Consider the following 55,825-nt stretch of genomic DNA (forward strand, 5'->3'; position numbering starts at 1 on the left):
AGGAAACCCAAACTCCCCAAATTAAATGATCATCAGTCCCGAGGATAGGGACTTCTATGCACCCACGAATGAAGAAGTGTTCGCTTTCCATTACGCATAAGTCGTCGTCCAGTTCAAAATTCTCTTCCCGTTCTTCAGGATCAATATAATAGTAATATACAGGAGCAGGATTTCCGTAACTTCGCGGAAGTTCTTCGTAATATTGACCGCAGCAACTACAAGTATATCCCTCAATTCTTGCCACTTAGTTTTCACCACCATTATATCTTCATAGGAAGATTATAGCATTTGCTAGAACATCAGTAATTCAACAATAAAAATGACAGACCAAAATTTTTATTGGTCTGTCAATTGGATGGTTACTTATTTGTATTTTATCCTAAATGGGTTTCTTTAGGTCTCTTTGCTTAAAAGTTTGAACACTAGGTTAATTCTCTAGTTGATGTTTATTTTTGAAAACAGTCTTGTTGATGAAAGGAAGAACGTAGTGGTCAAGGCCGTATTTGCCGGCATTAGCGCCAGCGACAAGGATGATGAAGCCCATCAATACATCGGTTGGGTTGTGGCTTACCGTTCCAGCAAGCATGAAGCTGAAGTTCATCACAAGGCCAAAGAACATTGCGGCACTAGTGAGGCAGCCGAGAATCAAACCAAGGCCGACAAGGAATTCACCCCAAGGAATTAGGACGTTGAACAGTTCGACGTTTGGAAGGGCGAAAGCGTTCAGGAAGTCGACATACCAGCCGTAGACGATTCCGTCCGGGCCTTTGACCGGGTTGGCGGCAGCGCCTTTCAGGAAGCCTGCAGCATCAAAACCTCCAGTGATTTTGCCCCAGCCGGCAGTAAGCCACATGTAGCCAAGATAGATACGTAAGACAGCGAGAAGAGCGGCAGCGACTTTGTTTTCTCTTAAGAATTTGTTAAACATGAATAATTCCCCATTTCGTTATTTATTTAAATATGTTGTTTACACTGTTATCATAATCCGATTTTTAATATATCGGTAGGGGTTTTCCAGTTTATTCAACAAATAGACAAAGCTTCTTGACGAAGGTGTGACATTGTTCACAGCGGAACTTTTTTATACTGGTGTGAACAGGGGAGGAAGGAGATCCGAAGCTGCAGGACTCGTGCAAAGCTAAGTAAAGCGCGCGAGTCCGTTAGCGCCCTTTAGACTGGAGGACCTGGCGGAGTAAATAAAAAAGGCCTTCCGGTTGGAAGAGCCTTTTCTTCATTATTTTAGTATCAGTTTACTCTTGAAGCCTAGCTTCTTTATTGAATACAGTCTTGTTGATGAAAGGAAGTACGTAGCGGTCAAGGCCGTATTTGCCAGCGTTGGCGCCAGCTACAAGGATGATGAAGCCCATCAGAATGTCGGTTGGGTTATGGCTTACTGTGCCTGCAAGCATGAAGCTGAAGTTCATCACAAGGCCGAAGAACATTGCGGCACTAGTGAGGCAGCCAAGGATGAGGCCAAGGCCGACAAGGAATTCACCCCAAGGAATTAGGACGTTGAACAGTTCGACGTTTGGAAGGGCGAAAGCGTTCAAGAAGTCGACATACCAGCCGTAGACGATTCCGTCCGGGCCTTTGACTGGGTTGGCGGCGGCCCCTTTCAGGAATCCTGCAGCGTCAAAGCCTCCAGTGATTTTGCCCCAGCCGGCAGTCAGCCACATGTAACCAAGATAAATCCGAAGAACGGCGAGAAGAGCGGCAGCGATTTTGTTTTCCCTTAAGAAATTGTTAAACATGGATAATTCCCCTTTTCGTTAAAAATTTAATTATGTTGTTTACACTGTTATCATAATCCGATTTCTAACATATCGGTAGGGGTTTTCCAGTTTATTCAACAAATAGACAAAGCTTCTTGACGAAGGTGTGACAACGGTCACAATGGGTGATTAGGACAGCGAAATAGAGCCTATTTTACCGCATGTTGGCAGCCAATTTACGCTCGCCTTACCCAGCTTTTCATTAACAAGGAAAAGCGATTGGGGTCATCTACTTTTAATCCTCTCTTATCCCTAAACCTCAACAGCGACCTTCTTTATTTTATAAATCACAGCAATGACAGAGGCGGCCCAAAGGAAGATGAGCCCAAAATACGTATACTGTGCAATCGACTGAGAAACATCTAAAGCACCGAACAATGTCCGGATATTCGTGAGGATAATGATGCCTCCCACGAGAGTCCCAAGCAGATTGGTGGGAATGATTTTAACAAGCCAGGCGGCAATAGGAGCGGCGATGATCCCGCCAATCATTAAGGCAAGCACCCACTGGACATTGATCGTGGACCAGCCCAATGTCAAAAGAAATCCAAGTGTGGAAGAAACCGCAATGGCGAATTCGCTTGTATCGACCGACCCGATAACTTTCCTTGGCTCCATCCGATTGCTTGTAAGCAGGACTGGCGTGGCAATCGGGCCCCAGCCTCCACCGCCGGTCGCGTCAAAAAAGCCCGCAATGAAACCAAGCGGAATGAAGAATTTTTTCCCGAACTTGCCTTTGGCAGGTTTTTTCGAGGGATTGAATTTAAACAGGAAACGGTAAAGGACAAAAACGCCGAGCATAAGTAAAAAAACAGAGATGTACGGCTTAATGAGATGGCCGGGTATGCTTCCCAGAAAGCAGGCGCCAATGAATGCGCCAATGGAACCTGGGATGATCAGCCTGTAAACAACCTGCTTATCAACATTGCCAAAGCGTATATGCGACACGCCCGAGGCAGCGGTTGTAACGACTTCCGCCATATGGACGGATGCGGATGCGACAGCTGGGGCAATCCCGAACATCAGGAGCAATGAGGTCGAAGTTACTCCATAAGCCATGCCAAGTGAACCGTCCACAAGTTGGGCGGCCAATCCAATCAAAGCCAGAACAATTAGCCTCCTCAAAAAAATCTCTCCTTTTTAAAAATGTCCTGAATAGACTTATGAAAAAGGGCATTCTCTAATTGTCGACTAATCTAATCAGGTTTGTAACCTACTGTATGTACGGACAAAATTGTTGGTTCTAACCAATTGGGAAAAATAGTCCGAATGCCTAGAAGGAGCGTGCCACAATGAAGCTGTCAAGCAGAGGGGAATATGCGCTGCGGGCACTCATCTGTTTAGGGGGAAATGATGATAAACTCGTTCCAATCGGGGAGATTTCTGATAAGACACTTGTGCCAATCAATTATTTGGAGCAGCTCCTTTTGCAGCTGAAACGAAATGGGTACGTCCAAAGCAAAAGAGGGGTTAATGGTGGATACAAACTGAGCAAAAAGCCGAGTGAAATTGTGATTGGCCACGTCATCCGCAACCTGGAAGGGCCGCTGGCGCCAATGGGGTGTGTCAGCATCACTTCGTACGAAAGCTGCCCGCTGGAAGAAGGCTGCCTGTTGAAGCCTTTGTGGGCGCTGATCCGGGATACGGTTGCCGAATTACTCGACAGCACGACTTTAAAGGATTTGCTGGATGGAAAAGTAGATAGGAAGCTGCCGGACTCATGCGAAAGCTAAAAAAAAGCATGGGTCTGTTAGCGATGGGTGGAGCCCGGTGGAGTAAATAAAAAGGCCTTCCGCATGGAAGAGCCTTTTCTTCATTATTTTAGTATCAGCCTATTCTTGAAGCACGGCTTCTTTTTTGAAAACAGTCTTGTTGATGAAAGGAAGCACATATCGGTCAAGGCCGTATTTGCCAGCATTGGCGCCAGCGACAAGGATGATGAAGCCCATCAGGATGTCAGTTGGGTTGTGGCTAACTGTACCGGCAAGCATGAAGCTGAAGTTCATCACAAGACCGAAGAACATTGCGGCACTAGTGAGGCATCCGAGAATCAAGCCAAGGCCGACAAGGAATTCACCCCAAGGGATCAGGACGTTGAACAGTTCGACGTTCGGAATCGCGAAAGCGTTCAGGAAGTCGACATACCAGCCGTAGACGATTCCGTCCGGGCCTTTGACCGGGTTGGCGGCGGCGCCTTTTAGGAATCCTGCAGCGTCAAAGCCTCCAGTGATTTTGCCCCAGCCTGCAGTCAGCCACATGTAACCAAGATAAATCCGAAGAACGGCGAGAAGAGCGGCAACGATTTTGTTTTCTCTTAAGAATTTGTTAAACATGGATAATTCCCCATTTCGTTAAAATTTTAATTATGTTGTTTACACTGTTATCATAATCGGATTTTTAACCTATCGGTAGTGGGTTTCCGGTTTATTCAACAAATAGACAAAGCTTCTTGACAAAGATGTGACATTGGTCACAAATGGCCTCATAAAAGCGGAGTTGAACGCTTATTAATCGTGAAACGATATTTGGCAGCCGGTCGTATGGGGGGGTACAGCAGACCCTGTTACGAAAGCTGCCCGCTTAAAAATGGATGCAAGATCGTTGTAAACCAGTTTGACAACCAATTATCGGTTTTGTATAGTAGGGGCGAAGACGGTGAATGGAGTGAATCCCTTGAACTCAAAATCTGAATTGGAAAATTTGGATCTTATAGATTTAATCAGCGAGCGGCATAGCTTGCTCAGAAGCATTTTGGGAAAAGCCTGGAACGACAATAGCGAGATTTATATTTCAAATTCTGAGTGGTATATCATGGCCAGAATTTATAAAAAACAGCCGACCATATCGTATGTGACAAAGAATGTGGAAATTTCCCGCCAGGCGATCCATAAGTTTATAAAAAACCTTTCCGCAAAAGGTTTAGTGGAAATTAGAAATGCAGAAAACAACAGGAAAGAGAAATGTATCCAGCTAACTCCTTTAGGTGAAGAATGCTACGAAAAAATCGTAGCCCTTAAGGCCCAGCTTGTAAACAAAATCGCAGAGAACATCGGTGCGGAGAAGGTAGAGGAACTTAAAAATCTTTTAAAGCTCGATTGGAAGATATAAAATCATTGGAAATTAGACCACAAAAAAGAATGCCAGGAACATTTACAATGGCATTCTTTTTTTAGTTGATTGCTTAACAAACTGTATTACGATATCATGTACTTTTTCAACTGTAGTTTCCAGCGATATAGCCAATTCTTTAAATAAGACGTGTTGGATATGTTCCAGCAGCTTGCGGTCTGATTCGTAAAGTTTTTTACCATGAAGTTCAGCATCCAGCTTTTTTTGCATCAGTGTCTTTACAACTTTGGCAATTTCCTTTCGATTGCCCGTATTTACTATATCGTTATATTGCCTATAACGAAAATTGGGGTTTTCAATCCATTTTACTCCAGGATATTGGAATGATTCAAGGAGTTCATTCGCCTCCTCTTTACTCATAAGTTCCAGCATAGCCACTTTATCGTTATCCACGGGACTGCTTATCGTTAAGTGGCCAATACTGTCGATAGGATGCAGCACATAGTAAGTCTTTGTAATGCCTGACACTGTTTTTTCACAAATATCATCAACCTTGCAAATGCCGTGTGCGGAATAAATCATAAAGTCTCCAATAGAAAACATTTGCTCACCTCGGAATATTTGTCAACTAAGTTTATAATATCACGAAATAAAAATATTGTCAACTTGGTTGACTTTATAGGGAATTTTTGATATGGTTTTCAACTGGATAGTCTAGTAATACCATCCGGAAATAAAAAAATGCCTGCTATTGAAATTCAATAAGCAGGCATTATTTATAAAATTTTCAAGTTGTGATTGGGGTAGCTTTTATTTCGTAGTTAGGCTAATGACCTACTCTTGAAGCCGGGCTTCTTTTTTGAAAACAGTCTTGTTGATGAAAGGAAGCACATAGCGGTCAAGGCCGTATTTGCCTGCGTTGGCGCCTGCGACAAGGATGATGAAGCCCATCAGGACGTCAGTTGGGTTATGGCTTACTGTGCCTGCAAGCATGAAGCTGAAGTTCATCACAAGGCCAAAGAACATTGCCGCAGAAGTGAGGCATCCGAGAATCAAGCCAAGGCCGACAAGGAATTCACCCCAAGGGATCAGGACGTTGAACAGTTCGACGTTTGGAATCGCGAAGGCATTCAGGAAGTCAACATACCAGCCGTAGACGATTCCGTCCGGGCCTTTGACCGGGTTGGCGGCAGCGCCTTTCAGGAATCCTGCAGCATCAAAGCCACCAGTGATTTTGCCCCAACCGGCAGATAGCCACATGTAGCCAAGATAGATACGTAAGACAGCGAGAAGTGCGGCGGCGATATTATTTTTTCTTAAGAAAGAGTTAAACATGGATAATTCCCCTTTTCGTTAAAAATTTAATTATGTTGTTTACACTGTTATCATAATCCGATTTTTAACGTATCGGTAGGGGGTTTCCAGTTTATTCAACAATTAGACAAAGTTTCTTGACGAAGATGTGACAATGGTCACAAATGGAAACGGTAAGTCTATAATCCAGAACAAAGCGATGAACACAAAAAGGCCGCAATCCATGATTGAATTGCGGCCACACTATTTTTACAATGAAAAAAGCCTCTACCGGCTCGGGTACAGGCTTTCTCCATCCCCTCTGTAGGGGAATTTGAGGAGTGAGACTTGCCCTATTCAGCAGTCAAACCCTGCCCCAATTTAGCAGCTACTGCTAAATATACTGTTGGCGAACACTTGCCGTCGCCCGAGAAAGCAAATCTTTCTCCAAAGTAGGCAATCACAACAACAGTCCGATAACCGATCCACATTAACATTCGTCAATGTACTGTTACCATCAACCTTCACACTTCCCGGTTATCCCTGTTCTGTGAAGCTACATTATCTCTATACCCGGGAGGAAACCGCTTTAAACCACTTTTTTAAAAATATTGTAAACGGTGATGATTGAACCTTAAAGTTCGTCCCAGGCATAAATAAGCAAATTCGCTTTTCCTCCTGCGACCTCTATTATATTTTCATCAATGCGCCTTGCCCCAAGGGCTTCATAAAACTTGCATGCCGCATTGTCCTCAAGAACTTTTACGATAGCGCTCGTGAAGCCTTGCTGCCTGAACTCATCAAGGAGCTTGTTCAGGAGTTTCTTTCCAAACCCTTTCCCCTGATGCTTTTCATAAAAGTAAATCGACGTGACATCGCCGTCGTAGCCGGGGTATTCGCCTTCCTTTACAGGCGACCCATCCGCGAAGCCGACGATTTCGCTATCCAATTCCGCGACCAGGACGATATTTTCTTCACGCGGAATGTTGTTCAGCCACAATTCCTTTCGCTTCTCCACACTCAGCCTTTGCAAAAATCCTTCGTCCATAATGCCCTTATAGGTTGTTTGCCAGCTCGCGACGTGAACCTTGGCAATTGCTTCGGCATCCTCGACAGTTGCTTTCCGAATTGTGATTTCCATATGTACCTCCATGAATGCCTAGTTCTTTTTGCTTGAAAAGCCAAGCTGAAATTTTAAAAGTCATTATTCTGGCTGGCAGCAAAGATCGCCCTTACCGGTTTCGATTGCGGATTTAAGGCTGCCAAGCACGCCAGACCAGGCCATTTTATGCCACTGAAGTGCTTCCGTCCATTGTTCATGCGCCTTGAAGCCGGTATGTTCGACCGTCACCTTCGTTCTTTCTGGACCGATTTCCTCCAGGCTAACTTTCACAACTGTTAAATTATCCCCATCGTTCATAATGCCTGCGAACTGGTCGGGACCTTTCCATGTAAAATGAAGTTCTTTCTTGTTCACAAGGTTGGTAATCTTGCAGCCTCTCGTATTCATGCCTTCTTTATTGCCTGGAATAAAATAAAGTTCATACGCGCCACCAATCCTCGGTTCAATCACCGCCTCCGGAGCAAACCAGGCCGATACCCTGTCAGAAAGTGTCCACGCGTACCATACGAGATCAAGCGATGCATTTACAATTACCTCTTGTGAAACCATCAAAGTGTTAGAAGCAGTTTTCAAGACAATCCCTCCAAGTGCAAATTCCTTTTATAAATAGTAACATGACAGTTATATACATTTAAAGAAAATTCAGACTAGTAGGAATGGGAATGCATTATAATAGGCTCAAAGTGAACATGAATTAAAAGATTGTTAGGTGACAGGCCTTTCAATAAGAAACATTTAGGTGGTGAGATTTTTGCAGGAAAGTGCTGTGAAAAAGATTCGCATCATAGGCTCTGTTGGAAGTGGGAAGACGACATTGGCACGCAAGCTTTCTGAGGAATGGAATATCCCTTATTATGAACTGGACAATGTTGTATGGGATAGGGACCCGGCTGGGGACAGGAGAAGGACTGAGGAAGAGCGGGCGGAATACCTGGATGCTATTTTGAAATCGGAAGCCTGGATTATAGAAGGAGTACATAATGAAGAATGGACAGCAGGGAGCTTCCGGGAGGCGGACGCCATTGTTTTTCTCGACCCCGCATATTCAGTCAGGACATACAGGATTATCAAGAGATTCATAATGCAAAAACTTGGCCGCGAAAAGGCACATTATAAAGTTACATACGAAATCTTCCTTAAGATGTTCAAATGGAACAGGTACTTTGAGCAGAACGGGAAGCCGAATTTCTTTAAAAACTACTCGTTCTACAATGATAAAATCATAGTATTGAAGAATAGAAGGCAGCTGAAACAGTTTATGGGGAAGTGAAGACAGTTACGAGCCGGAAACCGAAGTGAAAGTGTCTTCATCTAGATTATGAAGACACTTTCGAGCCGGAAACTGAAGTGAAAGTGCCTTCATCTGGATTATGAAGACAGTTTCGAGCCGGAAACTGAAGTGAAAGTGTCTTCATCTGGATTATGAAGACGGTTTCGAGGGAGAAACCGAAGTGAAAGTGTCTTCATCTGGATTATGAAGACAGTTTCGAGGGAGAAACCGAAGTGAAAGTGTCTTCATTTTACAAAACTACTCCAACTTTTCGAGCAGGAGGTCTCTATGATCGTGTGCCAATTTCAGCAATAGAAAGTCGCTATTGGCCAGCAGCCGTTTAAGATATTCCGCTTCCTTCCAGGCAAGATCGTATTGAGCACCATTAATAAACCCTTTCGCCAGGGCTTCATCAAGTTCATCGGCATCTTTCAGAATCACTTCACCTGATGGGAAAACGACGAGATCCAAATAAAGATCATCATAAAAGGGAACTCCGTTTTCGGCTGCATTTTGTAGGCAGATGTCAATGTACCACTGGACAACTTCACCGGAGGAATTGAACATCGTTGTAACGGCATGGTTTTTTTCCTCAGGAAACTGTTGAAGCCAGAAGTAACCGCTGTCCACGATGCATACCTGCCTTTCTTCATAATCGACAACCAATGGGGAGGCCACCTCCACAGTATGAAGCAGGGTGACATAGCCTTTGAACTCCTGAGTATCCAAATAGGATTGCGCATATCTCCTTTTAATAATCCGTTTCCATCCAGGCCGGTTTCCGAACACTCGCTTTTGCATCTTATCCCCCTGAAAAGTTTTACCTAATTATAGCATTGCAATGGTATTATTATAGATATATTTTCCAATCGACAGAGTTTCGGTTCTAATAGGGGGAGTTATTGTTGAAAATCCGAAAAATGAATTCGGAAGATACAAAGCAGGTGCAGTATGTTGCCAAAACGAGCTGGAATGCGACCTATGAAGGAATTATTCCTCGTGAGGTGCAGGAACGATTTTTAAATTCCGCATACAATGACGATAGGATGAAACAGCGGAGGGAACGCTCTTTAATGCTGGTTGCCGATGAGGATGGCAGAGTTACGGGTTTTGCGAATTTCTCGCCTGTAAGGGATGGGGGAAAGGCGGAGCTTTATGCAATCTACCTTTTGCCTGAGGTTCAGGGAAAGGGAATCGGGACCGCTCTTTTGAATGAAGGAGTCGCGCAATCGGACGGGGTTAAGGAAGTATACATAAATGTAGAACGCGACAACGCCATCGGGAAGGCTTTTTATGAAGCGAAAGGCTTTAAGGTGGTAGAGGAATTGGAAGAAGATTTCGAAGGCCATATTCTGAAAACGATTCGGATGGTACTGGAAGTTTAATAGGGGGAAGCGATGTTTTTAAAAAATGTAGAAATTAAGAATGAAACGTTACGCTATTGGCTGGAAAATAATTTTCCGAAAAGTGACCTGTTTTTCTTCACGAAGGAAGATGAATCAATTATCGAAGCGTTAGGCCCGAATGTGATGGCCATCCCTGTAAAAGAATTTTTCCCGGATTCGTTCTTAAACGATTTTAATACATTGAATATTTATCAATTGTGGCAAATTGATAGGCAGGAGGCAGCATTTGCTTGTGTCGCGCATCCGGGAGCGATCGCCTCGGTCAACAGCGATATTCGGAAAAGAATTTTTCAGATTCAGAAAAAGCTGAACAGGGGGCTGTTATTCGATTGGGAGATGATTGAGCCATTATCGGCGGGACATGGAATGGAACCGTTGCTTGAAATGTTGGCCCCGTATATTTTTGAATATGAGTCCAAGCAATACCTCGCTCTTCAGGCAGGAGTATGGGCAGAGTTATCCACGGAATTTAAGCAGGCTTTTCTTGTCGGGATGGCCGGCCAATTTATCGATGATGTTGACATTAGCGAAGACCAAATAAATGAGTTTCGAATTGAATTCCCGCATATCGCCCCATACATGAATACGTTTTCGGCTGCCAACGGTGCAAACTGCCTTGCTGCGGTCCTTGCCACGGTAGCGGGCGGCTCGGCCGATACGGAATGGCTGATTTCAAAGTGGGTCGGCGGGCATGTTTTTGAGAATGGACTGAAAGCGAATCATTATTATTGTGAAGAGGGCTGCAGCGAAAATCTACTGCCGGGGGATGTTTTTGTCTGGAAAAATTCAAACGGCATCCAGCATGCAGCCTACCATTTAAGGGACGGGTTTTTCTTCAACAAACACGGGCAGACGTTCATGAATCCGTGGCAAATCATCACGAAGGAAAAGCTGATTGATGCGTGGGGAGAAGAGATGGAAGTGTACAGGAAATCCGGACAAGAAGCCTTGTTAAAACAAAATAAAAAGCAGGCGGACCTGCTCTCTATTTTTTAATCAAATTATGAAGCTTTGTAAAATCTGTATCTGGATAATAACTGTTTTTCACAAGTATATTTGGTCCGAGGCACGATACTGCTGGGCAATGGCAGCTTAGCTCTTTTGAAAGCGCGGTTTCCTGCCATTTATTATAGGCATCTGGGAGGCTGTTAGTCTGGATATTGCCAAGTGGAGGCGTATCGCCAAAATCTGTAACGATAATGTCTCCATTAAAAATATTTACATTCAGGCGGGAACGCCCATCGGGGTCATTTCGGACAGTAACGTTTCTGCTGCCATACAGTCTCTTCAACAGTTTCTGGTCATCGGAAATCGGGCTGCAGGCATAGAAAGGCAGCGTTCCGAACAGCATCCAGACATTTTCATCACGGACATCAAGCAAATGGTGGATAGCCTGCCGAATTTCCTCAAGCGTCAACACCTCAAGGTTGCTCGCGAAGTCACTTGGGTACATAGGGTGGATCTCGTGGCGCTGGCAAAGCATGTCATTGACGATTTGCTTATGTATTTTTTCAAGATGAGGAAGAGTCCGTTTGTTTAGCATCGTTTCAGCTGATACCATGACCCCGGCCTTTACAAGCGCTCTACTGTTTTCGATCATTCTTTCAAAATATTTCTCCCTTTGCCGATAGTCCGGTTTTCTTTCCATACGGGCGAAACCGCCTTCTACAAAATCATCGGTCGTTCCCCAGTTGTGGGAAATGTGAAGAACATCGAGGTAAGGGATAATTAGTTCATAGCGGGACAAATCAAGCGTCAAATTCGAATTGATTTGCGTTCTGACCCCGCGTTCGTGGGCATATATTAAAATCGGAACAACATAATTTTTCACAGATGTAAGCGAAAGCATCGGTTCTCCGCCCGTTATGCTTAATGACCGCAGTGTTGGAATTTCATCCAGCCGTTGCAGGATCAATTCAAGGGGAAGCGCATCTGGATCCTTTGGCTGAAGCATATAGCCGACCGCACAGTGCTCGCAACGCATATTACAAAGTGTAGTCGTCGTAAACTCAATATTCGTAAGCATGGGTTTTCCATACTGTTCTATATCCAGGTAAGCCTCCCAAGGGTCAAACTGTGGGGTCATTTTTTGTTTTGTTAACATAATAAACTCCTTACAAGCTTTTTGAAAACCATTTTATTATATCATCATTTGAGGGTTCTATTGTAAAAATTGTATTTAACTTAATAGGTTTATATGCGTAGTATATCTGGAGAAACCAACTCCTTTTAGGTGTATTGGAGATGAGAAAATAATATGGATAATCGGATACCTATTGAAGATGCCAGGAAGTTTATAAACGCCAAGTTTCCGAATTGCCAGGCTGCATTGCTTGCCGGCAGTGTGGTCCGCGGGGAAGCGACCGCCACGTCGGATCTTGATATTGTCATTTTTGACGGCAATCTCTTCGCCCCCTACAGGGAATCTTTAATAGACAACGGCTGGCCGATTGAACTGTTTGTGCATAACCTCACCTCATATAGGGATTTCTTTCAGTCGGACATAGAACGGGGAGTGCCTTCGCTCGTTAGAATGGTTTCTGAAGGCATCATCCTAAAGGGTCCGGATATAATTGCCCCTATAAAAGAAGAAGCGAAAAAACTTATGGAAAAAGGGCCGGAAGAATGGACAGAGGATTTGATTGTAACAAAACGTTACTTTCTAACCGATGTATTGGAGGATTTTATTGGCAGCACAAACAGGGCGGAATCCATTTTCATCGCATTGACTTTGGCAAATTTGTCTAGTGAATTTGTTTTGAGGGTAAACCGGAAATGGATAGGCAAATCAAAATGGATTGTCCGTTCCCATAGGGAATACGATGAAAAATTCGCGGAGCGTTTCACCGAGGCCTTTGACTGTTTTTACAAAACCGATCGGAAAGATAAGATCATCGAACTCGTTGACGGGATTATGGAACCGTATGGCGGGAGGTTATTTGAAGGGTTCAGCCTGGGGAAAATTCCAGGCCTTTAATAGAAGGAGAGTGGCGGTTTGGGCAAGATTGGGTTGATTCGAGAGGCAGAGAAGATGTATCACGACTTTTGCTATGAAAACTATAAACTATTCGAACAGGGTTCCTGGCTGCATAAGCCGGTTCAAACCGTAATGGAATTAATTCCTTTTTTAAAAGAAAAACAAAATAGTCGAGTCCTTGATTTGGGGTGCGGAGTGGGAAGGAATAGTATCCCGCTAGCAGAGGAAATAAAAGAAACAAATGGCAAGGTCATCTGTGTTGACCTCTTGCCATCCGCAATAGAGAAATTAGATGAGTATCGAAAAGAGTTCAATGTCGAGGCTGTAATCGAGCTGGAACAGGCGGATATTGCCGATTACCAAATAAAAACGGGCGGCTTTGACCTGGTCGTAGCTGTCTCAAGCCTAGAGCATGTTTCATCCGAGGGGAAGCTAGATCAAGTATTAAAAAACATGGCTGATGGAACGAAAAGCGGCGGCATCAACTGTATTATCATAAACTCCCAGGTGAGAGAACGAGATTTGAACACCGGTAAGGAACTGGATGCCATGATGGAAGTCAACCTCAGCACCGAGGAAATGGAGAGAAAACTGGAATTGAACTATGAGGGCTGGGATGTTTTAAAGCATCTTGTAAAACCGCTCGAGTACACCATCGTACGCGGCGATAGGGAAGTGCTATTAACCACGAATGCGGTGACGTTTGTTGTGAGGAAACGGTAGCAGAATGTTGTTATAGGTTTTTTTAATGAAAAAGGGGCACCCAACCGGATGCCCCTTTACTCATTATCTTTACAAATCTGCTTTTCGGTTTTCCTGGCCTGCTTTGCCGATAGCCTGTGCTGCCGGCGTTCAAGGGCCTGTTTGTATAATTCCTTTTCCTCATCCGTTTCAGGAATGACACCGGGAACCGGCGTTGGCTTGCCGGAGCTGTCAACGGCGACCATTGTCAGGAATGAATCTGTGGTCAGCCTGCGCTGTCCGGTATCGGGATGTTCGCACACCACTTTCACGTACACTTCCATGGAAGTCCTTCCCGTTGAAATTACGAATCCTTCAAATGTGAGGATGTCGCCTACTTTTACCGTAGACAGGAAATTGACTTTGTCGATCGAGGCAGTCACCACTTCTGATTTGCTGTGCCTCATGGCTGCAATCCCGGCGATTTCATCGATCATGGCAAGGATTTTCCCTCCAAAAATCGTTCCCATATGGTTCGTATCAGGCGGAAGGACAAGCTTCGTTTGAATTGTCCTGGAAACATTGGTGGAAAGGCGTTGTTCCATTGCATGGTCCCTCTTTCTTTTTAAAAATGTAAAAAGCCATCACGTTGCTATGATGGACCGGGTAATCCCTCTATCTAGTTTTAGAACAGTAATAACCCATGACCAGAGTATATATTTAATGTAGTTTACAATTTCAAGTATGCCAATCTTATGCTTTTTTTACCACAAATGGGCTTGTCTACTCATAATGTTGGAAGCTACATGGTCATGTTTTCCTTATTGTAACCTTGCCTTCTTTATTAAACTCATCGTCCCACTCGACATGGATCTCGAATGTCCCTTCTTCAAAAAAATAAGGAAATCTTCTTTTAATAGAGGTCTGCATTGGAAGGTTGTGTGCTTCCGCAATGGGTACCCAGAGAGGTTTACCTTCAGGTGAATCATCCAAAAGAGTTCCTGTAAAGTCTCTCGTCAAATAGTTAAAAATCATATATCGGTCATTTTTAGCGGGATTCACATATTCGTAGAGGCCTTTGTAGATAAGATTGCTCACTGTAAGCCCCGTTTCTTGTTTGACCTCCCTAATTGCCGCCTCCACAAAACTTTCGGGAAACTCAACTTTTCCTCCAGGAGGTATGAACCCCTTGAAAGAATCGTGCTGCCGGTCAAGCAGCAGAATGGAATCCCCATCCTGGATCATGCACATTGTCCAAACCTTATAATTAACTCCTTCACTCACCGAAGATGCCCCCTTGGAAAATATATCTTAAAGACATTTTAGATGAAGACATTCTTTTTGGACAGGGGAGAAGTAACGGTAAATTGATTTGGGGATTATGGTATAATTGAGGAAAATATTGGGCCGGGGATGGGATATCCTATGTATGTGATTGTTGACTTTATTAAAAATCTCTTTTTGGATATTTGGGCAATGATAAAGGGATTCCTTTATGGCATCCTATTGTTTGCCGTATTAATTTTGCTGGGCGGTGCCTTGCTGTATGGATTTTTCTATCTAAAAAACGTGGTGTTTTAAAGAATGGCTGGCAAATTCATTAGGTTGAAACAGTCTTGATGAGTTACTTCATAACCATATTAAGGAGTGATTTTAACAAAAAAGGTTTTGAAAAAATCATTTGGACTGTAACTTTAATTGAAGGGTAAAAGGTACTATACATGACGACAGAAATCATACGAATTTTTGATGCGGATATGAATTGCATTGGCGAAAAGGCGAGGGAAGAAGTGCATAGGACAGGGGACTGGCATGAGACCTTCCATTGCTGGTTTACGCTTGGGGAGGAAGTCCTTGTCCAGAAACGATCCAGGACGAAAAAGGATTACCCCGGCCTCTTCGATATCACTTCCGCAGGCCATCTCATGGTGAATGAAACGATTGAGGACGGAATTCGGGAGATTGAGGAAGAACTTGGGGTCAATCTCCATTTCAATGACCTGATTTCGCTTGGCATTATTAAAGAAGAAATTAAGCTCGAGACAATATTTGACCGTGAATTTTGCCATGTCTTCCTATATGAGTGCAGCGAAATGCCGAAGTTCGCTCTTCAAGAGGAAGAAGTGGAAAGCATCCATAGAATTAGGCTTGAAGATGCGATGAATTTTTTCGGAGGCGTTGCGCAAACGATTGAAGTGGCCGCTATTGACGGCGGGTCAAGCCAAATCGTGTCAAAAGACAGCTTTGTCGGCCACGATGCCTACTACATAGAGGTTTTTAAAAGGATAAAAGAATTGAAGGCCGAGCGCATGTGAAAAGGACCGGAGATTTCCGGTCCTTATAAGTTAAACCTCTTTTTAATTAACGAGGCAGCTTCCAGTGCGCTCATATTCGTGTTATTCAATCGTAAATAATTCTCTTTAGTAATTTCCCCATCTTTCGAATTCAAGCGGTATTTTTCCAGCGATTCCAGCAAATTCGCTTCGGACCAGTCCACGTTCCTTTTGCTCGGTTTTTGTTCCAGCCGGAGCGGCGTTTTATTTCGATGGAGCCTTTCCTCGAGATCGGCCTCTAATTCGACGATATAAACGGTTGCGCCCCTCGATTCAAAAAGGGAACAGACCCGGTCGACATAATCCCAGTCCGCCTTAAGGTTAAATGCCCACACGTATGTGAAAATCAGCCCGTCCAAATTACTCTTTGACACTTCTTCAAAGATTTCCTGTCGGAATAGGCCGACCAGTCTTTTCCCTTCAGGGGTGCTGTAATCGAAAAAATGAGAGACAAGGTCAATCGTCATGTGATTATGGAAAAGCTTCAGCCCAGTTAATTTAGCAAGTTCGATGCCGACTGACATTTTCCCGACAGCCTGAGGCCCGGTGATTAAGACAAATTTCATAAATCCTCCTTATCACGAAAAAGATCGGAATGACTCTCGTGAAATAGTTTCTTTTTCATATAATTAGTCGATAATTTAAACAATAGCTTCAGTTTTAAAAGGGGCCTTTATGGAGCGAGAATATGTAGGTGAACTCATTTCATCGGGTCATTCGTATAAGCTTTTATCAAATGACATAGAACCGATAACATTTCCTGTCCCCACAATCCGTGCACCTTCCATAATTTCAAATTCCGCGCCATTCATTAACTTTTCGTATGAAATCCCAGGATAATAATTCAACCATACTTGTGCATTTATCTTTTCATTTGGTTTAACAAGTCCTTCTGGCCCACTTTTAAACATAATCCCCAGATATTCCGTTTCTCCTTTGATGCGAAAATGAGGTCTATATCCATTCACAAACCTGTCCCCATATAGATAATTACCAAGAGAAATTAGATTGTTACCGCCTTCTTCTGAAGATAAAAATTCAACGACAACATCTAACCAAGGTTTCTTAACTATATCTTCAATCATAAAAAACCTCCCTATTTTGCGGAAGTAGCTTCATAATCCGCGCTAGCCCAAACTTCAACACACTCAAAAACCCCGTGTTTTTCAAAATCGCTGACAATGCCCGGGGCAAGGAATCCTTTCACTTCATCCTTATCCGCCCAGCAGAAATCGTCATGTTCAGCGGATAGCATGACTGCATCCGATTCAGTACGGCATAGATACGAAAGGATGGCGACCTGCCTGACCGGACTCGTGAGAATGGTTGTGGCGAAAAGCAGTTTCCCGACCGCTACTTCAAGTCCGGTTTCCTCTGCAATTTCCCGTGCCAAGGCAATTTCAAGTGTCTCCCCAAAATCCAGCTTCCCTCCAGGACACTCCCATGTACCGCCGCCTGCCTCGTCATTCGCAGAGCGTTTCACAATCAATACTTTGCCCTTGTTAGCGACAATACCTTTTACCGCTACAACTATATTATTTTCCATGATGAAAACACCTTTCTTGAAAACATGGCTAATGTTTCCTAAAACCTATTCCTTAATCATTCTAAGAGCTTTTAATAAATCCTCATCGATTTGATTCCCGACACCCTCAAACGTCCTTGTTACGGGAACGTCCGGAACGATGCCAGTATGGTAAGTCGGATTTCCATCCAATCCGATTGTTTCGGTTCCCGTCAGTGTACCCCGGATATAAGGGGCAACCTGATAAGTCTGCGTTTTTCCGTAGCTTCCTCCGGTAAGTCGGCCGACAATCGTCCCCAAGCCATGATCTTTTACATATCGAAGGAAATATTCCGGCGGTCCCACCGTTCCCGCGTTAGCCAAAAACATGATTTTTCCTCTGAATTTAGGCTGGATTGGGTCAATTGAATCCCGCTTTTCGGAAAACGTGGCCATTTTCTTGTGGGGGTAAATAACCTGCATCACCTTTTCGACCGGTCCTAACAGTGTCTGATCGCTTAAATGGCCGATAATTTCCCTATACAATAAATCGTCGGATTTCATTGTGCGCATATCAAAGATAATGCCTTTTGCCTTATCCAGAACATGAAGATACGTAGCCCATGTTTCTTTTATGTCCATGGACAGGTTGAAATAATAGATGCCGTCTTCTATTTCCCAGACATGGTCCATGCGGTTGAACTCATCGACAAAGGCATGTTCCCAGCTTGAAAGTGTTATATTTTTCTCCTGTCCATCACGGGTATAGACGATTTCAGCCTGTCCCGAATCAAGGATTGAATCAATTGCCATCCATGTTCTGAATTGCGTGGATCCAGGCAGGCTTTGGGACAGGCGTTCCACATATCCGCGGGCTTCAACGCCATTAATCGATGTAATAATATCGCCAGCCTTGAAATTCAAAGAATCTTTTGAACCGGTCACAACAACCTTGCCCTCCACGACATCCATCATGATTGGAAGCCGCTTGTTGTTTTTTATCAGTTCCCATAATTGTAAAATTGTTTGTCCGTCGTCCGTTTTCCTCATTAAAGAGGTTAATGTCCTGAAATAATCATCAGGGTTTTTATCATCCGCCGTATCCTCAAGTGCGGCCCGCAGCTCCTGATTCGGATTGATGGAGAAGCTAATGGCCGAAGGATGAAAGTGGGCAAGGACATTCCAGGCCGAAATGATGCCAGCATAACGATAATTGTCATTCTCGGCATTCAATTCTTCTTTCAAATGCTGAAGATTGGATTTTAGTTTCTCATAGTTTTCCCAGCTTTTTTTCGTGGTTCCGAGCGTTTTGCCGTTATCCACAAAGAGGATTAAAGGAAATTTAAAGTGAATTGAATCACCAAGCTCTCCTTCGTATGATTCCACAACTTTTGGATAGCTGGGAAATAGTTGCCCGTCATGAAAGGCCAAGGAACCGTCAGCAATAGTGGCCTCGACCCGCTTGCTTTTATAAGAAGAACTCTGAAGACCGGGAGGACCATAGTGCTGCCAGGCAACAACCTTTCCAGTAGGCGCAACCTTTTTCACCACAGGTGGCTTTTCTTCTTTTAAAAATAATGAAAGGGTAGGGGCAACCGGCAAAAACAGTTCTTCAAGGACCGCCTTCAATTCCTTATCATTCTTTGCTTCCTTAACTTTGCCGGCGCCGTAAATCCCAAACCGGTTCCAATCGAGGTCGGCGGCTTCATCGCTCGGGTGAAAATAGCGAATATACCCATAAAGCCTTCCGAACGCCTCCAAATTGGTATAAAGGCGATCGGGAGTTTTCTTTTTCACCTTGACTGAAGCCTGTTCCTCGGGGAAAAAATTCAACCCGATAATCGCAGCACAGACAATAATAACCAACCCAATGATCCGTAGCTTCGGCCTCTCCATCGCAGCCTCCTTTTGGAAAACATATTAGGGATTATTAATGACTTCAATTGCCTTTTCCACATACTCATCAACACCGTTTCGGACGCCTTCCAGAGTTCTAGTTACTGGTATATCAGGCTGTACGCCGACGGAAAAGTTCGGCATTCCGTCTCCGCTGAACGTATCAGTCCCCGCCATGAGTCCCCGAAGGTTCATTGTAATTCGGTAGTCTTGGTAATACCCGAACGCGCCCGCGGACACCTGGCCTACAATCGTGCCAAGCCCTCTATCTTTTACATAGTTCAGAAAGTACTCTGGCCTGCCAACGGTTCCACCATAGGATAAAAACACTGCTTTTCCTTTAAACACGGATTCTTCAATTACCCGTTCCGGCTGAAACAAATCCTCGAAAGTAGCGTTTTTATGATAAGGATGGACAACCTGCATGACCTTTTCAATCGGCCATTTTCCAGACTTATCACCCTGAAGCTCAATGATGGACGAAAATATCCCGTAATCAAGATTATTACCCCGCATATCGAAAATGATTGCCTTTGCTTGTCGCAGCTCTTCTTTTTTCACGAAGAGGATTTCATTCAATCCCTGTATATTTAAAGAAGGATTAATGTAATAAACCCCATCTTCAAGTAATTTAAAAAAATCGGTACGGTTGAATTCATCTACATAACGAAAGTCGTTTTCGGAAAAACGTCCCTCTTCCTGATGTCCTCCCTGTGAAAAAACGATTTTGGCATTTTCATCATCCAGGACCGAATCGATCGCCATCCATAATTTAAACTGCGGGGATCCGGGGATGTTTTCGGCAATGGAATCGATATACGTCTTTGCATCGACTCCATTGATTGTGACAATCTCATCCCCTGGCCTAAGTTTTGTAGAGGATGGCACGGCCGTTACAACAAACTTATTCTCCACAAAGTCAAAAGCGAACGGCTGGCGCTTGTATGTTTTTGAAAACTCAAGAAACGAAAAGGCTGCTATTCCGTCGTTTGTCACTTCCATCAAAGAATAGAGCGTTTTTAAGTAGTTATCGCGATTTTTATCGTCCGCCGCATCCTTCAGGGAAGCGGCGAGCTGCCCGTTCAGTTTTGACTTTGAAAACTGGGAAGAAGGATGAAAATGGGCGAGCATGTTCCAAGCTGACAGGACCCCTGCAAATCGGACATTTTCATTATCGGTCGATAGACTTGGATCCATTTCCTGGAGATTCTTTTTCAAACCCTCGAACCTGTCCCTGCTCTTTTGGGTGCTGCCAATCGTTTTGTTATTTTCAACGTACAAAGTAAGCGGGAGGTCAAAGCGGATTGATTTTCCTAGCAGCCCCTTGTACCGTTCGTTTTCCTTTGGAAAATTGGCAAATAACATGCCGTCATTTAGTGAAAGGGAGCCGCCCGTACGGATAGCCTGGATGCGCTTGCTTTGGAATAAGGAAGTATCATGGCCCGGCGGACCGTAATGCTGCCAGGCAATTACTTTATCAGTTTTCTTGATTTTCGGCTTTTTTGGTGGCTTCTCATCTTTTGTATACAGTGACAGGGTAGGGGCGATAGGGAAAAAAAGCTCGTCCAATACAGCCTTCAGTTCCTTTTCGTTCGCTGCATCTTTTACTTTTTCAACTCCATACGTCCCAAACCGGTTCCAATCAAGTTCTGCCGCTTCATCACTCGGGTGAAAGTAGCGGACATATCCATAAAGCTTTCCAAATATCTCAATGTTTGAAACTCTTCGGTCAATGGGTTGCTTTTTTGCCTTTACGGCTTTTTCGTTGTCAGGAATAAAGTTAAGACCGGCAATCGCAAGGCAAACAACCAAAATGACGCCAATAATTTGTATCTTCTTTTTATTCATCATATCCCCCATGATGACTAATTTATTGCGGTTTCTTTCCTTCAATCACTTCAATCGCTTTTTCCACATATTCGTCAATTCCGTTTAGGACGCCTTCCATCGTCCGGGAAACATACACATCAGGCTCTATACCGAATTGAAAGGTGGATTTACCAGCGGCATTAATAGTCTCAGTGCCTGTCATGACGCCTCGCAAGCTTCCGTTAATCGGGTACATTTGCAAATATCCATGCGCTCCCGCGGTATTTTGGCCAACAATCGTTGCCAGGCTATTATCTTTTACATAGCCAAGAAGGGTTTCCGCTTGTGCCCTTGTACCGCCATACGCAAGGAATACAGCTTTCCCTTTGAAAACAGGCTCTTCTGGTCTGAGTTCCTCCTGGATTTCGGTGTATGTTGCTTTCCACTGGTACGGGTAAACCGTTTGCATAATCCTTAATTTTGGTCCCTTTACCGGCTTATCCGTCAGTTGCCCAATAAGTTTTGTGGCGAACTGTGCATTATAGGTGGAATTTCGCAGGTCAAAAACAATTCCTTTGGCATTGGAGAGGGCTTCCTTGTTCGCTTCAAACACTCCCTGTACATCATCCGTAATATTGAAATAATAGATTCCTTCCCCCAACTCTTTAAACCCTTCGATTCGGTTGAATTCGTCGATAGGCATATATCGGCTTTTATCGACCGTGATGTCCCGCAAAAGGCCGTCCCGCATAATCCCCAGTTTTACTTTATCAAGTCCGGTGATCGTATCAATTGCACGCCATAACTTGAACTGGGAGGAACCGGGTATCTGATTAGCTTTCTGTGCAAAGTATTCAAACCAGCCGACACCATTTAATGACTCGACGATGTCGCCAACCTGCACATTTGTGAATTCGTTTGCGGCTGTGACGACCATCTTTCCTTCAACAATATCGAGCGCAATCGGGAGGCGGTCCCATCGTGTGAAATCCTGGATGAATGTATGTTCCGCCATGCCATCGCCTGTTTTTTCAAAAAGAAACGCTATCGTTTCAGTATAGTCTTCCCGTGTCCGATCATCGGCTGCATTCTTTAGGGCGGCCCCGAGGCTTCCCGTTAATTCACGACGATTTGGAACGGAAGGATGGAAGTGGGCAAGAATGTTCCAGGTGGTAATCACCCCGGCAAACCGGACATCTTCATCCTCGCTCGTCAAGTTCGGATCCATGCCCGCTAGTTCTTCTTTCAGATTTTCAAACCTGTTCCAACTTTTTTCTGTCGTACCGAGTGTTTTGCCGTTCTCAACATACAGGATGAGCGGCATGGAAAAACGGAGGCTCTCACTTAACGTCCCAGTGTGTTTTTGGTCAAGTTCCGGATAATGTGAAAATAACATTCTCTCATCGAATGCATACGCGCCATCAACCAGGTAGGCGTGTACCCGGTTGCTTTTGAAAAACTGAGTGTCAGTCCCGGGCGGCCCATAGTGCTGCCAAGCAACTACTTCCGCGGTCTTTTGCGGTGCCGGCGGTTTAGGAGCCTTTTTTCCTTTTTCCGTAATCACCAATGAAGGCGCGATTGGCAAAAATAATTCCTCGAGCGCCTTCTTTAATTCTTCGTCATCTGCCGCATCCTTGACACGGCCTGCTCCGTACACCGCAAACCGGTCCCAGTTGAGCCCGGCCGATTCATCACTAGGGTGGAAATAATGGACATATCCATACAGCCGCCCAAATGCCTCTAGGTTTGTAACCCGGCGCTCTATACTTTGCTTTTTTATCGTTGTGCCAGCTTCGTCATCTGGCGCGAAAGTTAAGCCAACGATAGCCAAACAAACAATCAAGATGAATCCAATAATGCGCAAATTCTTTTTGCTCATTTTGTAATCCCCCTGTTTTTCCCTTTCCTTAACTTCCATTATAGCCCAGTTGGGAATGCAGAGATAAATTTTTTATAGAATTTGCCAGGAAAAAACTAATTGGACGAGCATATAATGAGCAGGCGAAACTCTTAAACTTTTTTCTGTTTTTCTTTTTTTAAAAAAAGGACTATGACCTTGAATCGGTAGAATACGAGTGGTAAAATCAACATTCTGAGAGAGGAGAATTCATTTGAACAACAAAGATGTCAGTACTGTACGCAAGCAATTCAAAATAGACAATGATCGATTGAATATCACGGAAATTTTCAATGTTTATGTAAAAAAAGAAACGTCGGAAATCTATCATACGGAAAGCCACCCATTCGGGATGCTTGAACAGTTCCAGCAAGAGCTTTTTATGGATAACTTTAAGAAGGTTGTGGCGGGGCAGCTGGATTCCAAGCTGTTTGATTTAAAATTTAGGCGCGGTGAGGAAGGCAGCACCCAGACCATACTGTTCGATAGCCTGCATTATGCTGACAACGAGGCCTGGCAAGAAGCGATGCTCGCGATTGTCGCCAAATTGTTCGACGGGTTGGTTTATGAAATGGATACAGTTGTCACATTCATCCGCGGCGAATTCAGGGTTGCAACGAGAATGAGGAGTGCGGATTCCGAAGAGGGCGGGGACGATGAAGTGTATTCCCATAAATTCATCCTTTGCAGCCTGAACCGGACCGACCAGCCAAAATCAGCGCTCATCTTCGATTACATCGAGAAGGCGTTCAAGGCAAGCAGCGCGGTTGACCCGATTATCAACCTGTCGGCGCCGATGTTCGGCTTCCTTTTTCCGACATTCAACCAGGGAGTGGCCGATGTGAACCATATCCTTTATTCCGCTGGAAAGCCGAATCAGCCTTCACCGCATTTCGTTGAACATGTCCTGTCATGTGAGCCAATCAATACCGCAAAGGAAGAGAAGGACAACTTTGAACAGGTCCTGCAGACGATTATTGGTGAGAAGGTTGAAACGGATGTACTCGCAAACATCTACAGCGAAATCAATAAGGTACTTGAGGAATCCGAGGAGACGGAAGCGCCGCTGCTGGACTACCACGATGTCGAACGTATCCTTGCCGATAGCGGCGTAAAGGACGTCACATCCGAAAAAGTCGAGTTCGCCTTTAAAAACGTCCTCGACAATGAGAAAAAGGAAATCAAAGCAACCAGCCTTGTTCCGAAAACGATAAAAATCAACACAAAGGTTGCAACGGTTACCATCAGCCCCGAAGACTTAAGCAATGTCCGCTACGTGACCATCAACGGAAAACGCTGCCTGCTACTTGAGGTAGAAGAAGATGCGGTAGTGGAAGGGTTTCAGTTGGAGAATGTATCCCTGTAGTTTAAAAAATAAGCTATGTTAAATGATATTGTTAATAAATGACCATAAAATAAGGACCCGATTGAGGTCCTTGTTTTAAATCCTTATTGAAGATAAGCATCCGTTACTTTAAGTGATTTTTTTCACAATAAGTCTTATACCATTTAGTTTTAAATGTTTTTATCTAACGCTTTTTTCTTTCTCGTGTGCAAAACACAGTAATCTTTGTTGTGCCATTTTCATAATAGAATTCTCTTCTAGCTACTATGTAACCCCAACCATCTACTATTAAGGTATCACCCTCAATCGGAGTAAATAAGTCTCCAGTAGACTTAAGCGGGCTTTCGAAAATATATTTTTCTTCTGCTATATCATAATAAAATAATTCAACTTTCATTCGCTCACCTCCCAAATAGAATACGATACGAACAACTTTAAGTTTCTATCAACTATAATATTTTATTTAAAGTGACTTTTTCGCTAACCTGCCCTTTAATTAAACAATTTGATACTTACTTTTTAGGCATAGTGTATGTCACAGAAATACCACTGTTTTCTTCAATCTTCGTAAAAATTTCATCAAGGATTTCTAATGCTCTTTCATTTGATTCGTACTTCCCTAAAACCTTACTCCAGTGATTCATAGAATCACTGCCGATAACACCTTCTATCTTTTTCCCGTCTACAGTAACCTCTTTTACATTCATCAAACTTTTATTATCTTGTGTAGCAATCCATAACATAAAAAATCCATTCCTTTCGTTCATCTTTCATTCTTACTTACACCACAATCTGCCCCCATTTGTTTAGCAATGACATACACCATTCTTCAATCTACTGCCCCTTTAATAAATTCAACAAGAAAGAGTGCTTATCCTTCTTTAGTATAAGCACCCCGTTACTTTAAGTATATATCTTCACAAACTCATTAAGATAATTTGCTTATTTAGTGGTCGACATTTTTTTCTCCTTCTTTGAATATAAATTTGACAGTAATTAGACATACGTCTTCCTTATCCACTCCGTTTAGCTGGATAATGTTTAAATCAGTGGGGACGATTAATCACTCTTCCGTTCCTTTTTTTCTCCCTAATAGCTATCCATACACCCATAAATCCCGCAGCAAATGAAGCTGGAATGCTATTCCACTAACCTCCCATTTGAACAAGGCATATGAAACTCTGAATATAGATAACATTAATTTATACTAAATAGCCACAGTCGAAGATAAGCCATTCCACAGAAGTAATAGTCATACTTTTCCTTATTTGAAAATTTTACAGAGGGCTGATCTCACAAAACCGGTCTTATCATCAGCATATTGATGCTTATCATGTTTGTTTTTACCAGAAAGCCGGAACTTCAAATTTTCATATTCAATACGGGCATCTTCATTGTTTCGCAAGTAGTCTCTGAATTCCAGTTGCTCCAGTAAATACTTGTTTCCTTTTTCGTACATATGAATCTGGTGCGTACGTGGTTCGCCTTTGTTGAAATAATGCCGTTCAGGCAGCACATTTGTGCCTCTATATCGATAACCCAAAGCTTCAAGAGGGGAAACACAATGCAAGCCATCGCCGAAATGCTCAAGTTCAATCGCGATATCAAGGATAGGTTTCGCGCTTAAATGGGGTACCGCCGTGCTCCCGATATGATGGACCGCTACGATATACGCCCCAATTTTTTCTTCAATTTGAACTTTCTCTTTTAAAAACTCTTCTTTCCATTCTTGTGTCCACGGAACGAGGAACACTTCTCCGCGCGGCAAGCCTAGCATTCAATCCACCTCCCTTATGGGCTATTTTATAAAACTAAAAATCCATCAACAAATCTTTTCCCTCAACGTATGGCGGATAAATGTCAGGATGCAGTATATGTGCGATTTGCGCCAGGCCGTTCAGCAATAAAGGAGAAGGCCTGCAATACAGCGGCTCATCGAGTATGTAAAGCTGATCGTTCCGGATTGCCTCAATTTCTTCCCAGCCCGGCCGTTTCAAAATAACCTTTGGATTGACCTTCTTCTTGTGGACGCCGACCCAAACAACACAAATTGTGTCGGGATTTCGTTCCTTTACGTCATCCCAATCGGTTTGCACGCTGGCTTCTGGCCTGTCTTCAAAAACATTCCGCCCGCCAGCGAGCTTGCTGATTTCAGTCAGCCAGTTGGCAGCTCCAGGCGTGAAAATCGGCTTCGCCCACCACTCCCAGTAAAGGGATTTCGGCGCATCGATCTTCCGGCTTAAAGACTCATAGAAAGAGAGAATCCGGTTGAATTTTTCAAACAGCTGTTCAGCCTTTTCGGAAGTATTCGTAACCTTGCCGACAAAAAGGATGCAGTCGCCGACTTCCTTCAATGTTTTTGGATTCGGAACGATTACATATGGGATGTACCGTTTCTCAAGCTCTTCGATGTTGCGTTCCATTCCCGGGACAGACAGGGAGGCTAAAACCAGATCAGGCTGGAGTGCTTCAACCTTATCCATGTCGATGTTCAAATCCGGGCCAAGGCGAGGCAGCCCATTGATTTCCGCGGGCCAATCGGAAAAGTCATCCACACCAATAAGCGAAGGCGCCAACCCCAGGTAAGCAGCCAGCTCGGTATTGCTCGGACAGATGGAAATCAGTCTCATGGCAAACTCCCCCTTGTATGTTCTTCGTTATTTCTATTATAGTAAAATCATTTACTTTGAGCGAAAGGTTATTAATTTTACAGGAAAAACAGACGGTTTAGTCGAAAATAATGAAACAGGGCAAAAACAACATTACTATCTGTTTTATATGAGCACAAATGAACAGGAAGCGCCGGTTCACAGCTGATAGACTGTGTTTGAGAGGAGAGGGTTGCACATGGAGGGGCTTCAAAGGATGCTGGAAAGCATCGAGTATATGGAACGGAATTTGGATAATAATCTTCTGATTGAAGACATAGCTGCAGTGGCCTGTATGTCCAAATTTCACTTTCAACGGATGTTTAGTATGCTGACCGGTTTTACCGTCAGTGAGTATATCCGGAACCGCCGGCTCACATTGGCCGCGCAGGAGCTGGTTAACTCAAAAATCAAGGTGATTGATGTTGCCATGAAGTACGGATACGAAAGCCCGGAATCGTTTACAAAAGCATTTCGGCGCATTCATGGAATAAGCCCGTCGGATACAAAGAAAAACAGCCAATCCTTGAAGGCGTACCCAAGGCTCTCTTTTCAAATAAAATTGAAGGGTGATGTGGAAATGGATTACAGGATTATTGAGAAAGAAGCGTTTACGATAGTGGGGAAAAGTATCAGGACTTCTACCATTGGCGGGGAGAACAACCGGAATATCGCGGCTTTCTGGGTTGAATCGAACGAGAATGGATTGTCGAAGGAACTTGCGAAAAACTGTGGCCAGCTTGGGTTAATCGGCGCTTGCGTGGAGTTTGATAAAGATCAAGAAAACCTAATCTACATGATCGGCGCGGAAAAAAATATAAGCCAGCTCCCCGAGTCCTGGGAGGAAAGGGAGATACCTGCAGCAACGTGGGCAGTTTTTCCGGTGCACGGCGCCATGCCTGAAGCGATTCAAAAGGTATGGGACAGGATTTACTCCGAATGGTTCCCGGCAACCGGGTATGAGCATGCCGCTGGGCCAGAAATGGAGGTTTATTGCAGCCCGGCTGACCCTTACTCCGAGGATTATTATAGCGAAATTTGGATTCCGATTAAGAAATAATAGATAGTGGCAACGAGGAGGAGCAAGTAAAAAACCCTTTAAGGAAATTCAACCTTAAAGGGTTTTTTACATAGGAAAATGGTTAAACCAATGGCTATTTAAATAAATTCTACATTATAAAGTTATAATTTCGCTGTGGCATACCGGTCTTCTTGGGCTGCCTTTTCCTTTTCCAGCAATTCCACAAGGGATTCAACTGTTTTCATGATTGATTCATGTGTCACATCGCGGCCAAGGATTGCACTGGCCCTCTGAATTAATTCATCTTTATTAACGTTCATACCTTTTACCTTCCCATTCATATTGAATCGTTAAACACCGTGGCTGCCAACTCAATATCCTTTTGACAATTATATCCTTCAATCTGAGGACGACTGCAGGTGGTCTCCTGCTTATTTGTAAAAAACCATTCCCTGTCAGTATTATTTATGATTGTTCAAATTAAATCAAGGTTATTTTCGACTATTTTCGTCTTTTTTCTGCAAAAAGGATAGTGTACTGGCCACTTTTCAGCTGTACATGGACAGAACCTTTTCAAGATCAGCGACCAATTGCTTCAGTTCGTCCGGATTTAACCGAATCGGCATTTGGTCATTTAGGGTAATAATTTGCCCTTCTCCTCCGTTCTCATGTTTTTTTAAATAGCGGTAAATGCTCGTTAATTGGTTTTCCTTCAGGACCGATTGGGTGCTCAAGTTTTTCACCTTTTGCAAGGAAAATTCATTCATTGATGGGTCAAATTCGCCCGAAATGATGGAACCTTCTATAATCATCTTTTCGCTCCTTTTTCATTTTGGGTTAGTTTTCCCTTTCGGAAAAGGAAAAATGCCAAGGCCCATCGTAATCGGTACAAGCATTTCTTGTGTAAAATTGAACCCCAGCCTCTATACTAAAAAGAAAGATTGGAGGGATTCATGTGCAGATTGAAATGTGGACAGACTTTGCTTGACCATTCTGCTATATTGGCAAAAAGCGTCTGGAGGACGCTATTCAGAAGATTGGTCAACCAATAGAAGTAACGTATCGGTGCTTTGAACTGGACCCGAATGCGGGCCGGGATATTAAAGAGAACATGTATGAAATGTTGGCGAGAAAATACGGGATGAGCATTGCCCAGGCAAAAGCAAACTCTGACAATGTGGTGAGAATGGCGAAGGAAGTTGGACTTGAGTACAATATGGATACATTGATTTTGACCAACACCTTTGACGCCCATCGTTTGACGATGTTTGCCAAAACAAAGGGACTCATGAAAGAAACGACTGAGAGGATTCTCCGCGCTTATTTTACGGAGTCCAAACATATTGGCGATCATGAAACATTGACGGAGTTGGCGGTGGAAGTAGGACTCGACCGGGAAGAAGTGGCACAAATGCTTGCCAGCGATGCCATGGCCGATGCTGTCCGTGCCGATGAGCAAACAGCACGGCAGTATGGCATTTCCGGAGTCCCATTCTTTCTCATTAATAAAAAGTACGCTATTTCCGGTGCACAGCCAACCGAAGTGTTTGTCCAGGCATTGGAAAAAGTACTAGCGGAGGATAAAATCGTCGTCTTAAATAACATGGGTGGAGACATGTGTGATGACGATGGCTGCGAAATTCCGAAGAAGTAGGCATGCCTCTTTTCTGGACGGCTCAACATTTTTCTTATATAGTAATGGTGACAATTGAAGTTTGGAAATGTAGGGGAGCCGGTGTTGCTGGCTGAGATAGTATCCAAAGATGCTGACCCTTTTACCTGATCTGGTTAGTACCAGCGTAGGGAACATCTTCTAGTAGACGTTTATTCGCCTATTATGGATTTTTTTATGCGCTCGGGATAACCCGTGCGCTTTTTTATTTGGCTTGCTAGCAAAAATATAAATCCTACTAGCTTATTTATACATACATTTCTTAACCCGACCATCTTTTCCGCTTCATTGTCAAAAAAACAGATGAGAGGGGAAAATCATGAGAAAGCTGCTTATTGCATTATCCACAGTATTACTGGCATTGGGCCTTGTGGCATGTTCTGCGGACAAAAAGGAGCCAGGTACCTCAAAATCGTTAAAGAAGATCAAGATTGTCCTCGATTGGGCGCCGAACACGAACCATACAGGGATTTATGTCGCGAAGGAGAAGGGTTATTTTAAAAAACATGGTCTTGATGTCGACATTATCCTTCCTGGGGAGGCGGGTGCTGACCAGCTCGTTGCGTCCGGCAAATCGGAATTTGGGGTTAGCTATCAGGAGTCGATTACCCAGGCGAGAATCCAGGGTGTACCGCTTGTGTCGGTTGCGGCTGTCATCCAGCACAATACCTCCGGATTCGCTTCGCCAAAAGCGAAAAACATAACATCCCCTAAGGACTTTGAAGGCAAAACGTATGGCGGCTGGGGATCGCCAGTCGAAAAAGCGGTTTTGAGCCTGTTGATGAAGCAGGAAAATGCAGACGTGGACAAAGTGAAAATCGTCAACATGGGCGATTCCGACTTCTTTACGGCTGTAAAGCGGGACATTGATTTCGCATGGATTTACTATGCATGGACTGGGATTGAGGCGGAGCTGCGGAACGAACCAATCAACATGGTTTACCTGACCGACTATTCAGAGAAACTCGACTATTACACGCCTGTCATTGCCACGAATGAAAAAATGATTAAGAACGACCCGGAGACAGTGAAGGCATTCGTTGCGGCAGTTTCCGAGGGGTACGAATTTGCAATAAAGAATCCATCCGAGAGCGCTGATATTTTACTAAAAGCTGTCCCTGACCTTGATTCCGAGCTTGTGAAAAAAAGCCAGGAGTGGCTCTCGCCAAAGTATCAGGATGATGCCAAGCGATGGGGCGAACAAAAGCTTGAAATATGGGAAAATTACAGCCAATGGATGTTCGAAAACGGACTTCTAGAAAAGGAACTTGATGCCGAAAAAGCTTTCACAAATGAATTTTTACCGGAATAAGGAGGAGTAAACGATGGCGAACGCGCTAGTGAGTATCCAAATCATACCGAAAGCCGCGACGAGTGAGGAGACGATAAAGCTGGTCGATGCCGCTATTGAGGTAATCGACCAGGCTGGAGTAAAGTACGAGGTCCATCCGCTGGAAACAACGATGGAAGGTGAACTTAGCCAGCTCCTTGGCGTCATTCAAAAAATGAATGAAAGAATGATTGAACTGGGGACACCGAATGTCATATCACAGATAAAGATTCTCTACCAGCCAAATGGCATTACGATGGATCGGTTAACGGAGAAGTACCGCAGATGAAAAGATTTGGGAACAAAGGGTGGAGCCCGATTGCGGTGCTCCTCCTTTTCTTCATGGTTTGGGAAGGGATGGCTTCCTTTTTTAAGATTCCGGCCTGGCTTCTGCCCGCCCCTACCGCGATTTTAAAAGAAGCCTTCGCCAATTACCAGCTGTTTTTGCCGGATGTGGGTGCAACGGTGATGCTAGCTGCTTCAGGACTTTTGCTTGGGGGATCGATTGGCTTTATCATCGCGACGGTGCTGCACCTCGTACCGCCACTAAGGACTGCGATGTATCCCTTTTTAATCATCTCGCAAAATGTTCCAATCATTGTACTTGCTCCGCTGTTGGTCATCTGGTTCGGTTTCGGCTACCTGCCTAAGTTGATCATCATAACGCTCGTCTGCTTTTTCCCAATAACAATCGCCCTGTTGGACGGCTTCAGGAATGCGCCGAGGGAACTTGTCCATTACATGAAAATGTCCGGTGCGACGTCAACCCAATTGTTCGCCAAGGTCCAGTTTCCGAATGCATTGCCGCAGTTTTTCTCGGGTCTGAAAATATCTGCAACGTACAGCGTCATGGGGGCGGTCATTTCCGAGTGGCTTGGCGCGGAAAAAGGGATTGGCGTCTTTATGACCCTTTCGTCCTCGGCATTCCGTACCGATCGTGTTTTTATTGCCATTTTTGTTATTGTCATTTTGAGCATGCTGTTTTACAGCATCATTACATTTCTTGAAAGAACAGCCATCAAATGGGCACGGGAGGGAGAGCGATGATTGGAGCGAAAATCAGGCTTGAAAATATAACTCATTCATTTAACGAAACCGGCCTTGTCCTTGATGGAATCTCACTCCATGTAAATGATGGTGAATTTGTTTCAATTATCGGCCCATCAGGAAGCGGGAAAAGTACTATTTTTCAAACGATCGGCGGTTTGCTGAAGCCGGAAAGGGGAGACATTTTTCTGGAGGGGCGGAGGATTAACGGGGAAACCGGAAACATTGCCTATATGCCACAGCAGGCCTCGCTGCTTCCTTGGCGGACTGTTTTGAAAAATGTCCTCCTCGCCCAGGAGCTTTCCGGCAGGACGGATGAAGCAGAAGCCCTAACATGGCTTGCCAAGGTTGGACTATCAGGCTATGAAAATGCCTACCCGCATCAGCTTTCAGGGGGAATGAAGCAGCGCGTCGCGTTCATTCGGGCGCTCCTTTCTCAGCAGCCCATCATGCTGCTCGATGAACCGTTTTCCGCACTAGACGAATTTACACGGTTCGATATGCAAAAATGGCTTCTGTCCGTATGGGAAGAAAAGCGGAAGTCGGTCCTATTCATCACCCACAATATCGAAGAGGCGCTGTTCTTATCTGACCGGATTGTTCTTCTTTCGCAACGCCCGGCGAAAGTCATAAAAGAATTTAAGGTACCGTTCAATCGGCCAAGGACCGACCGGCTTCTTCTGGATGATTACTTTTTAAAGCTGAAACGCGAGATTTACTGTGCCATGAAAGAAGGGGAGAAGCATGAAAGCCATTGATGCGCATATCCATTTGGACAAATATCCGGAGGACGAACGGGAGCTCATCATCAATAGCTTAGGGGAAAATCAGGTTGAGGCTTTGATTTGCGTTTCGATGGACCTCGCTTCCTGCAAGGAAAACCTGAGGCTCTTTGAGAACTGTCCGCGAATTCATCCCGCTTTCGGCTACCACCCGGAGCAGCCGCTTCCTTCCGATGCAGAGCTGGATAAGCTGTTAAATTGGATTAGTAGGCATAAAGAAAAGATGGTTGCGATTGGCGAGGTAGGCCTGCCGTATTATATGCGTACCGATTCCAAGAACGCCCATTTCTCGTACGAGGGATATATAGAATTACTTGAGCAGTTCATCCTATTGGCAAAAAAGCTCAACAAGCCAGTGATCCTCCATGCCGTTTATGATGACGCGCCAATTGCCTGCGGGCTCTTGGAGAAACACAGCATCGAGAAAGCGCATTTCCATTGGTTCAAGGGCGACAGGAAAACAGTCGAGCGGATGATTGCGAATGGGTATCATGTTTCGTTCACACCTGACATCCTGTATGAAAAAGAAACGAGGGAGGTTGCCGAGCTGTATCCTTTGCAGCTTATGATGGCGGAAACGGACGGACCATGGCCTTTTGAAGAAAGGTTTTCCGGAATAATGACTCAACCTGCCATGGTCCTTGACGTAGTGAAAGAGCTGGCGTTAATAAAGGGAGTTCCTGTTGAACAAGCGGGTTCCATCTTTCATGCGAATACAAAACGTTTTTACAAGCTTAAGGATATCTTTTGAAAAATAAAAAAGAGACACCGATTTAAATTAATCTGTGTCTCTAAATGCACTTTATATGTTCACCATTATAGTTCAGAAGGATAGACTCCAAGTTGTTGGAACATATCCAGTGTATTGAAAACAACCCGATTCATTTTAATCTTTCCTTGCTCTAGTTCAAATAGGGAAATACCTTGAATCTCAGCATATTTATTCGTTGGCGGCAATCCCATTAATGAAGCCGAGTTATTTCCGCTACCTTTTATGATATATGCACGAAAGTACATTTTATGAAAAATAGGGGGCCATTTTAAAAAAAGACAACAATCCGTGATTAGTCTCCGCATACTAAGAAAAAATAGCGCTCCTATATTATTTTTCTCAACAGTCGGTTTTGGCTAAAATAGAGGAAGATAATCAGAGAACGGAGCGCGCCGACATGATTGTTCCACTGGACATAACGCATATACCAAAAATTCTTCAGGCCCAGAAAGAGCTTTATAGCATGAACTTCAGGAACATGGTGTTCAACAAGGAATTCTACGACATGATTCTTTCCTGGTATCAAGTTGCACTGGAAACCCATGATTGGAAGGCATTCGTCCTCCTAGTAAATGAAGAAGTTTCCGGGTTTTACCTGGCCCAGTACAAGGAAGGGTCAGGCTACCTGTCGCAGATGTTCGTTTCCGGAAAGCTTCGGGGGCAAGGGTACGGCAAGTTGCTCCTCGACCATTTCGAGCAGGGAATGATGGATCCTGGCTATTATATCCTACAGGCAAGCGGCATGAATAAATCTGCCGTCGCCTTCTACGAACGGAATGGCTACGAAATTCTTAGGCCTTATGAAGACGAAAACGGCGATCCCAGGTATTTGATGATTAAATATAACTTTTAAGGAACCCACTCTCATCCATTTGGAAGGGGGTGCTTTTTTATGGGCTGTCTAGATGCCATGTTAAATATATTAATCAACTTGCATATTCATATACAGCTCATAAATTTCATCCGATTTCGAGGGTGTTAAATCTGTTAACAATACCCCATTTTGCAAAAGTGCGGTGATGATGATTAGGCCGTAATAGTAGCCGGATTTTACAGGTAAATGCCCGCCTTCCTTCGCCATGAAGTATTTTTCAACAAGTGGTTGGGTTAAGGCTTGATCAAAATCTTTCAAGATTTCGTTTTCGATTTTATTAAAATTGGTTTTTAGTAATCGGTAGTTTTCTTGGGAAACCATCAGTGCTTTTGCAAAATTGGCGTCGATCAGTTCAGCTTGATTTACAATCAAAGGCGTTATTGTCGCGAGCCCCTCGGCGATTGCTAACTGTTTTACTGTGAGGCGTTCAGAACTCTCGGCAAAATTTAGTTTGTGAAACCGTACAAGATGATTGAATTCGTGAGGAATTAATATATTTATATCGGACTTGGCAAGCCTCTCAAGCCCCAAATACAAAGATGGTTTTGAAGTAGGCGGCGCGGTTCCGTCAATATGGCCAAATCCCACGAGTAAAAAAACATCAAAATCTTCCTCGAATTTGAAAAACTCAGCACACTGCAATAAGGATTCTTTGATTTTTGTAACAGGTTGCAAAGCCAACCCGTTTTCCGCCTTTAACAGTAGTGTATCGAAATCAAGGGAATTGATTACAGGCTTTAACGCATTTAAATCAGCTAAATAATTTGTTCGGAAAATGGCGTCGAAAACCTCCTGGTACTCCTCATAATAGTTGAACCACGCCTTGTACCTTTTTTCATCAGACTGAAAGCTAATTACTTCCCTAAATCGCTCCAATCCATTGTAAATATTCAAGAGCCATCCTCCTAAATGAATCATCGTATTGTAAATATTTAACATCGGGCGCTGAAAATCCTTCAAATTAGGGTGAAATGGACAGGCGGAAAAAAATCTTTTATTCTTGAATTAACAAATTCAGAAAGGGGAAAGACTTGAATGGCCACTGAAATCAAATCAAAAATGAGCATACATAAGCCAGCCAGTGAAGTATATGAAGCGTTTGCCGATCCTGAAAAGATGGCAAATTACTGGTTCTCATCCGGTACTGCGAGAGTCGAACAAGGCAAGACCATCACATGGAGGTACGAGGAATACAACGCGGAAGGGGACATACAAGTCCTTGAAACCGAAGAAAACCGAAAAATCGTCTTTTCCTGGGGCGGAGTAGGGGAAGAAACTGTTGTGACCATACTCCTGGAACAGCGAGAATCCGGAAACACGATTGTCCTAGTGACTGAGTCCGGCTTTAAGGAAGACGACCCTCATCTTATCAGCAAATTGCTGGGCCAGCAGCAAGGCTGGATATACATGCTGACCTGTTTGAAGGCCTATCTGGAAAACGGAATTAAGACTCTGCGCGCCTCCCTGGTGCATTAGGTGAAAATTAAAAGGTAGGGAAATGGATTGAACAAACCTGTGAAGTTAAGAGAACTTATCGATGAAATGGACGTTCAGTTTGACGATGAGCAAGTTTTACTGAATAAACGGACAGGAGAAATTGTAAGATTGTCTGCAGAGGACATCCGACTAGCTGAAGAAGAAGAACCTGACGATGATTTACTCGATTGGCAAATCGAAGACCGTGATGCTGTGATTGAAATTTTGGAGGACGAAGAAAACTACATCGCACTCCCCAGCCAATTTGATATCCAGGAATACAGCATCATGGAAAGGTTTTGCTATTCCCTCAATGACGAGCGTAAACAGGACGCTTTGCTGAGGGCAATTAGCGGGAAAGGGGCATTCCGGAGATTCAAGGACAAAATTTTCGATTTAGGGGTTCGTGACGACTGGTATGCTTACCGTGACAACGAACTGAGACAAATCGCCATTGAATGGTGTAAAGACAATGGAATAGATTTCATTGACAATTTGGAGGGCGGCCGCTAAAAGTGGCTGCTCTTTCTTTTTACGGTAAACAAAGATGCTGGGAGGAATTTGGTCAGCCAAGCTGAATATGTATAAAGAAGAAATCTGGAATAATCAATTTTTTTCGCTGGAGGATTAAGATGGTCAATAAATTCGTGTCAGGATTGATGGGATTACTTTTTTACCGTGGGTCTGTGCTTGATTTTTCGGAGGAAGAGCGCCGGGATTATGAAAAAATGTACGAAGAAGCCGCAGCCGGTAACCTCGAGATCAATTACTCCAGCAGATTCGAAAAACATCGTTTCATCCAGTACATCGCGGCAACGAAGAATGTCATTCTTCATGGTTCAAATAACGGGGAAATTGGCGAATTTGAAGCTAGAAGGCAAACATTGTACAACGGCCAATTCGTCAATGCGGTTTTCGGAACAAAGGATGGAATCTGGCCCTTGTTTTATGCTGTCCTTGATAAAAACAGGGTCAAAGGCGGAATCCGAAACGCCTGTTTGAAAGTGGAGGGCGGCCGCCCCCATTACTTTTTCTCGTTGAACAAGGAAACTCACGATGCAAGTCCATGGACAAGCGGGACGATATATTTCCTACCTGGTGAAACCTTTGAACGCGCTGGCAACGAGCTTGTTTCTTTTGACGAGTGGGTAAGCAAAACGCCCGTGAAGCCGATTGCGAAAATTAGCGTCGAACCATCTGACTTTTATTTTCTCGACAAGGTTTCCTGCCACAAAGACACGGAATCCATCGTTAAATCCTGGCTGCTCTATAAGCTTAGGACGAAGCGGCAGAATGGACAGGATATCAAGTTTAATTGATGGTTATAAAAAGCTAATAACTGGCATGGCAAGGTAGTAAAATCAAAGTCTAATATATGAGTATTTAGTGAGATTTTTTCCGGAAAAGGTGTAGTCACTTGGTGACCCGATTGAACCTGGTCAAAATATCCTTTCTTTTAATAAATTATATTTAAAGAAAGCGGGGATAGAGAATGAGATTTTACATAGCAGCCAGCCTTAACAATAGGGATAGGGTTAGGTATGTTAGTAAAGAGTTGAAAGTAAGAGGATTCATCCAAACATATGATTGGACTGTAAATGAAAAGATTGCAACATTGGAAGAACTAAGGGAGATTGGCCAAAAGGAAACGAATGCTGTAATGGAGTCGGACTTTGTTGTAGTGTTGTTGCCGGCAGGTAAAGGAAGCCACATTGAACTTGGAATTGCTATCGGGAATAGGAAGAAAATTTATCTTTATTCATCAGACAATGAAGTAGATAACCTTGAGACCACCAGCACATTTTATCATTTGCCCGAAATTCAGAAGTGTTTTGGCACTTTAGATGAATTGATCGATCGTATAGATTCAAATCAAAAAGTTTAGTAAGTTAATAGAGTGTCAAATAAGGAAAACGTTTTCCACTAGACTTACGCAGGATTTTTGGGATTCTTATCTCGACTTGTCAGAGGATTAAATTATATGGCGTCTTTAGTAGAGTTTTCTGGGAATAACCCCATCTACTACCGCAAAAATATATCGCTAGGTGGAATGAATATGAAAGAGTATTTTCTTGTCAAAGAAGTAATCGATGAATGGGACCCAATAGGATTACTTGGGATGGGTTGTCCTGATGACGAATACGATCCGGAAATTAAGGATATTGTAAAACGTTTAAGCAATAGTAATTCGGTTGATGTATTAACAAAAGAAATTCAAGAGGTTTTTATAAAGTGGTTTGGCGAGCATTTATCAACTCGTGATTGTTTATCAGCTGCTCAAAAGATTTTGGTTAGGATGTCCTAATATAAAGTGATGACTGCCAACAAATGTTAGTGTAAGAAGCGATGGTTTCTGCCCAAGTGCATAGGGTAAAAAAAGAAAAACATACAAGGGGCTAACTCCATGGGAATCAATTTTGGAAAATACGATATACCACCTACACTCCAAAGATTGATGGACTTACAAAACGATCTTGGTGACCCGGAACAATTTTACCTCGGTCTTAATTTTTACCTTTCTCTGGAGAACTTCAGATATTTTAACACTCCAAGTGATGTCGTCGTTTTTGGCAATATTGGGGTAGACGGTATACATTATGGGTTCCTTACTGATTTTGGTTCTGTATCTGATCTTGAAATAGCACCTATTGTTTGCATATGTCCAATGGATTTTGAACGTCCAGCACGTATCGTTGCTAAGAATCTAGCCGAATTCTTAAGAGTTAATTTGGCTGACAGCGCACTGTTCTATAATGAGTTTAATAGTGAAAAGGATTATTTAACAGCTAAAGAAAAATGGGCAGCAGAGGCCGCTAATTCCCCATATCAACCATCTGAAGATGAAAAGCTGGTTCGAGAGAAAGCCAAAAATTTTTTTATGGAAAACATCCAGATCCCGAATATTGACCATCCGTATCGTTACATTCAGAAAGTAGAACAAGAGCGCCAAAGAAAAGTATCGATTAAAACACAGGATGGATTGGGAGTAACTGCTCCACTTCTTCCAGGTGAAAAGCACATACCATTCCCGATACAAAAAGACATAGATCCTGATTTGGAGTTGTTGAAAGACTATCTTTATTCCGCTCCCGTTCCCTCACGGCTTGCTTTGTTTAGGGATATTCAGCTTAATTATGTCTTGGAAGATAATCCAGAACTTTTCAAATTAGTCATTGACTCAATGATTAATATTGGACTTATAGATGAAGCCAACCGATTAACCGATGATATTTAAACTACAGCCGTCTTTTTTTGACGGTTTTTTGTATCAATTTACTTATTCAATCAAAGCACGCTTTGAACAAGAAGAATCAAGGCACTTATTTGTTGAATTCCTTTTTAAGCTAACGGTCCAGTTTAGTGGAATAAGAAATATGGTCCAATGAAGCGATGTCTAAACAATTTCTTAAAGTACTCATTGATAACAAAGGCAACAAAATTTCTATGTTTCAAAGAATTTGGGACCAATTGTCCCCAAATCGTCAGGAATTTTTATGCTCAAGAAGATACAAAATGGATAATCCTCTTACCCGTATGGTTCACTGAATTGCTGGCATTTTGATTTTCAAGGTAAACTCTTCATCTTTATAAACAAAATCAAGGAACCCATTGTGGTGTTTTACGATGTCTTGGATCATTTTTGTCCCAAGCCCTTCGTGTCCATGCTGCTTCGTTGTTTTTCCATATGTATGAAATAACTCGTCCAGGATTTCAGTTGGTATTGGCGGGCTGCTATTGATGCAAGTCAATATGTACAATCCGCCCCTTTTGTAAAATTGCAGAGTAATGAAGCTCTGTTGTTTACGCAGTGCCTGCCAATCCTCACAAGCATCCAGACTGTTGGATAAAATATTGCCAATAAGTGTTACGAGTTCTTGGTCGGATAGGGGCAAGGTTGAGACTGGCACATCCAGGTTATACACAACAGAAATACCGGCCGCTTTTGCCCTTCGGTACATCTGGTTGAGAATTCCGGCAACGACGCCTTTTTCGCCTTTTATGGATAGATTTGTTTCTTCATATCCCTCGACAAGGCCGGAAAGATACGTTTTCGCTTGCTCGGATTCCCCTTTTTCCAACAGGAAATGGATTGCCGATATATGCTTCAAGAAATCATGGCGTTCGTTCCGCACAAGCCTGAACGTTTCATTCATTTGTACACTCTGTTCCTCAAATTGCTTAATCCTACGGTTGTTGTCCGAAAGCTCTTTTGCAAAATGAAGCCGGATTATTTCCATCCCGGCAAAAACAAAAAGTGGCAGAATAGAAGGCCCGTTTACTAAATGAACCATGACTAACAGGAGTTGCAGCAGAAAGAACAGGCTGTTCCATAGAGCTCCCAAGAAAGAGATTCGAAGCAAAAGGCGTCTTGAGATGTAAAAAACGGCGCCTATGACAAAAGCACAAGTTAGATAAACTGGTATCATAAAAGGAAGATTCATAATCAGAGCCTGAAAATGAATAATTCCAAGTACCGAGACCAAGCCCCAATAGTAAAAAGTTGTTTTCAACTTCATTCTCCAATCTTAAAAGTAATAATGCTGTAAAAAGTCCACCTTTTCCTTTGTGATCATGGCTGTTTCTTCCATTCCGTCAAAGGAGACGATATACGAGTTTTTCGCATAAAGGGAGAAGTTTTTTACATAATGGATATTGATGATGAACGAGCGGTGGGAGCGGATAAAGTCTCGTTCCCTTAATTCGCCCTCCAATTCGTTAAGAGTCTGATAGGTCTTAATTGGCCCTGATTTTGTATGAATGGTTGTCGATCGTCCAGAACGTTCAATAAAAACGATGTCTTTCTTCTGGATGATATGGATATCGTTCTTCTGTTTCAAGTAAAGCCGCCCGGCAATCTCGGAGGACCTCGTTTTCTCATTCAGCCGTTCAATCGACTTGACCAATCGGTCCTTTGGATAAGGTTTCATGATGTAATCATGGACATTCAGCTCGAATGCATGCACCGCATAGCCGCTGCTTCCTGTGACGAAAATAACCGCAATATTCAAAGCATGCGAATGGATAATGTCCGCAAGTTCATAGCCTGATAGATTTGGCATTTCAATATCTGCAATCAATAAATCAATCTCTTCTCTTTTTATATACTTGTAAGCTTCTTCCGCTGACAACGTGGAGAAGACAATTTCAACATCGGGTATGCCTTTAATAATTCCGTTCAATTTCTCCAGGTCGATAAAGCGATCGTCCACCAGTCCAACCCTCATATGTACCCGCCTCATTTACAAATCTTCATTCCGCTTTTATATATTTATTTTACCATCTTTAACCTAAATTTTGACCATTTCGTGACATGAAAAGTCATTTTCGCAACAAAACTGCAGATTCCGAGCAAAACAGATTGTATGATAAAACCAAGAAGAATAAAAAATGAGGTGCGGAAATGATTGAAATTCATGAACTAACGAAAAAATTTCAGGATAAGAAACTTTCAGTAACAGCGTTGAAGCATGTATCTTTTTCGATAAAAGAAGGCCAGGTAGTCGGCCTGCTCGGTGAGAATGGCGCTGGAAAAACAACCTTGCTCAGGACAATCGCGACGCTTTTAAGCCCTACCGATGGGAATGTAACGGTTGCAGGGTTTGATACAGTTTCTGATTCTGCGGAAGTGAAAAAAAGAATTGGTGTACTGTTTGGCGGCGAAACTGGCTTGTATGACCGCCTGACCGCCCGTGAGAACCTCGTGTATTTCGCCACCCTCTATGGGCTAAGCAAGCATGAAACAAAGGTGCGAATCGATGATCTTGCCAGGATGTTTGGGATGAGGGACTATCTTGATCGGAAAGTAAGCGGCTTTTCGAAGGGGATGCGCCAAAAGGTTGCGATTGCACGAACTCTCATCCATAACCCCGAAATCATCCTGTTTGATGAACCGACAACCGGGCTGGATATCACTTCGTCGAATGTGTTCCGCCAGCTGGTTCATCAGCTTAAACGTGAAGGGAAAACGATTGTTTTCTCCAGCCATATCATGGAGGAAGTATCGATGCTTTGCGATTCTGTAGCAATGATGCATAAAGGTGAACTTGTCTATCATGGCAACCTTGAAGAATTATACAAAAATGAAGGCAGCCGCGATCTCAACTATATTTTCATGAGCAAGCTTGTAAGGGGGAACGAAACATATGCTTCTTAAAATCTATTTTAAAGAAATGAAGGACTGCTTCCGTGATCGGCGTACATTATTATTAACCGTGTTGGTACCGATTGTTATGATGACCGGGCTAATTCTTTTTTATGAAAAATTGGTCTCTGACGGAGACGGGGAAACATATCAGCTTGCAGTTGCTGAATCATTTTCCAATGAAGAACTAGCCATTTTTGCCGGTTTTGAAAACATTGAGATCATGAAATCAGCCAACCCTGAAGAGGCATTAAAGGAAGGGGAGGCACAAGCTGCACTCTTGCTTGATGATAATTTCCTATCAAGTATTGAAAACGGAGAAAAAGCAACTATCACAATCATTGGCGATTCCTTTAGCCAAAAGTCCTCAACTTTAATGAGCTATGTGACCAATGCGTTAACCGCCCTGGAAAAATCGGTCATCTCAGAGAGACTCCAGTCTGAAGGCATGAATCCCGAACTTATTCAGCCTTTTACGATTGAACAAAAAGAAGTGTCGGCAGAAGACCCCAATATCAGTCTAATTGCAATGATCATTCCGATGATGCTGGCATTGGCAATCGGAATTGGAGCAGGTCCTGCAGCTTCCGATTTGTTCGCCGGGGAAAAGGAAAAGAAGACAATGGAGGCATTGTTAATGACTCCGGTCAGCCGTTTTACTTTGCTTTTGTCAAAATGGATGACAATAACTACTATTGGGGCTATAACCGGTATGATCACGTTAATTGTCGTTGCTTTGGAGATTAACTATTTAACAGAGCACCTTAGAAAGGCCGTCTCGTTTGGAGAAGATACTTCTTTAATTATAGGTTTGGCTGTACTGGTATCTGGCATTTACGCAATGTTTACAGCATCCATCCTAATGCTTACAAGCATTATTGCCAAAACTGTAAAGGAATCGCAAAGCTACAGCACGCCAATCATGATGCTGGCAATGTTTCCAACAATGCTGCTGGCGAACGTTGGCATCAATGAACTGTCTTTCCACCACTTCGCGATTCCGATCATGAACCTGTTCAGCCTTTTGAAGGAATTCGTGTTCGGGGTGATCGATTTCAAGCACATCCTCATCACGATTTCCAGCAACTTGATATGCATGGCTGTGATCTTTATGATTGGAAGGATTCTGTTCCTGAAGGATAAATGGGTCATGAATTAGAAAGAAGGCTAGCTACTAGTTAACAAACAAAAGACGAGGATGGACATAATGTGTTTTATAACATGGGTCCAATATGTGTTTTTGTTTATAGATGTGGGAAAAATCCAGTGTACTTAGGTTCTTTCAAGAAATCCTGATCTTCAATCTCGTTGAACACATAATGAGTTTTAAATTTCAAAATTTTTTCTCAACAAACGGGTGCTTTGACCCAGGAAGGATTAAGGCACCTTTCGTTTATGTTAAAGGTTAATTGAAGAAGGATGTTTGTTTATTCGCTTTTGACACAAACTGTGTAGTAAAGGTTTTACCCGCACCTTTCCTTTTATGGATTTTTTATCATTCTCTGATATATATATTAAACTAACAATTGGAGCTGAAAAAAATGGAGTTGATTTTATGGATTACTATTTTGTCAGGTACTTTTATCGCAATTTTCGCCGCTAATAGAAAAAGCAAAAAGAAAAAATGAAACTAAACAAAGTGAAATCTTTGTTATTTGACAAACAGGGCAGCATACCGGTATAAAACTAAGTTTGTGAACATATGTACTTAAACGATAGGGTGCTTTAATCCAAGAAGGATTAAGGCACTTATTTGTTGAATTTCTAAGGAAGCTAAAGGGGCGATTACTTTAAGAAGGAGTTATTAACATTATTTTCAGGAGGAAAATGTTAATGAAACGAACTGACTTGCTCTTAAAAATGCTCGATACTACGTTCGACAAGGAGAGTTGGTATGCTCCGTTCAAACCTGCAATAGAAGGACTCACCGCAGAACAGGCTTTGTGGAGGCCAGCAGGAGAAGCAACCAAAACGATTTGGGAAAATGTTAATCATCTCATTTATTATAAAGAGAGGCTTGCGGCCAAGTTGGAAGGGCGTGAATGGACAAATAACCTCGATGGCGATAAAACCTTCTTCCTTACTGAACAAATAAATGACAACAATCAATGGTTTGCAGTTGTTGAACGTGCCGTAATGGCTCAACAAAGTTTAAAGCAAGCGTTAAGTAAAATAACTCTTGAAAAACTTGACCAACATTCTCTTGAAGAAAAGCTATTCGACATCATGCTTCACGATGCATACCATACAGGCCAAATTATTCAAATTAGGAAAATGCAAGGTTCTTGGCCATCGCATCGTTGATTTGCTGGAATAGGAAAGATCGCAAAAAAAGCGGGGTGCTTTGATCCGAAAGGGTTGAGGCGCCTTTTTGTTTAATTCCTTATTGAGCTCGCTGAACAAGGATACCATAGATAGGAGGGCGAATAATAAAATTGCAGTTATTGTAGTTTATGATAAAAAAGGAGAGAAACTGATGAAATTAGGTACTCCGATAGCAATAGGAAATACTGCAAAAATCTATCTCCATAATAGCAGGATTTACAAGGTATTTAATGACTACTTGCCCGAAACGGAATCCTTTTTTGAATCTGAAAAGCAAAAATATGCTTATTCGTGTGGACTTCCCGTACCAAAAATAATAGATGTTACGAAAATAGGTGGTAAACAAGCTATTGTTATGGAGTTTATTAAGGGCCGATCAATAGGTAATATTCTTTCCGAAAATGTGGAACAAGCAGAATACTACATGAATATATCCGTTGAAATACATCAAGAAATTCATAAGATTGAGGCAGATTCAATTGAACACATGGCTGAAAAATTAAACCGGCAGATCGAATCCGCTCATAACTTGGATAATAGGCATAAGTCTGCATTAATTCGTAGATTAAATAGGATGACATTTGAGAGTAGGCTCTGTCATGGAGATTATCATCCGTATAATTTAATAATGTCAGGTAACAACGTAACAATAATTGATTGGGTGGATTCAAGTGCAGGCGATATACGCGCTGATGTTTACCGTACATATCTTTTACTTTCTCATGTTTCAAATGAATTAGCAGAGATGTATTTGCGCCTGTATTGTGAGAAAAGTGGTCTGGTAAAAGATGAAGTGTTGCAATGGGCTCCAATAATAGCGGCGGCGAGGCTATCGGAAAATGTTTCGTCTGAGGATTCAAAACGCCTATTAGACGTAATAAATCAATCGTGTCCTATATAAATGAAATTAACTAAGGACATAGACAATAAATTATAAAAAATTTACCGAAAAGTTAGAGTAGTTTTTTGAAAGGCGGAATTTAATTGTATATCCCTAAACACTTTAAGGTTTCAGATGCCGAAGAAATTTGGAGTTTCGTTAAAGCCCACTCTTTTGGGACACTTGTATCGACAGAGCAAGGGAAACCAATAGCCACTCATTTGCCCTTTGGATTAAAGAGAAAATGTGATGATTACTATCTCACCGGGCATTTGGCTTATGGTAATCCTCAGTGGAGGACATTGGAAACCTCTGGAGATGTCCTTGTCATATTTCAGGGACCGCACTCGTATGTTTCTTCCTCATGGTACTCGCATGAAAATGTACCGACGTGGAATTATCAGGCTATCCATATGTACGGTAAAGCAAGTATTTTAGAAAAAGAAGAGCTTATAGAGGAATTAACGGCCATGCTGGAAAAATACGAACACCAGCGTGAAAACCCAGTGTTATGGGATAAACTTTCTCCTGAACTTATAGAGAATCAATTAAAAGGCATTGTTGGGTTTAAGGTTAAAGTGAAAGACATCCAGGCTTCATATAAATTAAGCCAGAATCGAAACGAAAAGGATTATACAAACATTATTCAAAAATTAAAGAATGAAGGAAATGCAAATGCAATTGAAATTGCGGAACAGATGGAAAAAAGAATATTAAATTATAAAAGGTGCAGGAGCTTGGCGGATTACCGGACTTATTCGCTAAGTACGGCCATCATTGCATTAAGTTTAATTCTTCCCTCCCAATTCACGGTAAACAACCTTAGAAGAATAAGTGATTGAGAGGGAATTGTGATTCTAAATAAGACAAGGAATATCCGAGAGTGCTCCCCAATAGATTTTACTCACGTGCCAATAGAAGTTTGGGGGAAATTCCAAAGAAGCAACCCACAATCCAGTCTTACGGCATATCACATCGTTAAGCGTAAGCGGCGCAACGTTATCCCGGCGAGGATTACGCTTGCCAGTCCGAACACTATGGCAATGATTGCCCTGATACTCTTCACCGATGCCGGGACCACCAAGGAATTTGGTCACATGTAATGCAGCATAGATTATGACAATCAGCCCCACGACCATGGCTGCGCCGTCCCCGCGCCGTCCCCCCGTTTCCAATACTCCTAGTGGAACGGGCCAGGGAGAGCCCGGCGAAAATCACGCTGACTAGCCCCATAAACGCGTCTGTCGTTGCCAAGAATCGCCCAGTGGTAAATCGTACCCAACATTGCCATTGGCTACATCAGCAGTGACCAAAGTCGGCGTCAAACGTAGTTATCAATAAAAGGATTAAACATATTTTTGAAGAATAGAGTAAGAAACATTACGGAGGTGTGAGGGCATGACAATAGCTACAGAGTATTTAAAAACAGTTACTAAACAATTTATGGAAGCAAAAGTAACAGCAGAGAAAGCGATGAATCAATTAACGGAAAGCGAATTATTTTGGACTCCAAATGAAGAATCCAATAGCATAGCCATCATTGTGAAGCACATGAGTGGCAATATGGTATCCCGTTGGACGGATTTCTTAACAACGGACGGGGAAAAACCAAATCGAAACCGTGATGGTGAATTTGTTGTCGGAAATATCCAAACGAAAGAGCAGGTAATGGAAGTATGGGAACGCGGATGGGAAACCTTTTTAGCTGCATTGGGAGATATTAAGGAGGAACACCTTTTAAAAACAATGACAATCCGAAATGAACCACATTCCGTTATAGAAGCCATTGAACGCCAAATGTACCACTATTCTAATCATGTAGGGCAAATCATTTATATAGCAAAGATTTTAAAATCAAGTGATTGGAAGACACTGACCATTCCCCGTAAAAAATGATCCAAAAATTAAATCATCATTGGGTTTGCAAACCCGGTACAGATGAAAAAAGAATTTAAAAAGGGATACCGTGCAGAAGCTTCGCGGATTACAGGGGGGCCTTAAGGGCTTTATTGGAATTAATATAAACAAAACACTCTCTTTATTTTTCATAAAGGTGGGTGTTTTTTTATATTATTCCCGCCCTTAGAAGTCTCCCTTCTGATATAATGTGGCTAATAATGGAAAACATAGGAACCACATAACTAACTCTCTGGCTAAGAACCCATTTTTACACTAGTTTACAAATTTATAAATAATAGGGATACCTAAATTTTGAAAACGTGTCGATTTAGACGTACGCCATTCGTCGACTATATAAGGGCATTCATCCACTGCTTCGTATAGGGGATTAGAAAAGCTCTTAATCTAGTAAACACTTAGGAGGAGTTACGAATGAGATTCATGATGATAGTGAAGGCTACGAAGGATTCAGAAGCAGGGACGACGCCAAAGGAAGCGATGGAGCAGATGTTTGCCGCGATGACGAAATACAATGAGGAGCTGAAGAAAGCCGGCGTCCTGGTGGCAGTCGGCGGACTCCATCCAAGCTCCAACGGCATTCGTATTTCGTATCCTGTACCAGGAGAACGGCCAGTCATTACAGACGGCCCTTTCACTGAAGTCAAGGAGTTAATTGCAGGATACTGGTTCATAGATGTGAAGTCGCGTGAGGAAGCCATCGAGTGGGCGATGCGCGCGCCAGATCCGCATGGCCTTGGAGAAGGACAGATCGAGCTTCGCCAAGTATTCGAATAAACAAAGAAGCTGAACATCGCAAAAAAGTCGAACGGGGGAAGAAATCGTGACCGAAGCAGATACCCATCGTACAATCGAAGCCATTTGGCGGATTGAGTCGGCGAGACTGATTGCAGGGCTCACCCGGCTCGTGCGCGATGTGGGACTGGCCGAAGATCTGGCCCACGATGCCCTCATCATTGCAATGGAACGATGGCCAGAGTCTGGCATACCCGACAATCCCGGCGCCTGGCTTATGACGACGGCGAAGCGTCGAGCTTATGACAAGCTGCGCCGTAATCAGTTGCACAAACGCAAGTACTCAGAGTTGAGCCGAGAGATGGACTCCTATTATCAACCGGACTTCGATGCCAAACTCGGCACTGAAGTTGAAGACGATCTTCTGCGCCTAATTTTTATGACCTGTCACCCAATCCTTTCCCGCGAAGCGCGAATTGCACTTGCGCTTCGCCTCTGGGGTGGCTTGACGACGGTGGAAATTGCGCGTGCATTTCTGATATCAGAGTCGACTGTCGCCCAGCGCATCGTAAGAGCGAAGCGAACCTTGAGGGAGGCGCAGGTTCCCTTTGACATGCCGGAAGGGAGCGATTTAGAAGCGCGTCTGGCATCGGTGCTTGAAGTCCTGTATCTCATATTTAATGAGGGCTATTCTGCGACATCAGGCGAGAATTGGATAAGACCTGTGCTCTGCGAAGAGGCGCTTCGCCTTGGCCGAATGTTGGCAGAACTTGTCCCTAAAGATGCTGAAGTCCACGGCCTAGTTTCGCTCATGGAGATTCAATCATCGCGATTCAGGGCACGTATCGGGGCATCCGGCGAGCCCATCTTGCTTCAAGATCAAAACAGGGCACAATGGGATCAACTTCTTATCAGGCGAGGATTGGATGCACTTGAACGTGCGGAGAGACTAGGTAGCGTGTTCGGCCCGTACAGGATCCAGGCGGAGATTGCAGCTTGTCATGCGAAGTCGAAAACGGTGTCGGAGACCAACTGGGTGCGCATCGCCGCATTGTATGATGCTCTAGGGCAAGTATCCCCGTCACCGGTAGTGGAACTGAATCGTGCAGTTGCCTTGTCGATGGCGTTCGGACCGGAAATAGCACTTGAGGTCATCGAGCCGTTGATGAATGATGCGACGCTGAAAGACTATCACCTCTTGCCCAGTGTCCGTGGTGATTTGCTAGCGAAGCTTGGGCGCAATGCTGAAGCATTCGCCGAGTTCACTAGAGCGGCTTCGCTTACACAAAACGAACGGGAACGCGAACTCCTGCTCAAACGTGCGTCCACTCTTCCGTGTACTTCCGATTGAAGTTGGTTTTTGATTGATATCGACCTGCAGGTTGATAATCGTTTCTCGTGCCCCCACTCATCGGTGATAAATGTTTTATTGTAGTAAAGTAAAATATTACTCCAAGAATACTTTTCACAGTAGAGAATATATACAGGATAGGAACCTAGATATTTACTTTCGTGAAGGGGGAATATCATGAGTAATTTAGTAAATGACAAATTGAATGAAACGAGAAGTAACTTAGTAAAGGAGATTACTTCATTAAGTTATACTCAATTTAATAGTAGGATTGGCACGGATATGTGGAGTATAGCACAAGTTTGCCATCACTTAGTTTTAGTGGAACAGGCAACAATAAAGGCTATTGCATGGGGATTAAAACAGGTTGATGATACTCGAACAGAACGTAAAAACGTTCATCTTATGTTGGATCGCACGAAAAAGTTTCAAGCTCCTGAAATCGTTGAACCAGGTACAGAACCATTTGAAGTTCAGTCAATGGTTGATTTGTTAAACGATTCGAGAGAAAAATTACTGGGTTTCCTTAGTACAATAGAAGATAAATCGATATTGGCGGAAAAATCATTTAAGCATCCTGCCTTAGGGGAATTACCACTTGACCAGTGGATTGAACAAATCTATTTGCATGAACAACGGCACATGGAACAAATAAAAGAGTTAAAATTACTATTAGATGTGAGGCACTAAACTTATGATTAATATTGGGTAATGATTCGAAGCATTCGATGCGACATCGCAACGAGTGCTTTTTTCTTTTCACGGCACGTTCGTGATTACCCGGAGATATCCTATCCTAGAAGCTAAGTGTTTTGTGGTTTCCAAAAATATGTTTTTTTAGCGATTGATTGTATCTTTTTACCCATATATAAATACCTAAAATAGTATATAATGGTTTAAATGGTGAGAATATACCATGATAAAAGAACTAATTAAATCTGCTTATATTTCTAACAATGGTTTAAAAGGGTTCGTTAAAAAGGGGTAAGAAGATGCAACAACTAAAGGTTCATGTTATAAGTATGGTTATCATTGTCATGCTTTTTTTCTTGTTAGTTCCAACTGTATTAGCAGCGAATGGACAGTTAGTTTTAGACAATAATAAAAATGGGATAGATGATCGTTGGGAAAAGAAATATGGGCTTGAACTAACCAACAAGCTGACTGCTTCCGAAGACCCCGATAAAGACGGGTTAACGAATTTGGTCGAATACCAGCTAAATCTCAATCCAAAATCGAGTGATACTGATAAAAATGGAGTTCCAGATGGATATGAGGATTATGACAATGATGGACTATATAATCTTGCGGAGGTAAAGTTGGGATTTAATCCGACAATACCGGATCTTGATAAAACCAAAATTATATATGTTGTCGCTGATAAAAATACAGACATGACAGAACAATTGAAAAAAGCTTTAAAGCTGGGAGCAGGTAAAGTTATCGTTTTGCCATATGGCAGCTCATTTAAAATCAGTGGCTTGGTAGTACCCGACAATACCACTGTAGTTGGGTATGGATCAAAACTATACAACGATAAAAAACACCAAACGCTTTTGACAATTGGCAATGGGGTAAAGATATATGGGATTGAGCTCCAGGGTGCAGGCAATAAAAAAGCAGATTCAAAGGGAGTCGGAATAAAGATTCGGGGGGCGAATGCAGCTAACTATGTCCAACGGATTGTTATAGAGGATTCCTTTATTCATGATATTGGTTTTTATGGTATTCTTGCTGAATTTGCAGATACGGTAACTATTTCAAATACAGTTATCCGTGATGTTGGTTTTGCTGGGGTAGGCGGATTGTCAGTCCGTAATATGCATATTGACAAGAGCCATATAAAATCAATCAAACCAGGAAACAAAGGAAATGCATACGGAGTCTTTTTTTCACGAAAGGGTGCTGAGAGCAACGTAAACGCACACCCGAGGAGTACAAATAGTTCGGTCACGAACAGCATCATTGAGGACATTCCGTTATGGGAGGCCCTTGACACTCATGGCGGCGAAAATATTACGTTTAACAATAATACAATCCGAAATACGAAGGTTGGAATTGCTTTTGTAAACGCAACAGGAAAAGGTGGGAAGGAGCTTTTTGGTTCACAAAAGTGTACGGCAAAAGGTAATCGGATTGAAGGAATCGGTAAGGGATATGGGATCGTTGTGGCTGGAACGCCATCTGAAAATAGTAGAGGCTGTACAATTGAAGGAAACCATTTAATAGAGGCGGGCCAGCAGGGAAATAGTATCTCGGGTGCAATCCAGGCTTCCTATACGAGAGATTTGGTTATAAAAAATAATACATTGGTAAATTCGTACGCTAATGGTATCCACCTTTATACTCATAATCAGCAGTTTGCAGTAACAGGGAACAGAGTGGAGGATGTACAGGATTCTTCATATAAAGTGCCTTCGGCGATTGCCTTTCGTTCTGGCAATAATAGCGGTACGATTACGGGGAATAGTCTTATCAAAAAAAATGCAAAATTAAATGCCTACGTATCGATTCGTGGAATCAATATAACGACCAAAACAAATATGAAACTGGTAATAGGCAAGAATACAAATAACTATGTTCTTCCTATAGCAGGAGGAACAGGGAGCCATGTAAAGTATTTTTTAAAATAAATTTTTTACGGGTGCCACCTTTATCATCAATATTCATTAAAGTATATTTTGAAATATAAAAAGAGCGGGCCTAAAACCCGCTCTTTGTCTATCAAACTATTATCGAACTGTTTTCAGCGCGCCGCTCCAAGATACAACTTCATCAAGCATGGCGTTGACGTTTGTAAGGTGAAGCTCCTGTGGCTTGAACTCTGATCCGTTTTCAAAATCAGTGAACAGGGACAGAGTTGGATGTGTGCGGACATCCGCAATTTTCAGCTCGCCGCAAATGCCGCGCAAATGCTCGGCTGCGCGTGCTCCGCCAGTTGAACCATAGCTAACGATTCCTGCTGCCTTGTTGTACCAAGCTTCACGCGCGAAATCGAGAGCATTTTTTAATGCACCTGAAATGCTGTGGTTGTATTCCTGAACGATGAACACGAATCCGTCAAGGTGTGCAAGCTTTTCGTTCCATGCCGCAATTCCTGGCTCTGTTCCATCGGTTGTTCCTAGGAATGGCAGGTTGAAGTCTGCGATATCCACGATTTCATAGTTTGCGTCTCCGCGCTTGTCAGCGATTGATTTCACCCAAGCGCCTACCTGTGGGCTAACCCGGCCTTGGCGGGTACTTCCTAGAATAATCCCGATGTTCAATTTTTCTGCTGCCATTGTAGTTTCCTCCTTTGATGTACCAAACAATTTAGTAAAAAACCCCATTTTCTGCACCGCCTTAATGATGTCTAGTTGCAATTTCTAGTTGCTATCTTTACTTGTTTCCCTTCGGACAATCGGAGCGACCTGCGTTGCTAGCAGTTCGATACCCTCCGCGACCTTTTTGAATGGCAAACCGCCAATGTCAATCTGCGCCAAAAAGCGGGTATGGCCAAACAATTCGTACTGATAAAGAATCTTTTCGACAATCTGCTGCGGACTGCCGACGAACAACGCCGTATCCGGGCCAGCCATGCGATCGAAGTCTGCTCTTCCTATCATTCCGCCCATCCCACGCTGGCGATTTACATAGGACCAGTAATTGGAGTAATAAGGATAATATTCATCCATTGCTTGCTGGGTCGTTTTCGCAATGTACCCATGGCCTGTGATTCCAACGTTTAGTTGCTCTGCAGGGTGCCCGGCTTCGATACCGGTTTTGCGGTATAGGTCAACAAGCGGTTTGAATCGTTCCGGCATTCCGCCTAGGATGGCAATTGCCATGCCCACTCCAAGCCTGCCGGCACGCGCCGCGCTTTCAGGGGAACCTCCGACGCCAACCCAGATAGGAATCTCCTTTTGAACGGGACGCGGAGCAATCTCCGCATTCCGCAATGAAGGGCGAAATTGGCCGTTCCATGTAATGCGTTCGTTCTTACTCAGCTTTAAGAATAGCTCGATATGTTCGGTGAATAGGGCGTCATAATCATCCGTGTCATATCCGAACAAAGGGAAGGATTCAATAAAAGCACCTCTTCCCGCAATGATTTCCGCGCGGCCATCGGAAACAAGATCGAGTGTTGCGAAATCCTCGAACAGCCGCACCGGGTCGACCGTGCTCAAAACAGTCGTTGCGCTCGTCAGCTTGATCCTACTCGTGGTTTGGGCAATCGCAGCTAGCACAACAGGAATGGAAGAAACAGCATAGTCCAGGCGGTGGTGCTCACCGACCCCGAATAAATCAAGTCCCGCTTCCTCCGCTAGTTTTGCGGCTTCGATAATGTCCTTAATTCTTTGCCGGGCGCTAATGGTAGTACCGCTAAAAGGCTCGGGGCCAATGTCGCCCAAAGTATAAAGGCCGATTTCCATCATAGTTGTTTTCTTCCCTCCGTTAGAACTGCTTCAAAATCAAACCACGAGGATAATCCGGTTTCCGGATGGATCCGCGGTCGAGAAACCGCCAGCTTCCTCTGTGACATCCGCTCCAATTGCCTTCAAATTCGCCACAACGGCGCCCCTTGATTCCTCGTTAGGAAGAACCAGCGTATAGGACTCGAGCCCAGGGCTGTTTTTATCAGGCCTCGGAGCTCCGACGCCATTCCATGTGTTCAATCCAATATGGTGATGGTATTTGGCTGTCGAAATAAAGAGCGCCTGGCTACCGAAACGGTTTACAACCTCGAACCCAAGTCCCTTTGTGTAAAATTGCTCCACTTTAGGCAACTCGGCTACATGCAAATGGATATGCCCCATCACGGTTTCAGCAGGGAGGCCTTCCCATTGTTGCATGCCGCCGGAAAGAAGGCTAGCGAAGTCCAGTGGGTCAACAGTCATGGCGACTTCATCACCAGACCAGGTCCATTCGGAAGGGTCGCGGTCGATATAAATCTCAATACCGTTTCCATCCGGATCCGATAAATAAAGGGCCTCACTGACAAGATGATCGGATGAACCAATCCGCTGGCCAATTTTCATAAAATGCCCAACGATACTTGCCAGGTCGGAGCGTTTCGGCAACAACAGGGCAAAGTGGTAAAGCCCGGTCGTTCCAGCTTGCTTCGGCCTGATAGCTTCCGGCTGCTCTATCGTTAATAGAACCGTCTTCCCATCAGCGGTAAGGCTTGCTTTTCGTTCAGACTGATCCAAAACTTTAAAGCCGATAACTTCTTTATAAAAAGAGATGGACCGTTCCAAATCCTGCACTTTCAGATTTACCTGCCCAACGAATGTTGCCGGTTCACGGTGAAAATTCATATTTAACACCTCCTTGTTTGTTTTATTAGTAGGTTACTTTATGTAAGTTATTATATTTTTAAAATTTAATTACGTCAAGTATATATAATTGTAAAAAGTAATTTAATTTTTTTTTAAAACGGGTATAATGGAGATTAAAGGAGCTGATCAAGTTGGATAAATCTATTTGCCCCAAATTCGAAAAAGCCATGGGTCTGCTAAGCCAGCGATGGACAGGATTGATCATTTACCAGCTCCTGTCGGGGCCGCAGCGCTTTTGCACCATTGAATCTTCCATCGGCGTCAGCGGGAGAGTCCTCTCCGAAAGGCTGAAGGATTTAGAGAATGAAGGAATCGTCAACCGCCAGGTCTATCCAGAAACCCCTGTCCGTATCGAATACTCGCTGACCGACAAAGGCAAGGCGTTGGAACCTTTGATGAAAGACATCGAAAACTGGTCACAAAACTGGCTGAAAACAGAATAACCACAAATTCATTTAAAAAAGGATACAACGGAAGCGGCAGCTTGCCCCAGTTTGTATCCTATTTGTTTTTTTAAAGTATGCCCGGGTTTACGCTCTACTATCTAAAATCCGTATCCAGAATAATTCATTCGGTTATGAGTGGCACCTTTTCAGGATTTAGCCCAAACGTTGTCACTTAATGAACTTCAAACACGCGGTAAGTTGGCAATAAAAAAAGTACATTCGGCGGGAATGTACTTTAAAGGTTAGTTTTTTGCCTGAAGATATTTAACAGCGTTATGGAGGCTTGCAAACGTAGAAATACCGCTCGCCTTGATGCCGAGGCTGATCATCGTCTGGGCGATTTCCGGGCGGATGCCGGTCAAAATGGACTCGATGCCGATTAATTTCAGTGCATCAATGACTTTAAATATATGGTTAGCAACCATCGTATCGATTATCGGAACCCCGGATAAGTCAATGATCATGTGGCTTAAACTAAGGTCCGCCCCTTGTTTCAAAGCCTTTTCCATCAGTTCCTGAGACCGCTTAGTATCGATATCCCCTATTAACGGGAGGATTCCAATTTGTTCGGTTATTCTGACAATCGGTATGGACAGCTCTATCGAAGTCAGCTCTGCTGCCGTAATCCGGGCGGCATATGTATTTGAATACGTTACGCTGAGCCAATGTACCGCACGGTCAACAACGGAATCGAAGCGCGATATAATTTCATAA

66 protein-coding genes, 2 pseudogenes and 1 riboswitch (2 of these 69 only partly in view) are annotated in these 55,825 nt (G+C 43.3%); of the genes and pseudogenes, 35 read left to right on the forward strand and 33 right to left on the reverse strand.

The window, feature by feature from the left end; all coding sequences use genetic code 11:
* The 4 genes and pseudogenes from V1499_RS05770 to V1499_RS05785 form a co-directional block, all read right to left on the reverse strand.
* Positions 1-244, reverse strand: a pseudogene (locus V1499_RS05770) (DUF2199 domain-containing protein); it reaches 269 nt to the left of the window's first position.
* 183 nt (positions 245-427) lie between these two features.
* Positions 428-928 carry a DoxX family protein gene (locus V1499_RS05775; protein WP_409274528.1) on the reverse strand — a complete coding sequence of 167 codons (501 nt, stop codon included), beginning with the start codon at positions 926-928 and terminating at the stop codon, positions 428-430.
* 322 nt (positions 929-1,250) lie between these two features.
* The gene (locus V1499_RS05780) at positions 1,251-1,751 is read right to left on the reverse strand and encodes a DoxX family protein (RefSeq protein WP_409274529.1); all 501 of its coding nucleotides are present in this window, start codon (positions 1,749-1,751) and stop codon (positions 1,251-1,253) included.
* A 273-nt stretch (positions 1,752-2,024) separates the two neighbouring features.
* Positions 2,025-2,897 (reverse strand): sulfite exporter TauE/SafE family protein, encoded by an 873-nt coding sequence (locus tag V1499_RS05785; protein WP_409274531.1) that lies wholly within the window; start codon positions 2,895-2,897, stop codon positions 2,025-2,027.
* Positions 2,898-3,064: 167 nt separating this feature from the next.
* On the opposite strand from V1499_RS05785, the gene V1499_RS05790 reads away from it, so the two are divergent.
* Positions 3,065-3,505 (forward strand): RrF2 family transcriptional regulator, encoded by a 441-nt coding sequence (locus V1499_RS05790; protein ID WP_409274533.1) that lies wholly within the window; start codon positions 3,065-3,067, stop codon positions 3,503-3,505.
* Between the two features lie 99 nt (positions 3,506-3,604).
* Here the strand turns inward: V1499_RS05790 and V1499_RS05795 are convergent, their stop codons facing one another.
* Positions 3,605-4,105 carry a DoxX family membrane protein gene (locus tag V1499_RS05795; RefSeq protein ID WP_409274534.1) on the reverse strand — a complete coding sequence of 167 codons (501 nt, stop codon included), beginning with the start codon at positions 4,103-4,105 and terminating at the stop codon, positions 3,605-3,607.
* A 322-nt stretch (positions 4,106-4,427) separates the two neighbouring features.
* On the opposite strand from V1499_RS05795, the gene V1499_RS05800 reads away from it, so the two are divergent.
* Entirely contained in the window at positions 4,428-4,880 is a 453-nt protein-coding gene (locus tag V1499_RS05800; protein WP_409274536.1) for a MarR family winged helix-turn-helix transcriptional regulator, read from the forward strand.
* A gap of 42 nt (positions 4,881-4,922) precedes the next feature.
* Here the strand turns inward: V1499_RS05800 and V1499_RS05805 are convergent, their stop codons facing one another.
* The 4 genes from V1499_RS05805 to V1499_RS05820 all read right to left on the reverse strand — a co-directional run bounded on the left by V1499_RS05805 (position 4,923) and on the right by V1499_RS05820 (position 7,830).
* A complete protein-coding gene (locus V1499_RS05805) occupies positions 4,923-5,444 on the reverse strand; it encodes a CarD family transcriptional regulator (RefSeq protein ID WP_409274537.1) in 522 nt (173 codons plus the stop codon).
* Positions 5,445-5,675: 231 nt separating this feature from the next.
* The gene (locus V1499_RS05810) at positions 5,676-6,176 is read right to left on the reverse strand and encodes a DoxX family membrane protein (RefSeq protein ID WP_409274539.1); all 501 of its coding nucleotides are present in this window, start codon (positions 6,174-6,176) and stop codon (positions 5,676-5,678) included.
* A 592-nt stretch (positions 6,177-6,768) separates the two neighbouring features.
* Entirely contained in the window at positions 6,769-7,275 is a 507-nt protein-coding gene (locus tag V1499_RS05815; RefSeq protein WP_409274541.1) for a GNAT family N-acetyltransferase, read from the reverse strand.
* A gap of 63 nt (positions 7,276-7,338) precedes the next feature.
* Positions 7,339-7,830: an SRPBCC family protein gene (locus tag V1499_RS05820; protein WP_409274543.1), complete on the reverse strand. Its 492-nt coding sequence runs from the start codon at positions 7,828-7,830 to the stop codon at positions 7,339-7,341.
* A gap of 178 nt (positions 7,831-8,008) precedes the next feature.
* Here V1499_RS05820 and V1499_RS05825 point away from each other — a divergent pair, with 178 nt between their 5' ends.
* A complete protein-coding gene (locus V1499_RS05825) occupies positions 8,009-8,527 on the forward strand; it encodes an AAA family ATPase (RefSeq protein WP_409274544.1) in 519 nt (172 codons plus the stop codon).
* Positions 8,528-8,785: 258 nt separating this feature from the next.
* On the opposite strand, the gene V1499_RS05830 is transcribed toward V1499_RS05825, so the two are convergent.
* A complete protein-coding gene (locus V1499_RS05830; protein ID WP_409274545.1) occupies positions 8,786-9,328 on the reverse strand; it encodes a DUF402 domain-containing protein in 543 nt (180 codons plus the stop codon).
* A gap of 119 nt (positions 9,329-9,447) precedes the next feature.
* On the opposite strand from V1499_RS05830, the gene V1499_RS05835 reads away from it, so the two are divergent.
* Entirely contained in the window at positions 9,448-9,912 is a 465-nt protein-coding gene (locus V1499_RS05835; protein WP_409276235.1) for a GNAT family N-acetyltransferase, read from the forward strand.
* Positions 9,913-9,924: 12 nt separating this feature from the next.
* Positions 9,925-10,929 carry a hypothetical protein gene (locus V1499_RS05840; protein WP_409274547.1) on the forward strand — a complete coding sequence of 335 codons (1,005 nt, stop codon included), beginning with the start codon at positions 9,925-9,927 and terminating at the stop codon, positions 10,927-10,929.
* On the opposite strand, the gene yfkAB is transcribed toward V1499_RS05840, so the two are convergent.
* The gene (yfkAB, locus tag V1499_RS05845) at positions 10,919-12,037 is read right to left on the reverse strand and encodes a radical SAM/CxCxxxxC motif protein YfkAB (protein ID WP_409274549.1); all 1,119 of its coding nucleotides are present in this window, start codon (positions 12,035-12,037) and stop codon (positions 10,919-10,921) included. The two genes, V1499_RS05840 and yfkAB, sit on opposite strands and share 11 nt — an antisense overlap.
* A gap of 153 nt (positions 12,038-12,190) precedes the next feature.
* Between yfkAB and V1499_RS05850 the strand changes: the two genes are divergently transcribed.
* Positions 12,191-12,910 carry a nucleotidyltransferase domain-containing protein gene (locus V1499_RS05850; protein WP_409274550.1) on the forward strand — a complete coding sequence of 240 codons (720 nt, stop codon included), beginning with the start codon at positions 12,191-12,193 and terminating at the stop codon, positions 12,908-12,910.
* An 18-nt stretch (positions 12,911-12,928) separates the two neighbouring features.
* Positions 12,929-13,633: a class I SAM-dependent methyltransferase gene (locus tag V1499_RS05855; RefSeq protein WP_409274552.1), complete on the forward strand. Its 705-nt coding sequence runs from the start codon at positions 12,929-12,931 to the stop codon at positions 13,631-13,633.
* Between the two features lie 56 nt (positions 13,634-13,689).
* On the opposite strand, the gene V1499_RS05860 is transcribed toward V1499_RS05855, so the two are convergent.
* Both V1499_RS05860 and V1499_RS05865 read right to left on the reverse strand, forming a co-directional pair.
* Positions 13,690-14,196 (reverse strand): acyl-CoA thioesterase, encoded by a 507-nt coding sequence (locus tag V1499_RS05860; RefSeq protein WP_409274553.1) that lies wholly within the window; start codon positions 14,194-14,196, stop codon positions 13,690-13,692.
* Between the two features lie 205 nt (positions 14,197-14,401).
* Complete coding sequence (locus tag V1499_RS05865; RefSeq protein WP_409274555.1) at positions 14,402-14,875, reverse strand: 8-oxo-dGTP diphosphatase; 474 nt, start codon at positions 14,873-14,875, stop codon at positions 14,402-14,404.
* Between the two features lie 141 nt (positions 14,876-15,016).
* On the opposite strand from V1499_RS05865, the gene V1499_RS05870 reads away from it, so the two are divergent.
* The gene (locus V1499_RS05870; RefSeq protein ID WP_409274557.1) at positions 15,017-15,172 is read left to right on the forward strand and encodes a hypothetical protein; all 156 of its coding nucleotides are present in this window, start codon (positions 15,017-15,019) and stop codon (positions 15,170-15,172) included.
* A 140-nt stretch (positions 15,173-15,312) separates the two neighbouring features.
* On the forward strand, positions 15,313-15,906 hold the full coding sequence (locus V1499_RS05875; protein ID WP_409274558.1) for an NUDIX hydrolase: 594 nt from the start codon (positions 15,313-15,315) through the stop codon (positions 15,904-15,906).
* Positions 15,907-15,929: 23 nt separating this feature from the next.
* Here the strand turns inward: V1499_RS05875 and V1499_RS05880 are convergent, their stop codons facing one another.
* The 6 genes from V1499_RS05880 to V1499_RS05905 form a co-directional block, all read right to left on the reverse strand.
* Complete coding sequence (locus V1499_RS05880; RefSeq protein ID WP_409274560.1) at positions 15,930-16,490, reverse strand: AAA family ATPase; 561 nt, start codon at positions 16,488-16,490, stop codon at positions 15,930-15,932.
* A gap of 147 nt (positions 16,491-16,637) precedes the next feature.
* Positions 16,638-17,009 carry a hypothetical protein gene (locus V1499_RS05885; protein WP_409274561.1) on the reverse strand — a complete coding sequence of 124 codons (372 nt, stop codon included), beginning with the start codon at positions 17,007-17,009 and terminating at the stop codon, positions 16,638-16,640.
* Between the two features lie 11 nt (positions 17,010-17,020).
* Positions 17,021-17,470 (reverse strand): NUDIX hydrolase, encoded by a 450-nt coding sequence (locus V1499_RS05890; RefSeq protein WP_409274562.1) that lies wholly within the window; start codon positions 17,468-17,470, stop codon positions 17,021-17,023.
* A gap of 45 nt (positions 17,471-17,515) precedes the next feature.
* A complete protein-coding gene (locus tag V1499_RS05895) occupies positions 17,516-19,324 on the reverse strand; it encodes a S41 family peptidase (protein ID WP_409274564.1) in 1,809 nt (602 codons plus the stop codon).
* A 24-nt stretch (positions 19,325-19,348) separates the two neighbouring features.
* Complete coding sequence (locus V1499_RS05900; protein WP_409274565.1) at positions 19,349-21,172, reverse strand: hypothetical protein; 1,824 nt, start codon at positions 21,170-21,172, stop codon at positions 19,349-19,351.
* 22 nt (positions 21,173-21,194) lie between these two features.
* Positions 21,195-23,012 (reverse strand): S41 family peptidase, encoded by a 1,818-nt coding sequence (locus tag V1499_RS05905; protein WP_409274567.1) that lies wholly within the window; start codon positions 23,010-23,012, stop codon positions 21,195-21,197.
* 232 nt (positions 23,013-23,244) lie between these two features.
* On the opposite strand from V1499_RS05905, the gene V1499_RS05910 reads away from it, so the two are divergent.
* Positions 23,245-24,396, forward strand: coding sequence for a DUF4317 domain-containing protein (locus tag V1499_RS05910; RefSeq protein ID WP_409274569.1), 1,152 nt, complete (start codon positions 23,245-23,247; stop codon positions 24,394-24,396).
* A 163-nt stretch (positions 24,397-24,559) separates the two neighbouring features.
* On the opposite strand, the gene V1499_RS05915 is transcribed toward V1499_RS05910, so the two are convergent.
* The 4 genes from V1499_RS05915 to V1499_RS05930 form a co-directional block, all read right to left on the reverse strand.
* A complete protein-coding gene (locus V1499_RS05915; RefSeq protein WP_409274571.1) occupies positions 24,560-24,772 on the reverse strand; it encodes a hypothetical protein in 213 nt (70 codons plus the stop codon).
* 115 nt (positions 24,773-24,887) lie between these two features.
* On the reverse strand, positions 24,888-25,118 hold the full coding sequence (locus V1499_RS05920) for a hypothetical protein (protein ID WP_409274572.1): 231 nt from the start codon (positions 25,116-25,118) through the stop codon (positions 24,888-24,890).
* Positions 25,119-25,639: 521 nt separating this feature from the next.
* A complete protein-coding gene (locus V1499_RS05925) occupies positions 25,640-26,152 on the reverse strand; it encodes a GrpB family protein (RefSeq protein WP_409274574.1) in 513 nt (170 codons plus the stop codon).
* A 34-nt stretch (positions 26,153-26,186) separates the two neighbouring features.
* The gene (locus V1499_RS05930; RefSeq protein WP_409274576.1) at positions 26,187-27,005 is read right to left on the reverse strand and encodes a cobalamin-binding protein; all 819 of its coding nucleotides are present in this window, start codon (positions 27,003-27,005) and stop codon (positions 26,187-26,189) included.
* A gap of 217 nt (positions 27,006-27,222) precedes the next feature.
* On the opposite strand from V1499_RS05930, the gene V1499_RS05935 reads away from it, so the two are divergent.
* Positions 27,223-28,083, forward strand: coding sequence for an effector binding domain-containing protein (locus tag V1499_RS05935; RefSeq protein WP_409274578.1), 861 nt, complete (start codon positions 27,223-27,225; stop codon positions 28,081-28,083).
* Between the two features lie 122 nt (positions 28,084-28,205).
* On the opposite strand, the gene V1499_RS05940 is transcribed toward V1499_RS05935, so the two are convergent.
* Positions 28,206-28,364 carry a hypothetical protein gene (locus V1499_RS05940; RefSeq protein ID WP_409274579.1) on the reverse strand — a complete coding sequence of 53 codons (159 nt, stop codon included), beginning with the start codon at positions 28,362-28,364 and terminating at the stop codon, positions 28,206-28,208.
* Between the two features lie 228 nt (positions 28,365-28,592).
* Positions 28,593-28,856 (reverse strand): hypothetical protein, encoded by a 264-nt coding sequence (locus V1499_RS05945; RefSeq protein WP_409274581.1) that lies wholly within the window; start codon positions 28,854-28,856, stop codon positions 28,593-28,595.
* 188 nt (positions 28,857-29,044) lie between these two features.
* Here V1499_RS05945 and V1499_RS05950 point away from each other — a divergent pair, with 188 nt between their 5' ends.
* From V1499_RS05950 to V1499_RS05975, 6 genes are all read left to right on the forward strand, one after another.
* A complete protein-coding gene (locus V1499_RS05950; RefSeq protein ID WP_409276236.1) occupies positions 29,045-29,698 on the forward strand; it encodes a DsbA family oxidoreductase in 654 nt (217 codons plus the stop codon).
* 61 nt (positions 29,699-29,759) lie between these two features.
* Positions 29,760-29,867, forward strand: a riboswitch (TPP riboswitch).
* A 168-nt stretch (positions 29,868-30,035) separates the two neighbouring features.
* Complete coding sequence (locus tag V1499_RS05955; RefSeq protein WP_409274583.1) at positions 30,036-31,028, forward strand: ABC transporter substrate-binding protein; 993 nt, start codon at positions 30,036-30,038, stop codon at positions 31,026-31,028.
* A gap of 13 nt (positions 31,029-31,041) precedes the next feature.
* Positions 31,042-31,335 (forward strand): MTH1187 family thiamine-binding protein, encoded by a 294-nt coding sequence (locus V1499_RS05960; protein ID WP_409274585.1) that lies wholly within the window; start codon positions 31,042-31,044, stop codon positions 31,333-31,335.
* Positions 31,332-32,093, forward strand: coding sequence for an ABC transporter permease (locus V1499_RS05965; protein WP_409274586.1), 762 nt, complete (start codon positions 31,332-31,334; stop codon positions 32,091-32,093). Before V1499_RS05960 ends, V1499_RS05965 begins: the two co-directional genes overlap by 4 nt.
* Complete coding sequence (locus tag V1499_RS05970) at positions 32,090-32,851, forward strand: ABC transporter ATP-binding protein (protein ID WP_409274587.1); 762 nt, start codon at positions 32,090-32,092, stop codon at positions 32,849-32,851. Before V1499_RS05965 ends, V1499_RS05970 begins: the two co-directional genes overlap by 4 nt.
* Positions 32,838-33,626 carry a TatD family hydrolase gene (locus V1499_RS05975; protein ID WP_409274588.1) on the forward strand — a complete coding sequence of 263 codons (789 nt, stop codon included), beginning with the start codon at positions 32,838-32,840 and terminating at the stop codon, positions 33,624-33,626. The genes V1499_RS05970 and V1499_RS05975 overlap by 14 nt, the downstream gene beginning before the upstream one ends.
* 65 nt (positions 33,627-33,691) lie before the next feature.
* Here the strand turns inward: V1499_RS05975 and V1499_RS05980 are convergent, their stop codons facing one another.
* The gene (locus V1499_RS05980) at positions 33,692-33,952 is read right to left on the reverse strand and encodes an ester cyclase (protein ID WP_409274590.1); all 261 of its coding nucleotides are present in this window, start codon (positions 33,950-33,952) and stop codon (positions 33,692-33,694) included.
* A 92-nt stretch (positions 33,953-34,044) separates the two neighbouring features.
* Between V1499_RS05980 and V1499_RS05985 the strand changes: the two genes are divergently transcribed.
* A complete protein-coding gene (locus tag V1499_RS05985; protein WP_409274592.1) occupies positions 34,045-34,500 on the forward strand; it encodes a GNAT family N-acetyltransferase in 456 nt (151 codons plus the stop codon).
* 69 nt (positions 34,501-34,569) lie between these two features.
* Here the strand turns inward: V1499_RS05985 and V1499_RS05990 are convergent, their stop codons facing one another.
* Positions 34,570-35,415 carry a DUF2268 domain-containing putative Zn-dependent protease gene (locus tag V1499_RS05990; protein ID WP_409274594.1) on the reverse strand — a complete coding sequence of 282 codons (846 nt, stop codon included), beginning with the start codon at positions 35,413-35,415 and terminating at the stop codon, positions 34,570-34,572.
* A gap of 141 nt (positions 35,416-35,556) precedes the next feature.
* On the opposite strand from V1499_RS05990, the gene V1499_RS05995 reads away from it, so the two are divergent.
* The 6 genes from V1499_RS05995 (at position 35,557) to V1499_RS06020 (ending at position 39,232) form a co-directional block, all read left to right on the forward strand.
* Positions 35,557-35,997 carry an SRPBCC family protein gene (locus V1499_RS05995; RefSeq protein ID WP_409274596.1) on the forward strand — a complete coding sequence of 147 codons (441 nt, stop codon included), beginning with the start codon at positions 35,557-35,559 and terminating at the stop codon, positions 35,995-35,997.
* A 27-nt stretch (positions 35,998-36,024) separates the two neighbouring features.
* A complete protein-coding gene (locus V1499_RS06000; protein WP_409274598.1) occupies positions 36,025-36,510 on the forward strand; it encodes a UPF0158 family protein in 486 nt (161 codons plus the stop codon).
* Between the two features lie 119 nt (positions 36,511-36,629).
* On the forward strand, positions 36,630-37,316 hold the full coding sequence (locus V1499_RS06005) for a hypothetical protein (RefSeq protein WP_409274599.1): 687 nt from the start codon (positions 36,630-36,632) through the stop codon (positions 37,314-37,316).
* A 173-nt stretch (positions 37,317-37,489) separates the two neighbouring features.
* Positions 37,490-37,882 carry a nucleoside 2-deoxyribosyltransferase gene (locus V1499_RS06010; protein WP_409274601.1) on the forward strand — a complete coding sequence of 131 codons (393 nt, stop codon included), beginning with the start codon at positions 37,490-37,492 and terminating at the stop codon, positions 37,880-37,882.
* A gap of 96 nt (positions 37,883-37,978) precedes the next feature.
* A complete protein-coding gene (locus V1499_RS06015; RefSeq protein ID WP_409274603.1) occupies positions 37,979-38,302 on the forward strand; it encodes a DUF1871 family protein in 324 nt (107 codons plus the stop codon).
* A gap of 99 nt (positions 38,303-38,401) precedes the next feature.
* Complete coding sequence (locus V1499_RS06020) at positions 38,402-39,232, forward strand: hypothetical protein (RefSeq protein ID WP_409274604.1); 831 nt, start codon at positions 38,402-38,404, stop codon at positions 39,230-39,232.
* Between the two features lie 304 nt (positions 39,233-39,536).
* Here the strand turns inward: V1499_RS06020 and V1499_RS06025 are convergent, their stop codons facing one another.
* Positions 39,537-40,508 (reverse strand): sensor histidine kinase, encoded by a 972-nt coding sequence (locus V1499_RS06025; protein ID WP_409274606.1) that lies wholly within the window; start codon positions 40,506-40,508, stop codon positions 39,537-39,539.
* 15 nt (positions 40,509-40,523) lie between these two features.
* Positions 40,524-41,222 (reverse strand): LytR/AlgR family response regulator transcription factor, encoded by a 699-nt coding sequence (locus tag V1499_RS06030; RefSeq protein WP_409274608.1) that lies wholly within the window; start codon positions 41,220-41,222, stop codon positions 40,524-40,526.
* Between the two features lie 176 nt (positions 41,223-41,398).
* Here V1499_RS06030 and V1499_RS06035 point away from each other — a divergent pair, with 176 nt between their 5' ends.
* The 10 genes and pseudogenes from V1499_RS06035 (at position 41,399) to V1499_RS06080 (ending at position 51,980) form a co-directional block, all read left to right on the forward strand.
* Positions 41,399-42,151, forward strand: a complete 753-nt coding sequence (locus tag V1499_RS06035; RefSeq protein ID WP_409274609.1) for an ATP-binding cassette domain-containing protein — start codon at positions 41,399-41,401, stop codon at positions 42,149-42,151.
* A complete protein-coding gene (locus V1499_RS06040; RefSeq protein WP_409274611.1) occupies positions 42,141-43,298 on the forward strand; it encodes an ABC transporter permease in 1,158 nt (385 codons plus the stop codon). Before V1499_RS06035 ends, V1499_RS06040 begins: the two co-directional genes overlap by 11 nt.
* 674 nt (positions 43,299-43,972) lie before the next feature.
* A complete protein-coding gene (locus V1499_RS06045) occupies positions 43,973-44,443 on the forward strand; it encodes a DinB family protein (RefSeq protein ID WP_409274612.1) in 471 nt (156 codons plus the stop codon).
* A gap of 172 nt (positions 44,444-44,615) precedes the next feature.
* The gene (locus tag V1499_RS06050) at positions 44,616-45,365 is read left to right on the forward strand and encodes a phosphotransferase family protein (protein WP_409274614.1); all 750 of its coding nucleotides are present in this window, start codon (positions 44,616-44,618) and stop codon (positions 45,363-45,365) included.
* A gap of 83 nt (positions 45,366-45,448) precedes the next feature.
* Positions 45,449-46,054, forward strand: a pseudogene (locus tag V1499_RS06055) (FMN-binding negative transcriptional regulator); the annotation flags it as partial.
* A gap of 688 nt (positions 46,055-46,742) precedes the next feature.
* Positions 46,743-47,240: a DUF1572 family protein gene (locus tag V1499_RS06060; RefSeq protein ID WP_409274616.1), complete on the forward strand. Its 498-nt coding sequence runs from the start codon at positions 46,743-46,745 to the stop codon at positions 47,238-47,240.
* A 435-nt stretch (positions 47,241-47,675) separates the two neighbouring features.
* On the forward strand, positions 47,676-48,038 hold the full coding sequence (locus V1499_RS06065; protein WP_409274618.1) for a YciI family protein: 363 nt from the start codon (positions 47,676-47,678) through the stop codon (positions 48,036-48,038).
* Positions 48,039-48,084: 46 nt separating this feature from the next.
* The gene (locus V1499_RS06070) at positions 48,085-49,347 is read left to right on the forward strand and encodes an RNA polymerase sigma factor (RefSeq protein WP_409274619.1); all 1,263 of its coding nucleotides are present in this window, start codon (positions 48,085-48,087) and stop codon (positions 49,345-49,347) included.
* A 177-nt stretch (positions 49,348-49,524) separates the two neighbouring features.
* On the forward strand, positions 49,525-50,037 hold the full coding sequence (locus V1499_RS06075) for a DinB family protein (protein ID WP_409274621.1): 513 nt from the start codon (positions 49,525-49,527) through the stop codon (positions 50,035-50,037).
* 302 nt (positions 50,038-50,339) lie between these two features.
* Positions 50,340-51,980: a right-handed parallel beta-helix repeat-containing protein gene (locus V1499_RS06080; RefSeq protein ID WP_409274623.1), complete on the forward strand. Its 1,641-nt coding sequence runs from the start codon at positions 50,340-50,342 to the stop codon at positions 51,978-51,980.
* A gap of 99 nt (positions 51,981-52,079) precedes the next feature.
* Here V1499_RS06080 and V1499_RS06085 read toward each other — a convergent pair whose 3' ends face one another.
* The 3 genes from V1499_RS06085 to V1499_RS06095 are packed head-to-tail and all read right to left on the reverse strand — an operon-like array spanning position 52,080 to position 54,644.
* Complete coding sequence (locus tag V1499_RS06085) at positions 52,080-52,676, reverse strand: NADPH-dependent FMN reductase (protein WP_409274625.1); 597 nt, start codon at positions 52,674-52,676, stop codon at positions 52,080-52,082.
* A gap of 36 nt (positions 52,677-52,712) precedes the next feature.
* On the reverse strand, positions 52,713-53,759 hold the full coding sequence (locus V1499_RS06090; RefSeq protein ID WP_409276237.1) for an LLM class flavin-dependent oxidoreductase: 1,047 nt from the start codon (positions 53,757-53,759) through the stop codon (positions 52,713-52,715).
* Between the two features lie 39 nt (positions 53,760-53,798).
* Positions 53,799-54,644 carry a VOC family protein gene (locus V1499_RS06095; protein ID WP_409274627.1) on the reverse strand — a complete coding sequence of 282 codons (846 nt, stop codon included), beginning with the start codon at positions 54,642-54,644 and terminating at the stop codon, positions 53,799-53,801.
* A 152-nt stretch (positions 54,645-54,796) separates the two neighbouring features.
* On the opposite strand from V1499_RS06095, the gene V1499_RS06100 reads away from it, so the two are divergent.
* On the forward strand, positions 54,797-55,108 hold the full coding sequence (locus tag V1499_RS06100) for a winged helix-turn-helix transcriptional regulator (protein WP_409274628.1): 312 nt from the start codon (positions 54,797-54,799) through the stop codon (positions 55,106-55,108).
* A gap of 245 nt (positions 55,109-55,353) precedes the next feature.
* On the opposite strand, the gene V1499_RS06105 is transcribed toward V1499_RS06100, so the two are convergent.
* A protein-coding gene (locus V1499_RS06105; RefSeq protein WP_409274630.1) for an STAS domain-containing protein crosses the window boundary here: on the reverse strand, positions 55,354-55,825 show its 3' portion. Its footprint extends 356 nt past the window's final position; 472 of the gene's 828 nt are visible here — the last part of the coding sequence; its start codon lies beyond the right edge, outside the window; it ends in the stop codon at positions 55,354-55,356.

It is taken from the genome of Neobacillus oceani (assembly GCF_046237595.1).
Classification (GTDB): Bacteria; Bacillota; Bacilli; order Bacillales; family Cytobacillaceae; genus Bacillus_D; species Bacillus_D oceani.

Bases quoted from the DNA above. Each gene is read 5' to 3' on its own strand.
- V1499_RS05775 (WP_409274528.1), bottom strand. From the start codon at position 928: ATGTTTAACAAATTCTTAAGAGAAAACAAAGTCGCTGCCGCTCTTCTC.
- V1499_RS05780 (WP_409274529.1), bottom strand. From the start codon at position 1,751: ATGTTTAACAATTTCTTAAGGGAAAACAAAATCGCTGCCGCTCTTCTC.
- V1499_RS05790 (WP_409274533.1), top strand. From the start codon at position 3,065: ATGAAGCTGTCAAGCAGAGGGGAATATGCGCTGCGGGCACTCATCTGT.
- V1499_RS05795 (WP_409274534.1), bottom strand. From the start codon at position 4,105: ATGTTTAACAAATTCTTAAGAGAAAACAAAATCGTTGCCGCTCTTCTC.
- V1499_RS05805 (WP_409274537.1), bottom strand. From the start codon at position 5,444: ATGTTTTCTATTGGAGACTTTATGATTTATTCCGCACACGGCATTTGC.
- V1499_RS05810 (WP_409274539.1), bottom strand. From the start codon at position 6,176: ATGTTTAACTCTTTCTTAAGAAAAAATAATATCGCCGCCGCACTTCTC.
- V1499_RS05815 (WP_409274541.1), bottom strand. From the start codon at position 7,275: ATGGAAATCACAATTCGGAAAGCAACTGTCGAGGATGCCGAAGCAATT.
- V1499_RS05830 (WP_409274545.1), bottom strand. From the start codon at position 9,328: ATGCAAAAGCGAGTGTTCGGAAACCGGCCTGGATGGAAACGGATTATT.
- V1499_RS05835 (WP_409276235.1), top strand. From the start codon at position 9,448: ATGAATTCGGAAGATACAAAGCAGGTGCAGTATGTTGCCAAAACGAGC.
- V1499_RS05840 (WP_409274547.1), top strand. From the start codon at position 9,925: ATGTTTTTAAAAAATGTAGAAATTAAGAATGAAACGTTACGCTATTGG.
- yfkAB (WP_409274549.1), bottom strand. From the start codon at position 12,037: ATGTTAACAAAACAAAAAATGACCCCACAGTTTGACCCTTGGGAGGCT.
- V1499_RS05850 (WP_409274550.1), top strand. From the start codon at position 12,191: ATGGATAATCGGATACCTATTGAAGATGCCAGGAAGTTTATAAACGCC.
- V1499_RS05860 (WP_409274553.1), bottom strand. From the start codon at position 14,196: ATGGAACAACGCCTTTCCACCAATGTTTCCAGGACAATTCAAACGAAG.
- V1499_RS05870 (WP_409274557.1), top strand. From the start codon at position 15,017: ATGTATGTGATTGTTGACTTTATTAAAAATCTCTTTTTGGATATTTGG.
- V1499_RS05875 (WP_409274558.1), top strand. From the start codon at position 15,313: ATGACGACAGAAATCATACGAATTTTTGATGCGGATATGAATTGCATT.
- V1499_RS05880 (WP_409274560.1), bottom strand. From the start codon at position 16,490: ATGAAATTTGTCTTAATCACCGGGCCTCAGGCTGTCGGGAAAATGTCA.
- V1499_RS05885 (WP_409274561.1), bottom strand. From the start codon at position 17,009: ATGATTGAAGATATAGTTAAGAAACCTTGGTTAGATGTTGTCGTTGAA.
- V1499_RS05890 (WP_409274562.1), bottom strand. From the start codon at position 17,470: ATGGAAAATAATATAGTTGTAGCGGTAAAAGGTATTGTCGCTAACAAG.
- V1499_RS05895 (WP_409274564.1), bottom strand. From the start codon at position 19,324: ATGGAGAGGCCGAAGCTACGGATCATTGGGTTGGTTATTATTGTCTGT.
- V1499_RS05900 (WP_409274565.1), bottom strand. From the start codon at position 21,172: ATGAATAAAAAGAAGATACAAATTATTGGCGTCATTTTGGTTGTTTGC.
- V1499_RS05905 (WP_409274567.1), bottom strand. From the start codon at position 23,012: ATGAGCAAAAAGAATTTGCGCATTATTGGATTCATCTTGATTGTTTGT.
- V1499_RS05915 (WP_409274571.1), bottom strand. From the start codon at position 24,772: ATGAAAGTTGAATTATTTTATTATGATATAGCAGAAGAAAAATATATT.
- V1499_RS05920 (WP_409274572.1), bottom strand. From the start codon at position 25,118: ATGTTATGGATTGCTACACAAGATAATAAAAGTTTGATGAATGTAAAA.
- V1499_RS05925 (WP_409274574.1), bottom strand. From the start codon at position 26,152: ATGCTAGGCTTGCCGCGCGGAGAAGTGTTCCTCGTTCCGTGGACACAA.
- V1499_RS05930 (WP_409274576.1), bottom strand. From the start codon at position 27,005: ATGAGACTGATTTCCATCTGTCCGAGCAATACCGAGCTGGCTGCTTAC.
- V1499_RS05935 (WP_409274578.1), top strand. From the start codon at position 27,223: ATGGAGGGGCTTCAAAGGATGCTGGAAAGCATCGAGTATATGGAACGG.
- V1499_RS05940 (WP_409274579.1), bottom strand. From the start codon at position 28,364: ATGAACGTTAATAAAGATGAATTAATTCAGAGGGCCAGTGCAATCCTT.
- V1499_RS05945 (WP_409274581.1), bottom strand. From the start codon at position 28,856: ATGATTATAGAAGGTTCCATCATTTCGGGCGAATTTGACCCATCAATG.
- V1499_RS05955 (WP_409274583.1), top strand. From the start codon at position 30,036: ATGAGAAAGCTGCTTATTGCATTATCCACAGTATTACTGGCATTGGGC.
- V1499_RS05960 (WP_409274585.1), top strand. From the start codon at position 31,042: ATGGCGAACGCGCTAGTGAGTATCCAAATCATACCGAAAGCCGCGACG.
- V1499_RS05965 (WP_409274586.1), top strand. From the start codon at position 31,332: ATGAAAAGATTTGGGAACAAAGGGTGGAGCCCGATTGCGGTGCTCCTC.
- V1499_RS05970 (WP_409274587.1), top strand. From the start codon at position 32,090: ATGATTGGAGCGAAAATCAGGCTTGAAAATATAACTCATTCATTTAAC.
- V1499_RS05975 (WP_409274588.1), top strand. From the start codon at position 32,838: ATGAAAGCCATTGATGCGCATATCCATTTGGACAAATATCCGGAGGAC.
- V1499_RS05980 (WP_409274590.1), bottom strand. From the start codon at position 33,952: ATGCGGAGACTAATCACGGATTGTTGTCTTTTTTTAAAATGGCCCCCT.
- V1499_RS05985 (WP_409274592.1), top strand. From the start codon at position 34,045: ATGATTGTTCCACTGGACATAACGCATATACCAAAAATTCTTCAGGCC.
- V1499_RS05995 (WP_409274596.1), top strand. From the start codon at position 35,557: ATGGCCACTGAAATCAAATCAAAAATGAGCATACATAAGCCAGCCAGT.
- V1499_RS06005 (WP_409274599.1), top strand. From the start codon at position 36,630: ATGGTCAATAAATTCGTGTCAGGATTGATGGGATTACTTTTTTACCGT.
- V1499_RS06010 (WP_409274601.1), top strand. From the start codon at position 37,490: ATGAGATTTTACATAGCAGCCAGCCTTAACAATAGGGATAGGGTTAGG.
- V1499_RS06015 (WP_409274603.1), top strand. From the start codon at position 37,979: ATGGCGTCTTTAGTAGAGTTTTCTGGGAATAACCCCATCTACTACCGC.
- V1499_RS06020 (WP_409274604.1), top strand. From the start codon at position 38,402: ATGGGAATCAATTTTGGAAAATACGATATACCACCTACACTCCAAAGA.
- V1499_RS06030 (WP_409274608.1), bottom strand. From the start codon at position 41,222: ATGAGGGTTGGACTGGTGGACGATCGCTTTATCGACCTGGAGAAATTG.
- V1499_RS06035 (WP_409274609.1), top strand. From the start codon at position 41,399: ATGATTGAAATTCATGAACTAACGAAAAAATTTCAGGATAAGAAACTT.
- V1499_RS06040 (WP_409274611.1), top strand. From the start codon at position 42,141: ATGCTTCTTAAAATCTATTTTAAAGAAATGAAGGACTGCTTCCGTGAT.
- V1499_RS06045 (WP_409274612.1), top strand. From the start codon at position 43,973: ATGAAACGAACTGACTTGCTCTTAAAAATGCTCGATACTACGTTCGAC.
- V1499_RS06050 (WP_409274614.1), top strand. From the start codon at position 44,616: ATGAAATTAGGTACTCCGATAGCAATAGGAAATACTGCAAAAATCTAT.
- V1499_RS06060 (WP_409274616.1), top strand. From the start codon at position 46,743: ATGACAATAGCTACAGAGTATTTAAAAACAGTTACTAAACAATTTATG.
- V1499_RS06065 (WP_409274618.1), top strand. From the start codon at position 47,676: ATGAGATTCATGATGATAGTGAAGGCTACGAAGGATTCAGAAGCAGGG.
- V1499_RS06075 (WP_409274621.1), top strand. From the start codon at position 49,525: ATGAGTAATTTAGTAAATGACAAATTGAATGAAACGAGAAGTAACTTA.
- V1499_RS06080 (WP_409274623.1), top strand. From the start codon at position 50,340: ATGCAACAACTAAAGGTTCATGTTATAAGTATGGTTATCATTGTCATG.
- V1499_RS06085 (WP_409274625.1), bottom strand. From the start codon at position 52,676: ATGGGGTTTTTTACTAAATTGTTTGGTACATCAAAGGAGGAAACTACA.
- V1499_RS06090 (WP_409276237.1), bottom strand. From the start codon at position 53,759: ATGGAAATCGGCCTTTATACTTTGGGCGACATTGGCCCCGAGCCTTTT.
- V1499_RS06095 (WP_409274627.1), bottom strand. From the start codon at position 54,644: ATGAATTTTCACCGTGAACCGGCAACATTCGTTGGGCAGGTAAATCTG.